The 54,468-nt window shown below is 74.3% G+C and carries 51 protein-coding genes and 1 pseudogene (1 of these 52 only partly in view); 18 read left to right on the forward strand and 34 right to left on the reverse strand.

What is annotated here, in order from left to right; all coding sequences use genetic code 11:
* The first annotated feature begins 179 nt into the window (after window positions 1–179).
* From ACIQ9P_RS27015 to ACIQ9P_RS27025, 3 genes are all read left to right on the forward strand, one after another.
* A complete protein-coding gene (locus tag ACIQ9P_RS27015) occupies window positions 180–1,439 on the forward strand; it encodes a hypothetical protein (protein WP_402361283.1) in 1,260 nt (419 codons plus the stop codon).
* On the forward strand, window positions 1,423–2,193 hold the full coding sequence (locus tag ACIQ9P_RS27020; RefSeq protein WP_402361286.1) for a hypothetical protein: 771 nt from the start codon (window positions 1,423–1,425) through the stop codon (window positions 2,191–2,193). Before ACIQ9P_RS27015 ends, ACIQ9P_RS27020 begins: the two co-directional genes overlap by 17 nt.
* Before the next feature lie 198 nt (window positions 2,194–2,391).
* Window positions 2,392–3,120, forward strand: coding sequence for an alpha/beta fold hydrolase (locus ACIQ9P_RS27025; RefSeq protein ID WP_402361289.1), 729 nt, complete (start codon window positions 2,392–2,394; stop codon window positions 3,118–3,120).
* A gap of 162 nt (window positions 3,121–3,282) precedes the next feature.
* Here ACIQ9P_RS27025 and ACIQ9P_RS27030 read toward each other — a convergent pair whose 3' ends face one another.
* The 3 genes from ACIQ9P_RS27030 to ACIQ9P_RS27040 all read right to left on the reverse strand — a co-directional run bounded on the left by ACIQ9P_RS27030 (window position 3,283) and on the right by ACIQ9P_RS27040 (window position 6,449).
* A complete protein-coding gene (locus ACIQ9P_RS27030) occupies window positions 3,283–4,128 on the reverse strand; it encodes a patatin-like phospholipase family protein (RefSeq protein ID WP_402361292.1) in 846 nt (281 codons plus the stop codon).
* 219 nt (window positions 4,129–4,347) lie between these two features.
* Window positions 4,348–5,118 carry a hypothetical protein gene (locus ACIQ9P_RS27035; RefSeq protein WP_402361295.1) on the reverse strand — a complete coding sequence of 257 codons (771 nt, stop codon included), beginning with the start codon at window positions 5,116–5,118 and terminating at the stop codon, window positions 4,348–4,350.
* A gap of 110 nt (window positions 5,119–5,228) precedes the next feature.
* The gene (locus ACIQ9P_RS27040; RefSeq protein WP_402361298.1) at window positions 5,229–6,449 is read right to left on the reverse strand and encodes an MFS transporter; all 1,221 of its coding nucleotides are present in this window, start codon (window positions 6,447–6,449) and stop codon (window positions 5,229–5,231) included.
* A gap of 57 nt (window positions 6,450–6,506) precedes the next feature.
* Here ACIQ9P_RS27040 and ACIQ9P_RS27045 point away from each other — a divergent pair, with 57 nt between their 5' ends.
* Window positions 6,507–7,094 carry a CGNR zinc finger domain-containing protein gene (locus ACIQ9P_RS27045; RefSeq protein ID WP_402361301.1) on the forward strand — a complete coding sequence of 196 codons (588 nt, stop codon included), beginning with the start codon at window positions 6,507–6,509 and terminating at the stop codon, window positions 7,092–7,094.
* 65 nt (window positions 7,095–7,159) lie between these two features.
* Here the strand turns inward: ACIQ9P_RS27045 and ACIQ9P_RS27050 are convergent, their stop codons facing one another.
* Window positions 7,160–7,657: a phosphoribosyltransferase gene (locus ACIQ9P_RS27050; RefSeq protein ID WP_402361304.1), complete on the reverse strand. Its 498-nt coding sequence runs from the start codon at window positions 7,655–7,657 to the stop codon at window positions 7,160–7,162.
* A gap of 267 nt (window positions 7,658–7,924) precedes the next feature.
* Here ACIQ9P_RS27050 and ACIQ9P_RS27055 point away from each other — a divergent pair, with 267 nt between their 5' ends.
* A complete protein-coding gene (locus tag ACIQ9P_RS27055) occupies window positions 7,925–8,758 on the forward strand; it encodes a PIG-L family deacetylase (RefSeq protein WP_402361307.1) in 834 nt (277 codons plus the stop codon).
* Between the two features lie 84 nt (window positions 8,759–8,842).
* On the opposite strand, the gene ACIQ9P_RS27060 is transcribed toward ACIQ9P_RS27055, so the two are convergent.
* From ACIQ9P_RS27060 to ACIQ9P_RS27080, 5 genes are all read right to left on the reverse strand, one after another.
* Window positions 8,843–9,541, reverse strand: a complete 699-nt coding sequence (locus ACIQ9P_RS27060; RefSeq protein WP_402361310.1) for a hypothetical protein — start codon at window positions 9,539–9,541, stop codon at window positions 8,843–8,845.
* Window positions 9,541–10,206 carry a SigE family RNA polymerase sigma factor gene (locus ACIQ9P_RS27065; protein WP_402361313.1) on the reverse strand — a complete coding sequence of 222 codons (666 nt, stop codon included), beginning with the start codon at window positions 10,204–10,206 and terminating at the stop codon, window positions 9,541–9,543. Before ACIQ9P_RS27065 ends, ACIQ9P_RS27060 begins: the two co-directional genes overlap by 1 nt.
* Window positions 10,207–10,486: 280 nt before the next feature.
* Window positions 10,487–10,714 carry a hypothetical protein gene (locus ACIQ9P_RS27070; RefSeq protein WP_402361316.1) on the reverse strand — a complete coding sequence of 76 codons (228 nt, stop codon included), beginning with the start codon at window positions 10,712–10,714 and terminating at the stop codon, window positions 10,487–10,489.
* 212 nt (window positions 10,715–10,926) lie between these two features.
* Window positions 10,927–12,549: an MFS transporter gene (locus tag ACIQ9P_RS27075; RefSeq protein WP_402361319.1), complete on the reverse strand. Its 1,623-nt coding sequence runs from the start codon at window positions 12,547–12,549 to the stop codon at window positions 10,927–10,929.
* A gap of 252 nt (window positions 12,550–12,801) precedes the next feature.
* The gene (locus ACIQ9P_RS27080; RefSeq protein ID WP_402361322.1) at window positions 12,802–13,791 is read right to left on the reverse strand and encodes a helix-turn-helix domain-containing protein; all 990 of its coding nucleotides are present in this window, start codon (window positions 13,789–13,791) and stop codon (window positions 12,802–12,804) included.
* A gap of 250 nt (window positions 13,792–14,041) precedes the next feature.
* On the opposite strand from ACIQ9P_RS27080, the gene ACIQ9P_RS27085 reads away from it, so the two are divergent.
* Window positions 14,042–14,401 (forward strand): cyclic-phosphate processing receiver domain-containing protein, encoded by a 360-nt coding sequence (locus tag ACIQ9P_RS27085; protein ID WP_402361325.1) that lies wholly within the window; start codon window positions 14,042–14,044, stop codon window positions 14,399–14,401.
* A gap of 49 nt (window positions 14,402–14,450) precedes the next feature.
* Here ACIQ9P_RS27085 and ACIQ9P_RS27090 read toward each other — a convergent pair whose 3' ends face one another.
* On the reverse strand, window positions 14,451–14,846 hold the full coding sequence (locus tag ACIQ9P_RS27090) for a contact-dependent growth inhibition system immunity protein (protein WP_402361328.1): 396 nt from the start codon (window positions 14,844–14,846) through the stop codon (window positions 14,451–14,453).
* 212 nt (window positions 14,847–15,058) lie between these two features.
* Between ACIQ9P_RS27090 and ptlI the strand changes: the two genes are divergently transcribed.
* Window positions 15,059–16,453, forward strand: a complete 1,395-nt coding sequence (gene ptlI, locus ACIQ9P_RS27095; protein ID WP_402361331.1) for a pentalenene oxygenase — start codon at window positions 15,059–15,061, stop codon at window positions 16,451–16,453.
* Window positions 16,454–16,495: 42 nt separating this feature from the next.
* Here ptlI and ACIQ9P_RS27100 read toward each other — a convergent pair whose 3' ends face one another.
* Window positions 16,496–17,023, reverse strand: a complete 528-nt coding sequence (locus tag ACIQ9P_RS27100; protein ID WP_402361335.1) for a CGNR zinc finger domain-containing protein — start codon at window positions 17,021–17,023, stop codon at window positions 16,496–16,498.
* Between the two features lie 26 nt (window positions 17,024–17,049).
* Between ACIQ9P_RS27100 and ACIQ9P_RS27105 the strand changes: the two genes are divergently transcribed.
* A complete protein-coding gene (locus ACIQ9P_RS27105; protein WP_402361338.1) occupies window positions 17,050–18,420 on the forward strand; it encodes an MFS transporter in 1,371 nt (456 codons plus the stop codon).
* A gap of 45 nt (window positions 18,421–18,465) precedes the next feature.
* On the opposite strand, the gene ACIQ9P_RS27110 is transcribed toward ACIQ9P_RS27105, so the two are convergent.
* The 6 genes from ACIQ9P_RS27110 to ACIQ9P_RS27135 form a co-directional block, all read right to left on the reverse strand.
* Window positions 18,466–19,563: a chemotaxis protein gene (locus ACIQ9P_RS27110; RefSeq protein ID WP_402361341.1), complete on the reverse strand. Its 1,098-nt coding sequence runs from the start codon at window positions 19,561–19,563 to the stop codon at window positions 18,466–18,468.
* A 262-nt stretch (window positions 19,564–19,825) separates the two neighbouring features.
* A complete protein-coding gene (locus ACIQ9P_RS27115; protein ID WP_402361344.1) occupies window positions 19,826–20,593 on the reverse strand; it encodes a 3-oxoacyl-ACP reductase in 768 nt (255 codons plus the stop codon).
* A gap of 5 nt (window positions 20,594–20,598) precedes the next feature.
* Complete coding sequence (locus ACIQ9P_RS27120; RefSeq protein ID WP_402361347.1) at window positions 20,599–21,972, reverse strand: aldehyde dehydrogenase family protein; 1,374 nt, start codon at window positions 21,970–21,972, stop codon at window positions 20,599–20,601.
* Window positions 21,969–22,742: a gamma-glutamyl-gamma-aminobutyrate hydrolase family protein gene (locus tag ACIQ9P_RS27125; RefSeq protein ID WP_402361350.1), complete on the reverse strand. Its 774-nt coding sequence runs from the start codon at window positions 22,740–22,742 to the stop codon at window positions 21,969–21,971. Before ACIQ9P_RS27125 ends, ACIQ9P_RS27120 begins: the two co-directional genes overlap by 4 nt.
* Window positions 22,739–24,097, reverse strand: coding sequence for a glutamine synthetase family protein (locus ACIQ9P_RS27130; protein ID WP_402361353.1), 1,359 nt, complete (start codon window positions 24,095–24,097; stop codon window positions 22,739–22,741). The genes ACIQ9P_RS27125 and ACIQ9P_RS27130 overlap by 4 nt, the downstream gene beginning before the upstream one ends.
* On the reverse strand, window positions 24,094–25,716 hold the full coding sequence (locus tag ACIQ9P_RS27135; RefSeq protein ID WP_402361356.1) for an amino acid permease: 1,623 nt from the start codon (window positions 25,714–25,716) through the stop codon (window positions 24,094–24,096). Before ACIQ9P_RS27135 ends, ACIQ9P_RS27130 begins: the two co-directional genes overlap by 4 nt.
* A 224-nt stretch (window positions 25,717–25,940) precedes the next feature.
* Here ACIQ9P_RS27135 and ACIQ9P_RS27140 point away from each other — a divergent pair, with 224 nt between their 5' ends.
* Complete coding sequence (locus ACIQ9P_RS27140) at window positions 25,941–26,690, forward strand: FadR/GntR family transcriptional regulator (RefSeq protein WP_402361359.1); 750 nt, start codon at window positions 25,941–25,943, stop codon at window positions 26,688–26,690.
* A 148-nt stretch (window positions 26,691–26,838) separates the two neighbouring features.
* Here the strand turns inward: ACIQ9P_RS27140 and ACIQ9P_RS27145 are convergent, their stop codons facing one another.
* The 3 genes and pseudogenes from ACIQ9P_RS27145 to ACIQ9P_RS27155 all read right to left on the reverse strand — a co-directional run bounded on the left by ACIQ9P_RS27145 (window position 26,839) and on the right by ACIQ9P_RS27155 (window position 30,962).
* Window positions 26,839–27,138, reverse strand: a complete 300-nt coding sequence (locus ACIQ9P_RS27145; RefSeq protein WP_402361362.1) for a DUF4193 domain-containing protein — start codon at window positions 27,136–27,138, stop codon at window positions 26,839–26,841.
* A gap of 219 nt (window positions 27,139–27,357) precedes the next feature.
* Window positions 27,358–27,981: pseudogene (locus ACIQ9P_RS27150) on the reverse strand (bifunctional 5,10-methylene-tetrahydrofolate dehydrogenase/5,10-methylene-tetrahydrofolate cyclohydrolase); the annotation flags it as partial.
* The gene (locus tag ACIQ9P_RS27155) at window positions 27,972–30,962 is read right to left on the reverse strand and encodes an AfsR/SARP family transcriptional regulator (RefSeq protein WP_402361365.1); all 2,991 of its coding nucleotides are present in this window, start codon (window positions 30,960–30,962) and stop codon (window positions 27,972–27,974) included. The gene ACIQ9P_RS27155 and the pseudogene ACIQ9P_RS27150, both read right to left, overlap by 10 nt.
* A gap of 269 nt (window positions 30,963–31,231) precedes the next feature.
* Between ACIQ9P_RS27155 and ACIQ9P_RS27160 the strand changes: the two genes are divergently transcribed.
* The 3 genes from ACIQ9P_RS27160 (at window position 31,232) to ACIQ9P_RS27170 (ending at window position 33,464) form a co-directional block, all read left to right on the forward strand.
* The gene (locus tag ACIQ9P_RS27160; protein WP_402361368.1) at window positions 31,232–31,885 is read left to right on the forward strand and encodes a hypothetical protein; all 654 of its coding nucleotides are present in this window, start codon (window positions 31,232–31,234) and stop codon (window positions 31,883–31,885) included.
* A 108-nt stretch (window positions 31,886–31,993) separates the two neighbouring features.
* On the forward strand, window positions 31,994–32,554 hold the full coding sequence (locus ACIQ9P_RS27165; protein WP_402361371.1) for an RICIN domain-containing protein: 561 nt from the start codon (window positions 31,994–31,996) through the stop codon (window positions 32,552–32,554).
* Between the two features lie 145 nt (window positions 32,555–32,699).
* Window positions 32,700–33,464 (forward strand): class I SAM-dependent methyltransferase, encoded by a 765-nt coding sequence (locus ACIQ9P_RS27170; RefSeq protein WP_402361374.1) that lies wholly within the window; start codon window positions 32,700–32,702, stop codon window positions 33,462–33,464.
* An 81-nt stretch (window positions 33,465–33,545) separates the two neighbouring features.
* On the opposite strand, the gene ACIQ9P_RS27175 is transcribed toward ACIQ9P_RS27170, so the two are convergent.
* Entirely contained in the window at window positions 33,546–34,331 is a 786-nt protein-coding gene (locus tag ACIQ9P_RS27175) for a VOC family protein (RefSeq protein WP_402361376.1), read from the reverse strand.
* Window positions 34,332–34,878: 547 nt separating this feature from the next.
* Here ACIQ9P_RS27175 and ACIQ9P_RS27180 point away from each other — a divergent pair.
* Complete coding sequence (locus ACIQ9P_RS27180; protein ID WP_402361379.1) at window positions 34,879–35,769, forward strand: phosphatidylinositol-specific phospholipase C; 891 nt, start codon at window positions 34,879–34,881, stop codon at window positions 35,767–35,769.
* A gap of 9 nt (window positions 35,770–35,778) precedes the next feature.
* Here the strand turns inward: ACIQ9P_RS27180 and ligA are convergent, their stop codons facing one another.
* The 4 genes from ligA to ACIQ9P_RS27200 all read right to left on the reverse strand — a co-directional run bounded on the left by ligA (window position 35,779) and on the right by ACIQ9P_RS27200 (window position 39,782).
* Complete coding sequence (ligA, locus tag ACIQ9P_RS27185) at window positions 35,779–37,842, reverse strand: NAD-dependent DNA ligase LigA (RefSeq protein WP_402361381.1); 2,064 nt, start codon at window positions 37,840–37,842, stop codon at window positions 35,779–35,781.
* 131 nt (window positions 37,843–37,973) lie between these two features.
* Window positions 37,974–38,261, reverse strand: a complete 288-nt coding sequence (locus ACIQ9P_RS27190) for a hypothetical protein (protein WP_402361384.1) — start codon at window positions 38,259–38,261, stop codon at window positions 37,974–37,976.
* Between the two features lie 340 nt (window positions 38,262–38,601).
* A complete protein-coding gene (locus ACIQ9P_RS27195; protein WP_402361386.1) occupies window positions 38,602–39,036 on the reverse strand; it encodes a VOC family protein in 435 nt (144 codons plus the stop codon).
* Between the two features lie 173 nt (window positions 39,037–39,209).
* Window positions 39,210–39,782 carry a TetR/AcrR family transcriptional regulator gene (locus tag ACIQ9P_RS27200; RefSeq protein WP_402361388.1) on the reverse strand — a complete coding sequence of 191 codons (573 nt, stop codon included), beginning with the start codon at window positions 39,780–39,782 and terminating at the stop codon, window positions 39,210–39,212.
* Window positions 39,783–39,877: 95 nt separating this feature from the next.
* Here ACIQ9P_RS27200 and ACIQ9P_RS27205 point away from each other — a divergent pair, with 95 nt between their 5' ends.
* The 3 genes from ACIQ9P_RS27205 to ACIQ9P_RS27215 all read left to right on the forward strand — a co-directional run bounded on the left by ACIQ9P_RS27205 (window position 39,878) and on the right by ACIQ9P_RS27215 (window position 43,410).
* On the forward strand, window positions 39,878–41,407 hold the full coding sequence (locus ACIQ9P_RS27205; RefSeq protein WP_402361391.1) for an MDR family MFS transporter: 1,530 nt from the start codon (window positions 39,878–39,880) through the stop codon (window positions 41,405–41,407).
* Window positions 41,408–41,472: 65 nt separating this feature from the next.
* The gene (locus ACIQ9P_RS27210; RefSeq protein ID WP_402361394.1) at window positions 41,473–42,135 is read left to right on the forward strand and encodes an SGNH/GDSL hydrolase family protein; all 663 of its coding nucleotides are present in this window, start codon (window positions 41,473–41,475) and stop codon (window positions 42,133–42,135) included.
* Window positions 42,136–42,348: 213 nt separating this feature from the next.
* Window positions 42,349–43,410, forward strand: coding sequence for a methyltransferase (locus ACIQ9P_RS27215; RefSeq protein WP_402361397.1), 1,062 nt, complete (start codon window positions 42,349–42,351; stop codon window positions 43,408–43,410).
* Between the two features lie 167 nt (window positions 43,411–43,577).
* Here the strand turns inward: ACIQ9P_RS27215 and ACIQ9P_RS27220 are convergent, their stop codons facing one another.
* A complete protein-coding gene (locus ACIQ9P_RS27220; protein WP_402361400.1) occupies window positions 43,578–43,934 on the reverse strand; it encodes a VOC family protein in 357 nt (118 codons plus the stop codon).
* A gap of 481 nt (window positions 43,935–44,415) precedes the next feature.
* On the opposite strand from ACIQ9P_RS27220, the gene ACIQ9P_RS27225 reads away from it, so the two are divergent.
* Window positions 44,416–44,838: a hypothetical protein gene (locus ACIQ9P_RS27225; RefSeq protein ID WP_402361403.1), complete on the forward strand. Its 423-nt coding sequence runs from the start codon at window positions 44,416–44,418 to the stop codon at window positions 44,836–44,838.
* 139 nt (window positions 44,839–44,977) lie between these two features.
* On the forward strand, window positions 44,978–45,949 hold the full coding sequence (locus ACIQ9P_RS27230; protein ID WP_402361406.1) for a hypothetical protein: 972 nt from the start codon (window positions 44,978–44,980) through the stop codon (window positions 45,947–45,949).
* A gap of 181 nt (window positions 45,950–46,130) precedes the next feature.
* Here the strand turns inward: ACIQ9P_RS27230 and ACIQ9P_RS27235 are convergent, their stop codons facing one another.
* The 8 genes from ACIQ9P_RS27235 to ACIQ9P_RS27270 all read right to left on the reverse strand — a co-directional run.
* Window positions 46,131–46,808, reverse strand: a complete 678-nt coding sequence (locus ACIQ9P_RS27235; protein ID WP_402361409.1) for a Tat pathway signal sequence domain protein — start codon at window positions 46,806–46,808, stop codon at window positions 46,131–46,133.
* 189 nt (window positions 46,809–46,997) lie between these two features.
* Complete coding sequence (locus tag ACIQ9P_RS27240) at window positions 46,998–49,730, reverse strand: fumarate reductase/succinate dehydrogenase flavoprotein subunit (protein WP_402361412.1); 2,733 nt, start codon at window positions 49,728–49,730, stop codon at window positions 46,998–47,000.
* The gene (locus ACIQ9P_RS27245) at window positions 49,727–50,518 is read right to left on the reverse strand and encodes an ABC transporter ATP-binding protein (RefSeq protein ID WP_402361415.1); all 792 of its coding nucleotides are present in this window, start codon (window positions 50,516–50,518) and stop codon (window positions 49,727–49,729) included. Before ACIQ9P_RS27245 ends, ACIQ9P_RS27240 begins: the two co-directional genes overlap by 4 nt.
* The gene (locus ACIQ9P_RS27250; protein WP_402361418.1) at window positions 50,515–51,573 is read right to left on the reverse strand and encodes an ABC transporter permease; all 1,059 of its coding nucleotides are present in this window, start codon (window positions 51,571–51,573) and stop codon (window positions 50,515–50,517) included. The genes ACIQ9P_RS27245 and ACIQ9P_RS27250 overlap by 4 nt, the downstream gene beginning before the upstream one ends.
* Window positions 51,570–53,018 carry an ABC transporter substrate-binding protein gene (locus tag ACIQ9P_RS27255; protein WP_402361421.1) on the reverse strand — a complete coding sequence of 483 codons (1,449 nt, stop codon included), beginning with the start codon at window positions 53,016–53,018 and terminating at the stop codon, window positions 51,570–51,572. The genes ACIQ9P_RS27250 and ACIQ9P_RS27255 overlap by 4 nt, the downstream gene beginning before the upstream one ends.
* A gap of 10 nt (window positions 53,019–53,028) precedes the next feature.
* A complete protein-coding gene (locus ACIQ9P_RS27260; protein ID WP_402361424.1) occupies window positions 53,029–53,256 on the reverse strand; it encodes a ferredoxin family protein in 228 nt (75 codons plus the stop codon).
* 103 nt (window positions 53,257–53,359) lie between these two features.
* Complete coding sequence (locus ACIQ9P_RS27265; RefSeq protein WP_402361427.1) at window positions 53,360–54,112, reverse strand: GntR family transcriptional regulator; 753 nt, start codon at window positions 54,110–54,112, stop codon at window positions 53,360–53,362.
* 200 nt (window positions 54,113–54,312) lie between these two features.
* On the reverse strand, window positions 54,313–54,468 hold the 3' end of the coding sequence (locus ACIQ9P_RS27270; RefSeq protein ID WP_402361430.1) for a hypothetical protein. Its footprint extends 339 nt past the window's final position; only the last 156 of its 495 coding nucleotides appear in the window; the start codon falls outside the window, past its right edge; the stop codon is at window positions 54,313–54,315.

Raw genomic sequence — 54,468 nt, forward strand, 5'->3', positions numbered from 1 at the left:
CACATATCCGGGGGGGGTGGGGGGGGGGGGGGGGGGGGGGGGTGTCGGGGGGGGGGGGGGGCCGGGGGCGCCCGGGGCCCCCCCGGCCGCCCCGGGGGGGGGCCCGGGGCCCCGCCCCGTCGCCGTGTCGGTGGTGGTGAGCGTGTTTCACCGGGGGTCTGCGAATGGTGGTAGGGCCGATGGACGTGACGGGGTCGGTGGCGGCCGTCATCGAGGAGGCGGGCAGTGTCCTGGTCGCACCGTCGGCGCTCCACGGCCTCGATGTGGCCACGCGGTTCCTCGGGTCGGTCGTCACGCCGGAGGAGCTTGCCTCCGGTGCGGTCGATCTCGCGGGGAGGACCGTCTACCTGTGCGGTGACCCCGCCGCCGTCAGCGACCGTCGGCTGAGGTCCGCCGCACGGGTGTTCGTCGTGCGGGAGCTGACGCAGGGCCACCACGGGACCGGTGAGAAGGCCGGGGACGGCGAGGTGCCGTGGCGGGCGGTCGGGGTCGGCCGGGTCCCCGTGCGGGTGCACGGCGTCGGTGTGTACTACCCGCGCTTCTTCGGGCCCGAAGCCGATCACTTCGGGCGGATCCGGGCCGAGCACGCCTTCCAGTCGCTGACCGAGTCCACCAAGCCCGGCACGGCCCACCGCAGCGGGATCTATCTGACGCCGGTCACGCGGGACGGTGACGAGCTGCACTTCCGCCTGCTGCGGTGCTCCACGAACCTCTCGGGCCCGACCGAGGGCTTCGGCCCGACCGACACGGAGATCGTGGAGGCGCTGAACCGCGAGGCCGCCGCCGTGTTCCGCGGCCAGGCGCCGCTGAACCACGTCCTCGCCCAGACCTACCACAACACCCTCGCCACCGCGGGGCGCAAGCAGTCCAAGGCGAGGATCTCGGCCCACGCCGACAAGACCAAGGACATGCCCGTCAACGGCCTGATGGCCTTCTGCACCTTCTACGACCGGCTCGACCGGTTGCAGCCCTTGGCCCACGACCTGTCCCACGACCCCTTCGACCTCGGTGTGAAGGGCGTCAGCGGGCTGACCGGGCTGCGCTTCCGGCTCAAGGATCCCGCGGCGGAGCTCCACGGGGTGGCGCTGCCGCAGCAGTTCACGGTGACCCTTCATCCCGGTTCGGTGCTGCTGGTGCCGCTGTCCACCAACCGCCTCTACACGCACGAGATCCGGCCCTCGCCACTGGACGCCGAGCAACTCCCCACCCGGCTGGGGTACGTGGTGCGCTGTTCGAGTACCGAGGCCGTACACCGGGACGGCCGGACGTTCCTCAGCACGGCCGGGGGTCCGGTGGGTCTGGAGCCGCCCACGCCGGCCGGCCTGGACGAACTGCGCCGGCTGTACGCCGAGGAGAACAGGACCTCGTCCTTCATCGACTACGGCGACGGATTCCGCTTCAGCATGAACACGGGAGACTACCTTGCCCCCCGCCCGTAGCATCCCGGACGAGATCCGCTCGTACGCGCTGCCCGCCGACGAGAACCTCTTCGCGGAACTCTCCGCCTCGGCCGACCTGGAGGACACCGGCAAGGGCCGGCGGGGTGCCACCCTCACCCTGGTCGACGCGACGGGCGGTGTCCCGCTCGTCCGCACCACCAGCCGCTGCAGCCGCCCGGCGCAGCGCTTCCGGGCGGTGCACGAGCGGCTGGCCCGGCGGATCCAGGAGAGCGCGGGGCTCGCGGTCGGCTTCAACAACGCGCTGATCGAGAGCTGCACGAACGCGTACACCACCATGGGCAGCCATTCCGACCAGGCCCTCGACCTCGCCGACGGCACGTCCATCGCCGTTTTCTCCTGTTACCGGCACCCCGACGCCGGGCCGCCGAGGAAGCTGATCGTCGAAACGAAGGAGCCCGGCGGGGAGACGTTCGAGGTCCCGCTGCTCCACCACGGCGCGGTGGTGTTCTCCGTCGAGGCGAACCGGCGCCTCAAGCACCGGATTGTCCTGGACGCGCCGGGCCGGGCCGCGGACAACGAGTGGCTGGGTATCACCTTCCGGACGTCGAAGACGCTGCTCCGTTTCCGTGACGGGCACCCCTACCTGCCGCAGGGTTCACGCCTGGTCCCGGCCGACGAGGAGCAGCGGCAGGAGTTCTTCCGGCTGCGGCGCCGCGAGAACCACGAGCCGGACTTCGTCCAGCCCCTGCTGACGTACACGGTCAGCGAGAGTGACCTGATGCCGCCGCTGTGACAGTGGGGAACGCCGGAAACCGGACGTCGGCCGGACCGCGGACGCCCTTCGGCCCGCACGGACATCGGTGTACGGTTCCCTTGCCCAGCAAGCCCGTTCGGGCGCTGGAGGTGTCGCGTCGGCTCGGGGGAAACCGGCCGCTTCCCGGCGGTCCTCCTCCCTTCCGTGCGCGGTGACGGCGAGGAAGGTGACTGTCCCATGACGGACCCGAGCACGGAGTCGACGACGGACCCGGCCGTCCCTCGGGCGCGGCGGATCGCCCGCCCCGACGCGGTCCTGCGCGGGGAGGAGGTCGGTTCCGGACCGACCTGTCTCCTCCTCCACGCCGGTGGTGAACGCCGTCAGGTGTGGGCGCCGGTCAGCGAGGTCCTGGTGGACGCCGGTTTCCGCTGCGTGGCCTTCGACCAACGGGGTCACGGTGACAGCGAGGGCAGCGCCCGGACGCTGTCGGCGTGCGCGGACGATGTCGCCGCCATGGTGCGGGGCGAGCCGGCGGGGTGCGTGGTGATCGGCGCCTCGCTGGGCGGGCTCGCCGCTGTCGCCGCTCTCGCCGATCCGGCCGTGCGGGCGGGAGTGGCGGGGCTGGTACTGGTCGACGTCGTGCCCTGCCTCGACCCGGCCCGGGTGCGCGGCTTCCTCGCCGCCGGCGGCCTGTCCGGCGCCTACGTCGAACTCGTCGAGGACATCCTCGCCCACACCGCCCTGCTGCGGCAGGTCACCGCGGAGCTGGAGCTGCCCGTCCTGCTGGCCCACGGCGACACCGGGTCGTCGGTCGGCGCCGCGGACATCGAGCGGCTGCTGCGGCTGGCTCCGCACACGGCGGTCCGGCCCGTCCCCGGCGCCGGACACCTCATCGCCCGCGAGCGGCCCGTGGCACTGGCCCGGACCATCCTCGCCGCCACCGCCGCCTGGCCCGGCCCCCGGTGACGGCGGCCGCCCCGACCTGCCGGGGAAGGTGACGTCAGGGGTCGGCCGTGCGCCCTACCGGGCCTTCCGGCTCCGACGGGCCGGACGTCCGCGAGCGCCGGTCAGGGACCGGGTCCCGGTCAAGCGCCGAGCGCCGGTCGAGGCCCGCCCACCGGCCCGGATTCAGCTCCGGGGGCGCCAGAACGCCCGCAGGCCGTCGGCCGCGGCCTCGCCCTGCTTCCGGCCGAGCCGGTGGATCTCCTCCCACGACTCGTGGTCGCCGGGGTCGGCGTCCAGGAGACGCACCGCGTCCGCCTCCGGGGCCAGGACCCGGGCGGACCCGGGTGCGGCGCCGGGATGACGGTGCGCCAGCGGTTCGACCACGACCACCGTGCGGGCACCCGCCGCCAGGTCGGCGTTCGTGCCGGCCCGCAGGGCGCCGTCCAGGCAGTGCCGACCGTCGACGGCCACGGGCGGCTCGAAGCCGGGGAACGCGCTGGAGGCGGCGACCGCGCGGACCAGCGGAACACCCGCGGTGGCCTCCCAGACGACCGGCTCGCCGCTCTCGGCGTCGACGGCAGGGATCAGCAGCCGGGGGTGCTCCGGCCAGGTGTCCACGCCGATCAGCGCGGCCCGCTGGGCGACCACCCGCTCCTCCGCCGCCGCGTCCACCGTCCCCAGGGCGATCCGGCCGACCCGGCGCCGTGTCCCGGCCGGGTCGGCGCCGGACTCGCCGAGGGCCGCGAACACCGCGCCCGTGACCGCCGGGTCGGGACGGCGTGCCGTGACCGCCCCGTCGGCGGGGAGCCGGGCGGGCAGTACACCCAACCTGGCCGGGTCTCCCCCGGCCGCGAGGACCGCCCCGACGATCGCGCCGGCGGAGGTGCCCACGATCAGATCGGCCTCACCCAGGTCCACCCCGGCAGACCGCAGACCCGCAGCCAGCCCGGCCGTCCACGCCACGCCCGGACGCCCGCCGGGGCCCAGGACCAAAGCGCGGTCGACGTCGTGCACTTGCTCGGTTCCCATGACTGCTCCCCCGTTGCCGAAAACACTCTCCACCGCATCCTCGCACGGGCCCACCGGCACGCCGGCGACGGGCACACGACCGGCGGAACCGGGGTCTCCGCCAGGTCCGACGCCGCGCCGCGGGTGTGCCGACGGCGTGCCGGACCGATGGCGTCGCGGGAACGGCCGACGGCCGGGGGTGCCGCCCGACGGTGCTCCGGACCGCGCGTCCGGCCGGGCTCAGCCCGGCCCGGGTGCCGCCCGTCGACGGTGGCTCCGGCCGTGCCCAGGGGGGTCGGCCGGATCGTGCGGCGCACGCGGTGGCTTGAACCAGGGACTGGGGACACCGCCCGGCGGCCGGGCCGCGAGGTCCTGCCGAGGGACAGCGGGCGAGGGGTGGCGCGCCCAGGACCCGTCGCGCGGTACGGCACCGGGGCCGCCGTATTCTGCGCGCAGGGCCGCGAAGTCGGCCACCGGTTCGAGGACGACCGCGGGCCGGCCGTCGCTCGCGCGTTCCGCGACCAGGCGCAGCGCGGTGAACGAACAGCGGCTGTCGGTGGTCAGTCGGCAGATCGTGTCGACGTGGTCGTCGGCGAAGGCGGGTGCGATCCAGACGGCGTGCGCGGCCCCGATGACGGCCGCGTACTTGACGATCCGGGCGAGGTGATCGTCGTCGGACGGGGTGAGCTGGTTCTCGATCACCACGTAGGCCGGGGTGTTCGCCGGGGTGGCTTCTTCGCCCACGGCTGCCAGCACGTCGATCCGCCCGCGCCCGGCCTGGTGCTCCCTGCCGACAAGGCGCAGGCCGCCGAGGATGCCGGTGGGGCGGGCGACGTCCGCGAGGTTGGCCGCCACCCAGCGGCTCAGGTCCGCCTCGTGGCCGAACACCTGACGCGGGCTCACGCGCTCACCGAGGGGCTCCCGCCCGTAGGCCCGGGCGTTCTGCCAGTGTGCGCGATCGGCCCGCTCCCGGATCAGGAGGAGGTCGCTGACACCGTGGGCGTCCGGCACGAAATGCCCGGGAAGTCTGGGGTTCTCTACCACTGGCGGAGCCTATGCCCCGGGTCCGACAGTCCCCGTTCCGCCCCACCGGGGCAACTCCCGGCCGCCGTCGGGGGCGGTCAGCGGGCGGGGCGGGGCAGGAGGAGGCACGCGGCCGCGGCCAGGGCGGCGGTCGTGGTGACGGTGAGCCAGACGCCGGGGCCGCCGTGCAGGGACTGGAGCAGGTGGGTGCCCAGTCCCGCGCCCAGGGGAGCGCCGATCGCGCCGGCGAGGCCGAGGAGGCCGAGGGCGCGGCCGGTCCGGCGGCGCGGGGCGGTGGTGACGGCCAGTTCGTCGAGGCTCGGTCCGATCAGCATCTCGGCGAGGGTGGCGGGCACGGTGAACAGCAGCAGCGAGAGCCAGCCGGCCTGCGGCAGCAGGACGAGGTAGGCCAGGGCGAAGGCCACGAAGCCGGCGGTGAGCAGGGTGCGGGGCGGCAGGTGTCCGAGGAAGCGGCGCAGCAGCGTGTACTGGAACAGGAGGACGAGCGCGCCGTTGAGGGTGAAGACCACCGTGACGGCGGCGGTGCTGCCGGTGAGGGCCCGGGCGGTGAGCGGGATCACCGCGTTGAGCTGGCTGTAGATGGCCCAGTAGGAGACGGCGGCGAGGAAGAGGACGGCCGGTCCGCGCCGGCCGGGGGCGGGCGGCACGTGCACGGCCGGTACGCCCACTGCTGGTACGTCCACTGCCGGTGCGTCCGCGGCCACGTCCTTACTGATGAAGGTCAGGTGGAAGCCGAGGACGAGGTGCGAGAGGACGGCCGCGGCGAGGATGGCCTCGAAGCCGAGCGGGTAGGCGACGGCGCCGAGGACCGGCCCGAGGACCACGCCGACGTTGCCGAAGGTGGAGCGCAGGGCGAGCATGCCGCGGGTGTCGTCGTGCGCCGCCGCCTCGGTGACCAGGCGGGTCTTGACGGACAGCACCAGCAGCGACCCGCCGATGCCGACGGCCACGATGCCCGGTACCAGGGCCGGTCCCCCGGCGGCGATCAGCAGGTAGCCGGCGATGCGGCAGGCGAAGCCGGCGGTGGTGGTGGCGCGGGCGCCGACGCGGTCGACGAGGAGGCCGGACATCACCGAGAAGCCCTGCCCGCACAGCGACAGCAGCCCGATCAGGAGCCCGATCCGTCCCACCGGCGTGCCGATGGCGCTCAGGTGCAGGGCGAGCAGGGGCAGGAACATGAACGTGGTGACGCCGGTGGTCAGGACGGTGGTGAGCAGCGCGCGTCCGGTGGCGGACGTGCGGGACCAGGTGGACGGGCGCGAACGGCCCGGGGACGGGGTGGCGGTGGCGGCGGACACGGAACTCCGTTACTGTCGTTTCTGTTTTCGACAGTCATGACTATGGCGAAAGGACGCGTGACCGGTCAAGTGGATTTCGACAGTCACAACACCGCGATGGTGCAGGGCGCAGCGGACCTGGTGAACCTCGCGACCCCGGGCCTGTCCCGCACCCGCCCGTACCAGCCCCCGCCGGAGGCCGAACTGACCGAGCGCACCAACGCCGTCCTGCGCGCGGCCGACCGCCACGCCACCCCGCTCGGTACCGAGGACGCGGCGCGCCTGGCAGCTCTCGCCCCCGGGCTGCGCGCCGTCTTCGAACACCTCGCGGCCGACGACCAGGACCGCGCGGTCGCGGCCACGAACACCCTGATGGCGCAGTTGCGCCCGTTCCCCGTCCTGGAACGGCGCAGCGACGAACCCTGGCACCTCTACCACCGCAGCACCGCCGGCGACGAAGGCTCCGACTGGGCCGCCCGCCTCACCCTCGGCCTCGCCGCCGCCCTCGGCAGCCACTTCGCCGCCCGCCTCGGCATGTGCTCCGCACCCGCCTGCGACCGCGCCTACGTCGACGTGTCCCGCAACGGCACCCGCCGCTTCTGCTCCACCGCCTGCCAGAGCCGCGTCAAGTCCGCCGCCCACCGCGCCCGCGCCCAGGACTCCTGACCCCGCCGATGGCCGGGCACCGACGGCCGGGCACTGTCGGCCGGGCGCGGGTGTCCGGCGGCCGGTCAGGCGTCGAGGGCCTGGCCCTCGCGGCGGACGACCGGCGGTTCGACCGACCACGGGAAGTTGATCCAGTCGTCCGTGCGCTTCCACACGTACTCGCACTTCACCAGGGAATGCGGCTTCTCGTAGATGACCGCGGACCGGACCTCGGCGACGTGGTCGAGGCAGAAGTCGTGCACCAACTTCAGGGTCTTGCCGGTGTCGGCGACGTCGTCGGCGATCAGGACCTTCTTGTCGGTGAAGTCGATCGCCGCGGGCACGGGCGCCAGCATGACGGGCATGTCCAGGGTGGTGCCCACGCCCGTGTAGAACTCCACGTTCACCAGGTGGATGTTCTTGCAGTCCAGCGCGTACGCCAGACCCCCCGCGACGAACACACCGCCGCGGGCGATGCTCAGGATGAGGTCGGGTTCGTACCCGTCGTCGGCGATCGTCCGCGCGAGCTCGCGCACCGCCAGGCCGAACGTCTGATAGGTCAGGTTCTCTCGTACATCGGTCACAGCGCCCAGTGTCCTCGGCGGGCGGGCGGGTGACGCGAAGCGGCGCGCCGGACGGTCGGAGCCCCGGGGTGCCGAGGCTCCGACTGCCGGGCTGCCGGGCTGCCGGGCTGCCGGGCGGGAAGGAGCGGGAATCCCGGGGGTTCATCGGGATTACCCGGGTGATCGCCCGGGGTTGTCACTGGTCGCACCGATGATGTGAGGTGGCGGCCCGCCGCCGTGCCGCAGACTCGGACACCGAGCGCATTCACGACCCGGAGGATGGTTCTGATGATTGACCGGCCGTTGACACTCATGGCGGTGCACGCCCACCCCGACGACGAGGCCAGCGGCACCGGGGGCGTGCTCGCCCGGTACGCGGCGGAGGGGATCCGTACGGTGCTGGTGACGTGTACCGACGGCGGTTGCGGGGACGGACCCGGCGGTGTCAAGCCGGGTGATCCGGGGCACGACCCGGCCGCCGTCGCCGCGATGCGCCGTACCGAGCTGGAGGCCGCCTGCGAGGTGCTGAAGGTCAGCCACCTGGAGCTGTTGGAGTACGCGGATTCCGGCATGATGGGCTGGGCGACGAACGACGCGCCCAACTCCTTCTGGCGGACGCCGGTCGAGGAGGGCGCGGCCCGGTTGGCCGAGCTGATCCGGCGGTACGAGCCCGATGTCGTCGTCACCTACGACGAGAACGGCTTCTACGGCCACCCCGACCACATCCAGGCCCACCGCATCACCATGGCGGCGCTGGAACTCGTCGAGGCGGAGCCCAAGGTCTACTGGACGACGGCGCCGCACTCGATGATGAAGCGGTTCGGGGAGGTCATGCGCGAGTTCGGGGCGGATTTCGAGGCGCCGGACGAGGCCCAGGCCGACGAGATGCCCCCGATCGGGCTGCCCGACGAGGAGATCAGCACCTGGGTGGACACCGCCGCGTTCGGCGACCAGAAGTTCGACGCCCTCGCCGCCCACGCCAGCCAGGGCGAGAACATCTTCTTCCTGCGCATGGGCAAGGAGCGCTTCACCGACCTGTGGGGCGTGGAGACCTTCGTCCGGGTCAAGGACTCCACCGGCGCGGCCGTGCCGGAGACGGACCTCTTCGCCGGCCTGCGCTGACCGCCGCCGCTCCGCCGCGCGGGCCCGTCGTGACGGGGCCCGCGCGGCGGAGCGACGGGTGGATCCAGAGTCGGCCCGGCCGGATCAGACCGTCAGGGTCTTGCTGGCCAGCACCTCGCCCCGGGCGCCGTAGGCGGCGAGCTTGACGCCTACGAGCGGGTTCGCGCCGTCGGAGGCTTTGAGGCTGGGTGCCCAGGCGAAGCCGCTGACGTAGCCCGGATCGCCGGGGAGAGAGGCGGGGGTGGCCCAGTACGAGCGACCGTCGAACTCGACGGCCATCCGGGCCACCCGGCCGGGTCCGTGGTAGACCACGTTGTAGAGGCCCTCCTTGAAATCCGGGGACACGCCCTGGTACTGCATCGTGATCTCGGTCGCGCCCGCCTGCCAGGAGTACCCGCCGCACCCCGGGTCGTTCTTGTAGACGACGGGGTCGTGGATGCAGATCTCCTGTGCGCCGAGCCGCATCCACCAGCCCTCGCGGCCCAGGGGGATCTGTTGGCCGGGTTCCGCGACGATGGCCTCGGGAGCCGTCCCCTCCGGTGTCCGGAGCGTCACCTGGGAGGCCGCGCCGACGACCTGGGTCCCGCCGTGCCCGGACAGCACGGTCGTCGTCCCGGCCGCCACCGCGAGTACGGCCACCACGGCCGACACGCCCAGTGCCGTCCGGCGCCCGCGCCGCTGCCGGCGCACTTGGTCCCGCATGGGCCCGGCGGACCAGTCGGTCAGCGGGACCCGGGCCGCCTCGTCCCGCAACGCGTCGCGGACCATGTCCTCGGTGTCCATCACCTGTTGTCTCCGTTCGTGACGTCGGTCGGGGAAGCGGCGGTCGTGGAAGCGGCGGGCGAGAAAGTGGGAGCGGTGGTCGCCGCGTAGGGGGCCAGTGCCGGGTGGCCGCGCAGTTTCGCCAGACCCCGGCTGGCCTGGCTCTTGACGTTGCCCAGCGAGCAGCCGAGGACCTCGGCGACCTGCTGCTCGCTCATGTCCTCCCAGTACCGCAGGACGACGACGGCCCGTTGGCGCGGCGGCAGTTCCGCCAGGGCCTGGAGCAGGACCGAGCGCTCGTCGACGTCGTGGTGGGCGGCGCCCGGGGTGTGCGCGCGGTCGGGGAGCACGGGCACCAGCAGTTGCCTGACCCGGCGGCGGCGGTGCCGGCTCAGGTTGTTGTTCACCAGGGCGCGGTGGATGTAGGCGTCAGGTTCGTCGAGGCGGCTGATCCGGGGCCAGCTCCTGAAGACCTTCGCGAGAGTCGCCTGCACCACGTCCTCGGCCTCGTGGTGGTCGCCGGTGAGGAGGTAGGCGGTGCGCACCAACCGCCGCCAGCGGGTGGCGGCGAACTCCTCGAAGTCGGGTTTCCCCGCTTTCCCCACGCCGGGGCTGCCCGTGGCAGCCGGTGCGGTGACGGGCCGGGGCCGGTCCTCCACCGGGGTGTTCACTACGCTCGCGGTCATCCAGTTCCTCTTCGGGTTCTTACGACGGTCCCACCGGATCGTCGTTCTGCCCTACTCACCGCCGTGACCGCGCAAAGGTTGCACAGGCCCGCCGACCCGATCTGATCGGGGGTGCGCGCCGCGGGAGGGCGGGACGGCCGTCGGGCGGCCGGACGACCGCGGGACCACTGCGGGGCCACCGCGGGGCCACCGCCGCCCGGAACGGACGAGGGCTCCCCCGGCGGTGCCGGCGGGAGCCCTCTGGTTCACCCGGTGCGGACGGCGGCCTCCGCCGCCGCTGTCAGAACCGGCCCCGCTTCTGCTCGTCCGCCACCGGGTGCACGGGCACGGCCGTGCCGACGGGGCCGACGACGTCGACGGGCTCGACACTGTCGCCGAGCGCGTGCGCGACGGCCACCGGTGCCGGCTGTTCGACGGCGTGGGACGGCGTCGGGACACCGAAGGCCGCGCCCGCCACCACCGCGCTCGTGACGGCGACCTTCGCGAACCCTCCGGTCCAATCCGGCATGTTCTACCTCCCCCGTTCACCCCCCGCTCCAGCAGCGGGAGTTGGTGCCGTCAGCCAAACACCGCCGACGCCGGGGAACAACCCATGGGCTTGCCAAGCCCCGGAACGGGCGGCCTCCTCCGCCACCGGGACGGACCCACGCCGCCACCCGGAGGCCGGGTGAGGTACGGGGACGGCGCTCACCCCCGGCGGGGCCGAGCGGGGCCGACCGCTCAGGCTCCGCCCCCGTGCCCGCCCCCGTGCCCGGCCGAAGGGCCCTCCTTGGCCTTGCCTTCGCCCTCGTTCCCGCCCCCGCCCCCGGCCTCGGCGGCGACCTCGGCCTGGACGCCCGAACGAAGCCCGACGATCGCCACCAGCGCGGCCACGGCCATGACGGCCGCCATCCACTGGAAGACCGTCTGGGTGGCGTGGGCGAAGTCCTCCCGGAAGAACTGCGGGACGGCCGCGCCGCCCCCGCTCCCGCCGCCCTGGCCCTGCGTCTGGACCTGGGAGAGGTGCGCGGCCGTGGCCGACGCCTGGTCGGGCGGCAGGCCCTGGGCGACCAGGGAGTCGGTCAGCCGGGACCGCAGGTCGGTGACCAGGACGGTGCCCAGCACCGCCAGCCCCAGACTCGCGGCGTAGTTGCGGACCGTCTGGGTGATGCCGGTCGCCTCGCCGTAGGACAGCCGCGAGGCACGGTTGACCGCGTCCGTGCTGGCGGGCGAGAGCATGAAGCCCATGCCCGCGCCCGCGAGGACGACGTCCCACTGCTGCTCGCTGAAGCTCAGCGAGGTCACGTCCCCCGCCCACAGGTGGAACCCGACCGCGGCCAGGACGCACCCGAGCACCACCGGGCGCTTCGCCCCGCCCCGGTCGAGCATCCGGCCGCCGATCTGCGAGGCGATCACGAACCCGACGAAGAAGTAGAGCAGGAAGACGCCGGCCTCCGAGGAGGAGTCGCCCAGCGCGATCTGGGCGTACTCGCTGGAGAAGAAGAACACCGGCACGAAGACCAGCATCGAGATGCCGAGCACCAGGTTCTGCACCGAGAACGCGCGGATGCGGAAGATGTCCACCTGGATCAGTGGGGAGGCGGTGCGTTTCTCGACGAGCGCGAAGACGACCAGCAACAGGAGCCCGGCCGCGATGCAGAGGCCGATCGCCGGGTTCGACCAGCCCCAGACCTGCGACTGCTGGAACCCGAAGACGCTCAGTGCGACACCCCCGGCGATCAGCGCCAGGCCCCGGTAGTCCATCGGCGCCGGGCGACTCTCCGTCACCGGCTTCGAGATCGCGACCAGCACCAGCGCGACGGCGGCCACCGGCAGGTTCACCCAGAAGATGGCACGCCAGGTCCATTCGGTCAGGTAGCCACCGAGGACCGGTCCGATCGCGGTCAGGCCGCCCGCGACACCGAAGAACAGGGCCAGCGCCCGCCCGCGCTCGCGCAGGGCGAAGCTCTGCACCACGATCGCCAGCGCCGCCGGGAACATCAGGGCGCCGCCGAAGCCCTGGACCGCCCGGAACGCGATCAGCCACGCCTCGGCCGGGCTCCCGGTGGGGGTGAGGCCGCAGCAGGCCGAGGCGCCCGCGAAGATCAGCACCCCGATCACCACCATCCGGCGGTGGCCGACGGTGTCGGCGAGCCGGCCGCCGAAGGCGAAGAACGCCGCCAGGGTCAGCAGGTAGGCGTTGACCGCCCACTGCACGCCCGTGCTGGTCAGCTTCAGCTCGTACTGGATGTTCGGCACGGCGATCGACACGATGGTCTGGTCGATGAAGGTCATCGCGACGGCGAAGATCATCGCCGCCAGCACCAGGTAGCGCGAGGATCCGCCGGCGGGAGCAGTCGCCATCGCTGTTCCTCCGGGGTGCGTCCGCCCGTCGGCTGTCGGCTGCCGGTTCTCGGCGGACCACCGGTGGGGCGGGCCGGTTCGTGGCCGAACGGGCCCGGATTCCTGCCATTGGTTCGGCGCCTCCATGCTAGCGAGCGCCCCGGGCCCACGCCTGCCGACCGAGCAGCGGCGGCGGGACGGTCCCGGCGCGGCACCGGCACGGCGGGGCACGGTGGATCGCGACGCGACGCGACGCACTGTGGTGCGGTGCGGTCAGTGGCCGTCCGGGGGCACGCTCGCCAGGCTCTGCCGGCGATGGTCGCGCGGCGTCAGCCCGAACTCCTCCCGGAAGGCCCGGCCGAACGCGGACGCGTTCGGAAAGCCCCGGCGGGCGGCCACGTCCCGGACCGAGTGGCGGGCCAGCTCCGGCCGGGCGAGGTCGGCCCAACAGCGTTCGAGGCGGCGACGACGGATCAGCCTGCTGACGCTCTCGTCCTCGTCCTGGAACAGCAGGTGCAGGGCCCGCACGGAGATGTGGTGGCGCTCGGCGATCACGGCGGGTGCGAGGTCGGGATCGTCGAGGTTGTGATCGATGAACGCCTTCACCCGCTCCAGCAGGGCCCGCGCCCGCACCCCGGCGTCGACCTCGTGGGCGGCGTCGGCGTGCTCGGCCAGGCAGACGGCGGCGAGGTCCCGGGCGATCGTGCCCAGCCGCGCCAGTTCCTCGGGCCCGCACTCGGCGGCGTGCTCGCCCAGGACGGAGAGGAACCCGGCCAGCACCGCCCCCGTCCCGCGACGGGCGGGGATCCGCCGGGCCAGCAGCCGGTCGGCCTTGTCAGGGTTGATCGGAAGCTCCGCCCGGGGGATGTGCAGGACGAGGCAGCGGCTGGTCCCGTGCTCGTCCCGGGTCCCGGCCTCGAACGGCCGCGACGTGTCCCAGAGCACCAGTTCGCCGCTCGCCGGCCCGGAGTCACGGCCGTGCTGGGAGATCCACATCGGGTTCGGCCCGTCGACCAGGGCCAACTGGTACTGCTCGGGATCGCTGCGCCGGGTCAGGGCGGCCGGCCGGCGCGAGCGCAGGGCCGGGTGGGTGTGGACCGACACCCCGACCTGACCGAGGGCCAGGAACGCCGCCTCCGCCCGGAAGTCGGCGGCCTGCGGGCTGCTCACCGTCACCGGGACCAGGTCACGGGCGACCATGTCGGTGAACCACTCGAACCGGTCCGCCGCCGGCACCCCGGCGTTGGACAGCGTCGACCACATCTACCGGACCCCCGTCGCCATCGATCCCCCTCGGCCCCTTCGGCCACCCACGGCGGCCGGGCCGTCGGCCAGTGTAGTTTCCGCACGTCACCGGGCCGGACCGGCCCGCTCCCCCGGCGTCGGTCCTGCTGACGCGACGGCGAACCGGGTGGCCCCTCGGGCCCGGCCGGAACCCGCGGCGCCCGCGCGCTCCCTGCCGCGACCGCGGAACTCGGTCGCGGTGGCGCTCGGCCGCTGCCACAATCGTTCGATGAAAGACATTTCCACAACGCCCCGCCCCGTCGTCCTCGGAGTGGACGACCTGCGGCCGCTGCCCCGGGCGACCCGGATCGCCCGGACCAGCCGGGAGGGGGTCCAGCTCCTGGAGGAGCACCGCGAGCGCTTCGTGGACGAGCTGTGGCTCGACCACGATCTCGGCGGCGACGACACCATCATGCCGGTGGTGACGCTGCTGGAGCAGGCCGCCTTCGACGGGCGGCCGTTCCGGATCGGCGAGGTGCTCGTCCACAGTGCCAACCCCGTCGGCGCCGCGACCGTCGTCCGGTCGCTCACACGCTGGGGCTACCGCGTCCGGCGGGCGTCGGCCCGGGAACTCGCCGACGGCACCTGACCGGCCGGTCGCGGCGCCCGGCGGGGTCCGTCCGGTCCGCGCCCGAACCCTACCGGGCCGGGAATCCCCCGGTCTCCAGCACCAGGAACGGCGCCGAGTCGGCCGGCTCCGCGACGATCGCACCCAGCTCCCGGCCGAGCTCGGGCCACTCGTCCCAGGTGGCCGGACTCCTGGTCACAACGGCCCGCAGCAGATCGCCCTCGTACATGTCGCCCTCGGCCATCGGATTGTCGCGCAGCACCTCCAACGCGAGCGGCAGGAGAAAGCCGAGCCCCTCGTCCTGCCCGATCAGCAGGCGCAGGTCCTCGACGGTCAGCTCGCCGATCGGCCGATGGCGGAGGGCATGCACCGTCGCGACGAGGCGGGTCGCGTCAGCAGGCGGGGCCGGCCGGCGGTCGCGTTCGAGCTCCTCCAGGGAGCGGCCACGGTTCACGGGTCGAGTCACCGGCCGATCGTCCCACGGCGGATCACGCACACGGGCCCGGGGCTGCAGTCCGCCGAGGGGACCGTGCGGAAGGCCGGACCGGCCGAGCTCGCCGGAGGGGCGGCCGGGCGGGGGCGCGGCGGGCTTCACCCGGGCGTCCGATCGGCCGATGCAGTACCCGGGACACGCCGCCGAACGGGTGCGGTGCGGGCCCGGGGACGAGGAGGAACGCGGTGGCGGAGCAGAGGTTCGTGGTCGGGACGGCCCCCGGAGCGGTGCCGGGAGTCGGGCACGCCTGGCAGATGATGCGCAGCCCGGTCCGGTTCATGACCGCGCTGGCCGCCCACGGCGACCTGGTGCGGATCAGGATCGGCCCGTCCACGGCGTACGTACCCTGCCATCCCGAACTGCTGCGCCGGGTGCTGACCGGCGACCAGGTCTACGACAAGGGCGGGGTCTTCTACGACCGGGCCCGAGACGTCGCCGGCAACGGCCTGGTCACCTGCCCGTACCAGGACCACCGGCGGCAGCGGCGGCTGATGCAGAGCGCCTTCACCCGCCCGCAGCTGCGGCACTACGCCGGGGTGATGCACACCGAGATCGAGGCCACCACGGCGCGCTGGCAGGACGGCCAGGTGATCGACGCGTTCCCCGAGCTGTACGGGCTGGCGCTGCGGGTGGTGGCCCGCACGCTCTGGTCGACGGCGCTCGACGAGGAGCTCACCCGGGGTGTGGAGCGGGCCTTCGACACGGTGCTGAACGGGCTGTTCCGGCAGATGTTCCTGCCCCGGACGCTGCGCCGCCTGCCGACCCCGGCCAACAACCGCTACCGGAGCTCGCTGCGGCAGCTGCACGAGGTGACGCAGCGACTGATCGCCGGGTACGAGCGGAACCCCGGGGCGGCGGACGGCGCGACCCCGGACCTGCTGGGCGCGCTGCTCGCCGCCCGGGACGAGGAGGGCGGGCGGCTGACCGACGCCGAGGTGCACGATCAGGTGATCACCGTGATGGCGGCCGGGACCGAGACGGTGGCCGCGACCCTGGTGTGGGTCTTCCACCGGCTGTCCCGGCACCCGGAGGTCGCCGGGGAGTTGTACCGGGAGATCGACACCGTCCTCGGCGGGCGGCCGGTGACCTGGGAGGACCTGCCCGCTCTCGACCTGACCGGCCGGGTGGTCACCGAGACCCTGCGGCTCCACCCGCCCGGCTGGCTCTTCACCCGGCTGACCACCACCGGCACCGAGCTGGCGGGCATCCCGCTGCCGAGCGGCTCCACCCTGGTCTTCAGCCCCGCCGCCGTGGCCCGCGATCCCGGCGCCTTCCCCCGGCCGGACGAGTTCCGACCCGACCGCTGGCGGCCCGAGGAGGAGTCGCCGCTCGCCCGCCAGGCGTTCACCGCGTTCGGCGGCGGGGCCCGCAAGTGCCTCGGCGACCTGTACGCGCGGACCGAGGCGACCCTCGTCCTCGCCACCGTCCTGTCCCGCTGGCGGCTGACCCCCGAGCCGGACGCCGACCTCCGCGCCGTCCCGCTCGCCACCGTCTACCGGCCGCGCCGACTGCGCCTGCGGCTGTCGGAGCGCGAGCCGGTGCCGATCCGGCCCGCGCACCGGACGGGGGCGACGGCCTGACGGGTGGTTCCCCCGGCCGACTGTCCCGGGCGGCCGCCGTGCTCAGGCGGCGCCCGGGTGGTTCGCGCGGTGGCGGCGGACGGCGTCGCGGTTGGCGCAGCGCTGGGAGCAGTAGCGGCGGCGGCCGGTGCGCGTGGTGTCGGCGAAGACCGTGTCGCACTCCGCGACGGCGCAGCGTCCGAGCCGGTGCATCCCGCGTCCCACCAGGTGCAGTGCCGTGCCGACGCCGATCAGCGAGAACAGCAGGGCGCCGAGCGGCGGGTCGTCGTCCCGGTAGTGCAGGTGCCAGCCGTCGCCGGTGTGGTCGGTGAGCCGGGGGTGGGCCGTACCGGCGGCGAGCATCAGGTTCAGCCGGGCGGCCCGTTCCCGCTCGTCGGCGGCGTCGACGACGGCCTCCCAGGCGTCCAGCACCGCGTGCGCGTGCGTCAGGTCGTCGGCCGTGAACGGTCCCTCGACGACCAGTCCGGCCGCACGGCAGCGGTCCACGAGTTCCTCGACGGTGCCCGGCCGGGTGTTCACCAGGTCGGCGGCGAGGTTGACGGCGTCCTCGCCGTAAGGGTTGAGGTGCATAAGACCATTACAGCACTCTGATCGGCATGAGTCATCACACCGACGTCCGGGGCGGTCCGTCCCCGTCTCCGTCCCCATCGCCGTCGCCGTCCCCGTCGCCGTACCGCTGGACGATCCTCGGGGTCGCCACCTTCACCCAGGCCGCGTCCTGCTTCTTCGTCCAGGGCATCGGGGCGATGGCGGTGCCACTGCAGGACGCGCTGGATCTCAGCACGACGCAACTGGGCCTGCTCCTCTCGGCCTCCCAACTGGTGCCGCTGGTCGGCCTGTTGGTAGCCGGAGAACTGCTGGACCGGTACGGCGAACGGTGGGTCGTCGGCCTCGGGGCCGGGGTGGTCGCCGCAGGGCTGCTGGCCGGGAGCCTGGCCCAGGGGTACGCCTCGCTCCTCGTGGTGCTGCTGGTCGTCGGGGCGGGGTACAGCGCGATCCAGCCCGGCGGCAGCAAGTCCGTGGCGGCCTGGTTCGAGCCCTCCCGGCTCGGGTTCGCGATGGGGGTGCGGCAGGCCGGACTGCCGCTGGGCGGGGCGGTCTCGGTGGCCGTGCTGCCGGTGGTCGCCGCCGCGTCCGGGTGGCGGACGGCCGTGCTGGTGGGTGGCCTCGTCGCGCTGGCGGGGGCGGTGGCGTTCACCGCGCTCTACCGTCGCCCGCCCGGGGCGGTCGCGAGGCGGCCGCAGGCCACGGCGGCGGCCGTCCCGACGCGCACGGCACCGCTCATGGACCGGCTCCGGTTGCTGCGCGAGCCCGCGATGGTGAAGGCGCTGCTGTCGGGCACGGCCATGGTCTCGGTGCACAGCGGCATCGGCGTCCTCGGCGCGCTGTACCTGCACGACGTGACCGCCCTCGGGGCCGGTGCCGCGGGCGCCGTCCTGGTCGCGGCCCAGATGGCGGGCATGCTCGGGCGGATCGGTCTGGCCGCGTGGAGCGACCGCAGCCGCGCCGGCCGCTACCGGCCGGTGCTGGCGAGCATGGTCGCGGCGGCGGCCGCGCTGGTGGCGCTGGCCACCCCGCTCGGCGGGCATCCGCTCGCGGCCGCCGCGCTCTTCGGCTGGCTCGGCTTCTTCGGGATCGGCTGGTACGGGCCCTGGGTCGCGCACCTGGCCGAGGCGGCCCCGCCCGGCCGGACCGGCTTCGCGCTCGGCCTGGTGATGGCCGTCAACCAGGTGGCCGTGATCCTCGCCCCGCCCGCCCTCGGCCTGCTCCGGGACACCACCGGCGGCTACACCGCGGCCTGGGGCGTCCTCGCCGTGGCGACGGCCGGAACGGCGGCGGTCACGGCCGTCGTCGGGGGGAGGAAGACCCTCCCGTTCCGCCGTTCGCCCGCGCCCCCGGCCGCGCCGGTGGCCGCCGGCGCGGGCCTCTCCCCGGAGCGGCGGCGAACGGGCCGGGGAGAGGCGTGACGCGCGTCAGGGGTGCGCGTCAGTCGTGCGCGTCAGTCGTGCGGGTCAGTAGCGCAGGTCCGCGGCGATCCGGCCGGCGTCGGAGAGGGTGCCGTCGGGGACGAACGAGATCTGGGCGCCGGTGTCGAGGGCACGCTCGATCACCTCGTCGACGATGTCCTCGCGCGCGCCCGCCTGGTCGGCCTCGGCGGGCACCAGGTGGTCGCCCTCGTCGCGGACGGTGATCCGGAAGTTCTCCTCCACCACCAGCTGGGCGATCCGCCCCTCGGCGGCGGTCTGCCAGACCTCGTCCAGCCCGGCGGCGAACGCCTGGCGGCCGCGGGCCTTGTCCAGCCGGGCCAGGGCGTCGGAGATCCCCGCGTCCGCGTGCGCGCGGACGGCGGGCTCGACCACCCGGCGCACCGTCTCGGCGTCCGCCTGGGCGAGGCCGCCGTGCGGGATCTGCGCGGTGGCGCCGCGGACGATCGCGCCGCCGGCGTCCAGCAGGGCGAGGGCCGCCGCCTCGCCGACCACGTACAGCGGGCGCGGGTCGGCGGCCAGCACCTTGCCCAGCTCGTGCTCCGCCTGCCGCAGGAAGATCTTGGTCTCCTCGTCCTGGAAGGTGCTGGGCCGGTCGCCGATCCGCTCCTGCCGCTCCGGGTCGGGGTTCTCGTACTGGCGCACCAGCGGGAAGCCGTGCCGGGTGTCCTCCGCGACCCGCTCGCTGTTGCCGCCCCACAGCAGCACCTTGTCGGCGGCGAGCGCGAGCACCCAGTGGGGCCGCTCGGCCGCCTGGGCGGCGACCAGGTTGCGGGTCAGGAAGGTGTCGGACAGCACCACCCGGGCGGGCGCGGTACGGCCCAGCGACCAGATGTGGTACTCCCCCGGCGCGACCAGGACCGCCAGGCCGTCCTCGGCGTGCACCAGGTCGACCTCGGCGAGCGCCCGGTCGAGCTGCTCCAGCACGTCGATCCGGACGGCGCGGGAGACCTCCGGGTCCTCCTCGACCCGCTTGCGCGCCGTCGCCGCGAGGGTACGGAGCCGGACCGGGTCCTGCGCGTTGTCGGGCTCCCGGCGGTGCGTGGGCATCAGGATCGACACGGCCGGGTACGGCCTCGGACGGCGCAGCTCGGCGAGCACGGCGGGGGTGAGAGCGGGGTACATGGGGGCCCTTTCCGAAGGCGGTTCGGCCTTCTGCGGGTGGACGCACACATCATGGATTTTGTCGCAATCATTACCAATTTACCCATTTACGGACCGGGTTGTGGGACCTCGCCCACCCGCCCCGTCGTTCACCACCGGCCGTCCCGCTCCCGGCGGCGGTCGAAGCACCATGACGGCGGGCCCGGCGGGACGGCGTCGGCCCGCCCACCCCCGGTGCGGGGGTGGGCGGGCCGACGGCGGGTGCGGGTGGGTGGCGGCGGGGCTACTGGGGGGTCACGTAGGCGCCGGAGATGCCGCCGTCGACGAGGAAGGTGTTGGCGGTCATGAAGGAGGAGTCGTCGGAGGCGAGGAAGGCGACCGCGGCGGCGATCTCCTCGGGTTCGGCGAAGCGGCCGAGCGGGATGTGGACGAGGCGGCGGGCGGCGCGCTCCGGGTCCTTGGCGAAGAGCTCCTGGAGCAGCGGGGTGTTGACCGGGCCGGGGCACAGGGCGTTGATCCGGATGCCCTCGCGGGCGAACTGCACGCCCAGTTCGCGGGACATCGCCAGCACCCCGCCCTTGGAGGCGCTGTAGGAGATCTGCGAGGTCGCCGCGCCCATCACCGCGACGAAGGAGGCGGTGTTGATGATCGAGCCCTTGCCCTGGCGCTGCATGTGCGGGATCGCGTACTTGCAGCACAGGTAGACGCTGGTGAGGTTGACCTCCTGGACCCGCTTCCAGGCGTCCAGACCGGTGGTGAGGATGGAGTCGTCGTCGGGCGGGGAGATGCCCGCGTTGTTGAAGGCGATGTCGAGCCGGCCGTACTCGTCGACGGCCCGCTGGAAGAGGTCGCGGACGGCGTCCTCGTCGGTGACGTCGACCTGGACGAACAGGCCGCCGACCTCGTTGGCGGCCTTGGCGCCGGTCTCGGCGTCGAGGTCCGCGCAGACCACCTTGGCGCCCTCGGCCGCGAACCGGCGGGCGGTCGCGAGGCCGATGCCGCTGCCGGCGCCGGTGATGACGGCCACCCGGCCGTCGAGTCGCTGGGTCATGCTGATCACTCCTCCGTGGAGATGAAGACGTTCTTGGTCTGGGTGAAGGCGTCGAGGGCGTCCGGGCCGAGCTCGCGGCCGAGTCCGGACTGCTTGAAGCCGCCGAAGGGCGTGGTGTAGCGGACCGAGGAGTGCGAGTTGACGGAGAGGTTGCCGGCCTCGACCCCGCGCGCGACCCGCAGGGCGCGGCCGACGTCCCTGGTCCAGACGGAGCCGGACAACCCGTACTCGGTGGCGTTGGCGACGCGCAGGGCGTCCTGCTCGTCACGGAACGGCACGACCGTGACGACCGGGCCGAAGATCTCCTCGGTGTAGGCGCGGTCGTCGTGCCGTACCGGGGCGAGGACGGTGGGCGGGTACCAGAAACCGGGCCCGTCGGGGGCGGCGCCGCGGAAGGCGACGGGCGCGTCGTCCGGCACGTAGGAGGCGACCCGAGACCGGTGGGCGGCGGAGATCAGCGGGCCCATCTCGGTCTTCTCGTCGGCCGGGTCGCCGACCCGCACGCCGCGGACGGCCGGTTCCAGGAGGGCCAGGAAGTCCTCGAACACACTGGCCTCGACCAGGATCCGGGACCGGGCGCAGCAGTCCTGGCCGGCGTTGTCGAAGACGGCGTAGGGCGCGGTGGCGGCGGCCTTGGCGAGGTCGGCGTCGGCGAAGACGATGTTGGCGCTCTTGCCGCCGAGTTCGAGGGTGACGGGCTTCACCTGGGCGGCGCAGCCCGCCATGATCTCCTTGCCGACCCGGGTGGAACCGGTGAACACGATCTTGCGCACGTCGGGGTGGGTGACGAAGCGCTGTCCGACGACGGGGCCGCGGCCGGGCAGGATCTGCAGCACACCGTCCGGGATCCCGGCGCGGAGGGCGAGTTCGCCGAGGCGCAGGGCCGTGAGCGGGGTGAGCTCGGCCGGTTTGACGATCACGGTGTTGCCGGCGGCGAGGGCCGGGGCGAGCGCCCAGGCGGCGATCGGCATCGGGAAGTTCCAGGGCACGATGACGCCGACGACGCCGATCGGTTCCTGGAAGGTGATGTCGACGCCGCCGGCGACGGGGATCTGGCGGCCGAACAGCCGTTCCGGGGCGGCGGCGTAGTAGTCGATGACGTCGCGCGCGTTGCCGGCCTCCCAGCGCGCGTTGCCGATCGTGTGGCCGGCGTTGGCGACCTCCAGGGCGGCGAGGTGTTCGCGGTCGGCGTCGACGGCGGCGGCGAAGGCGCGCAGCAGCCGGGCCCGGTCGGCGGGGGCGACCCGGCGCCAGGTGTCGAAGGCGGCGCGGGCACGGGCGACGGCGGCGTCGGTCTCGGCGAGGCCGGCGAGTTCGACGGTGGTGATCACCTCCTCGGTGGCGGGGTTGACGACCTCGAAGAGGTCCGGTTCGGTCATGGGCTGCTCTCCCGGTGGGTCGGGGCCATCTGGGCGGAGGTGGCCCGGGCGGAGGTGATCTGCGCGGCGGTGCCCTGCGCGGCGGCGATCAGGGCGTGGAACAGGCGCGGGTCGTCGGGGTCGGTCTCGGGGTGCCACTGGACGCCGAGCGCGAAGCGGCGGCCGTCGAGTTCGAGTGCCTCGACGGTGCCGTCGGCGGCGTGGGCGGTGGGCCGCAGCCCGGTGCCGAGCCGGTCGACGGCCTGGTGGTGGTAGCAGGGGACGTCGGCGTCCGGTCCGAGGAGGGCGGCGAGCCGGCTGCCGTCCGCCGTCACGATCCGGTGGCGGACGAACCGGGCCGGGACCTTCTGGTGGCTGCCGTCGGGGAGGTGCTGCAGGAGGGTGCCGCCGAGTTCGACGTTGAGCAGCTGCATGCCGCGGCAGACGCCGAGCAGCGGGAGGTCCCGGGCCAGGGCGGCGCGCAGGAGGGTGCTCTCCCAGTCGTCCCGCGCGGGGTGGGGCGGTCCGGTGCGCGGGTCTGCGGGTGCCCCGTACCCGGCCGGGTCGAGATCCGGTCCGCCGGCGAGCACGAGGCCGTCCAGCGCGTCGAGCAGGTGCTCGGCGCCGCCTGGCTGCGGCGGCAGCAGGACGGCGGTGCCGCCCGCGCCGACGACGGCGTCCACGTAGGTCCGGGGCACCAGGTCGGCGCGCTGGTGCCAGACCGACCAGGCCGCGTCGTCGTGGTAGGTGGTGACGCCGATCAGCGGTCGGCGCGGATCGGCGCGGGTCACAGCCGCTCGAATCCGCGGCGTCGCTCCCAGTCGGTCACCGAGCGCTCGTAGGCCGCGAGTTCGGTGCGCCCCGCGTGGGTGTAGTGCCGGACGACGTCCTTGCCGAAGGCCGTGGTGGCGACGGCGCTGCGTTCGAAGGCGTCGACCGCGTCGCGCAGGGTCGAGGGCACCCTCGGGGCGTCGGAGGCGTAGGCGTTGCCGGTGAACTCCGGTTCGAGCTCCAGTTGTCGGTCGATGCCGTGCAGTCCGGCCGCGATCAGCGCGGCGACGGCGAGGTACGGGTTGACGTCGCCGCCGGGGACGCGGTTCTCGAACCGCAGCGAGGGTCCGTGGCCGACCACGCGCAGGGCGCAGGTGCGGTTGTCGCGGCCCCAGGCGACGGCGGTGGGCGCGAAGCTGCCGGGGACGTAGCGCTTGTAGGAGTTGACGGTGGGGGCGAACAGCAGGGCGAAGTCGGCGAGGCAGGCGAGCTGCCCGGCGAGGAAGTGCTCCATGGTGCGGGAGAAGCCGTGCGGCCGGTCGCCGGCGAACACGGGTGCGCCCCGCTCGTCGCGCAGGCTGAGGTGGATGTGGCAGGAGTTGCCCTCGCGTTCGTCGTACTTCGCCATGAAGGTCAGGCTGCAGCCCTCCTGGGCGGCGATCTCCTTGGCACCGGTCTTGTAGAGCGCGTGGTTGTCGCAGGTGGTGAGGGCGTCGGCGTACTTGAAGGTGATCTCGTGCTGGCCGAGGTTGCACTCGCCCTTGGCGGACTCGACGGTGAGGCCCGCGCCGGCCATCCCGTTGCGGATCCGGCGCAGCAGGGGCTCGATCCGGCCGGTGCCGAGGACGGAGTAGTCCACGTTGTACTGGTTGGCCGGGGTGAGTCCGGTGTAGTCCTTGTCCCACGCCTGCTCGTAGCTGTCCCGGAAGACGATGAACTCCAGCTCGGTGGCGGCCTGGGCGGTCCAGCCGTGGCCGGCCAGGCGGTCCAGCTGCCGTTGCAGGATCTGCCGGGGGGAGACGGCGACCGGGGTGCCGTCGTGGTGGACCACGTCGCACTGGACCATGGCGGTGGCGGGGTGCCAGGGCACGGTCCGCAGAGTGGCGAGGTCGGGGCGCAGGGTCAGGTCGCCGTAGCCGTTCTCCCAGGAGGAGATCTCGTACCCGTCGACGGTGTTCATGTCGACGTCGACGGCGAGCAGGTAGCCGCAGCCCTCGGCGGCGCCGGGCACCACGTCGGCGAGGAAGTGCTCGGCGGCCAGGCGCTTGCCCTGGAGGCGGCCCTGCATGTCGGTCATGGCGAGCACGACGGTGTCGACGGAGCCGTCGGCGACGCGGGCGCGCAGTTCGTCGAGTGTGAGCCGGGGGCTGGTCATCGGACCTCCAGTTCGGTGTCCCGGGCGTCGGGTCCGGGTGGTGTGTCCCCGGCGTCGGGTTCGGTCGGTGCGGTCAGGACGTGGGGTCCGGTGAACCAGTGCCGGGCCGAGACCAGCCACCACACGCCGGCGAAGCCGACCACGACGGCCACGGCGACGGGGGTGTAGTTGAAGCTCTCGGCGGTGATCGGGGAGGTGGTGGGAAGCATGAAGAGGACGGTGATCACGGCCGTCCAGCCGACCGCGAGGATGCCGATCGGCCGGCTCCAGCGTCCCAGCTGCCAGGGGCCGGGCGTGAAGTCCTCGCCCTGGCGCAGCCTCAGGTACACCGGAATGACGTAGGAGATGTACAGGCCGATGACGGAGATGGAGGTCACGGCGGTGTAGGCGGTGGTGTTCCAGAGCGCCGGCAGGCCGAGCAGCAGCGCGCCGCCGGTCGCCAGCCAGACGGCGTTGGTGGGGGTCTGGGTGCGCGGGTCGATCCGGTGCCACAGGCGGGAGCCGGGCAGGGCGCCGTCCCGGGAGAAGGCGTAGATCATGCGGGAGTTGGCGGTGACGGAGGCCATGCCGCAGAAGAACTGGGCGCCGATGACGATCAGCAGCAGGAACTGGGCGCCGCCGGAGCCGATCGCGTCGATGAAGATCTGGGCGGGCGGGACGCCGGTGTCGCTGTTGAGCGCGCCGTCGTAGTCGCGGATCGCGAAGGTGAGGCCGAGCAGCAGGACCCAGCCGGCCGCCAGGGAGACGGTGATGGCGTTGACGATGCCGCGGGGGCCGGAGCGGGCGGCGTCGCGGGTCTCCTCGGTCATGTGCGCGGAGGCGTCGTACCCGGTGAGGGTGTACTGGGCCATCAGCAGGCCGATCATCGCCACGTAGAACTGGTTCCGGAAGCCGGTGCCGTTGACGAACTCGGTGAGGACGAAGGACGCCGGGGCGTGCTGGTCCGGGAACACCGCCAGCGCGCCGACGATGACCGCGACGCCGACCAGGTGCCACCACACCGAGACGCTGTTGAGGAGGGCGACGAGCCGCACGCCGCGGGTGTTGAGCAGGCCGTGCAGCAGCAGGATGACGGCGAAGATCTCGATCGTGTGCGCGGGGCTGGCCTCGAAGCCGAAGCGCAGGGTGAGGAAGGCGTTGGTGAAGAACGCGGCGCCGAAGTCGACGCCGGCGGTGACCGCGACCTGCCCGAGGAAGTTGAACCAGCCGGTGAACCAGCTCCAGGCCGGGCCCCGGCTGCGGCTGAGCTTGGCGGCCCAGTAGTAGAGCCCGCCGGCCGTCGGGTAGCTGGAGCAGATCTCGGCCATGGCCAGGCCGACGCAGAGGGTGAACAGGCCGACCACCGGCCAGCCCCAGACGATCAGGGCCGGGCCTCCGGTCTTCATGCCCGTGCCGTACAGGGTCAGGCAGCCGGAGAGGATCGAGACGATGGAGAAGGAGACGGCGAAGTTGGAGAAGCCGGACATCGAGCGGGCCAGTTCCTGGGTGTAGCCCAGCTCGCGGAGGCGTTGTTCGTCGTCGGAAACGGGGGTGGTGCCTTCCGGAAACACGGTGGGGGAAGGCTGCTCGGGCGCGGGCGCGCCGGTCGGCCGCGGGTCGGGTGAGCGTGCGTCGGTCATGGGCACCCCAGGGGGTTGAGGGTGTGCCGGGACGGGCAGGGCCACGACGGCGTGGCGCGCCCGGCCGGGCGGGTTCGACGATCGGACGGCTCTTCAATGGTCTGGAACCAGACCATTGGGTGGGTGAGCAGCATCGTTGCGGCTGAGCCGGGCCGCGTCAAGGGCCGACACCGAGAACGGAACGGAACGAGGTCCGGCACCCGCCCGTAGGTACGATTCCGGGCGTGGACCTGGACCAAGCACGTGAGCAGGCACGACTCGACTGGCAGGCCGGCGCGATCTTCCGCCCGGTCCGCACCGGCAACGCCTTCGAGGAGACCGTCGAGCGACTGCTCCAGGCGATCAAGCTCGGTGTCTTCGGCCACGGCGACCGGCTGCCCGCCGAACGGGACCTCGCCGCCCGGCTCGGCGTCAGCAGGGAGACCCTGCGCGAGGCGCTCCGCACGCTCCAGCAGGCCGGCTGCGTCGAACCGCGCCGGGGCCGCTACGGCGGCACCTTCGTCACCTACCGGATGCCCGCGCCCGACGTCGCCGATCTGCGCCGGGCCGCCCGGGACCTCGGCGGCGCGCTGGAGGACGCGCTGACCTACCGCCAGGTCCTGGAGACGGGCGCCGCCGAGGCCGCCGCCCGCCGCACCCTCACCGCCGACCAGCGGGCCCGCCTGGAGAGCCGCCTCGACGACCTGGAGGGCGCCCCGCCGGACCGGTACCGCCAGCTCGACTCGCGGTTCCACCTCGCCATCGGCGAACTGACCGGCTCCCCCACCCTGGCCGCGGCCATCGCCGAGGCCAGGATGCGGCTCAACGACCTGCTCAACGCCATCCCCATGCTCGACCGGAACATCGAACACGCCGCCGAACAGCACCGGGCCATGGTCCGGGCGATCCTCACCGGGGACGGCGACGCGGCCCGGCGCGCCACCGAGGAACACCTCGCCGCGACGGCCGCGCTGTTGCGGGGCTTCCTCGCCTGAGGCTCACGGCCCGGGCCGGGCCCGAACCGGGCCATGACCGGAACCGGCCCCGAACCGGAACCGGGCCGGCCGGGCGACCCCGGGCGCCGGCCGGGGAGTCCCGGCCGGCGCCCGGCCGTCCCCGGCCGGCCCGGTCACTGCGCTCCGATCAGGACGCGCACTCGCGGCAGATGGGCCGGCCGTTCTTGTCCTCACCCGCGAGCTGCGCGCGGTGGTGGACCAGGAAGCAGGTCATACACGTGAACTCGTCCGCCTGGAGCGGCACGACCCGCACGGTGAGCTCCTCACCGGACAGGTCGGCGCCCGGCAGCTCCAGCCCTTCAACGGCCTCGGGCTCCACGTCGACCGAGGAGCTCTGCTTGTCGTCCCGCTTGTTCTTCAGAGCCTCGATGCTCTCGTCGCGGCCCTCGTCGCCGGTGTCGCGCGGGGCGTCGTAGTCGGTTGCCATGGTGCTTGTCTTCTCCTTGAGCGTCGCTTCCGGCATCGCATCGTGCCACCTGCCGGCCCACGGAGCATCCGCCGCACGCGAAAACGCGGCCGATCCCACCCGTGGCGCACCACCTTCTCATCTGCCGCCCCGCCGGACGCGCGAAGGCCCACCCTTGATCCACCCATCGGCCGACCCGGCGTCCGTTCCGGCCGACGGATTCCGGTGTCGGGACAGCACGAGCTGACGCTCCGCCGCCTCGACCGTCCGGGCGAGCAGGACGGCGATGGTCATGGGACCGACACCGCCGGGGACGGGAGTGATCAGGTCGGCCCTGCGCCGGGCCCCCTCGAAGTCGACATCCCCGACATGGCCCGAATTGTAGCCCGCGTCGATCATCACGGCACCGGGTTCGATGTCCGCCCCACCGATGAAACACGGCCGTCCGACCGCGGCGACCACGATGTCGGCCTCGCGCACGATCGAGGACAGACCGACGGCCCGGGAATGACAGTGCGTCACCGTGGCGTCCCGGCCGAGCGGGAGCGTCCCCGCGGGCCTGCCCGGAATCGGGCCGCGTCCCACCACGACGGCGTGCTTGCCGGTGAGACCGACGTCATACTCGTCCAGCAGGCGCGTGATCCCACCGGGGGCGCAGGAGACGGAGCCCGGCAGGCCGAACCCCGGCGCCGCGAAGGACCGCGTGGTGACATCGTCGACGTCCTCCTCCGGGGCGCTCGCCCCGGACTCGGTCCGCTCGTCGATGTGCGCCCCCACCGGGTGCTGAAGCAGGGTGCCGTGCACGGCGGGGTTCTCGGACAGCGCGGTGACGGCCTCCACCGGACCGCCGGTGCTCACCGGGGCACGGCGGCGCCGACGGTGCCGGTGGCGGTGACAGCGGCGGGCGGGGTGAAGCCGAGGGAGGTCAGCAGGACGACCGGGGCCCGGTAGTGGGCGGGCAGCTGCTGGTAGAGGTCGAGGGCCACCGCCCAGGAGCGCCGGGCGGCGGCCGGGCGGCCCAGGGCCTGCTGGGCCGCGGCCAGGCCGGCCAGGGAGTTGGCGCGCTGGTCCGGGAAGCCGGTGACGCGCCGGCTGACGGCCAGTGAGCGCGCGAAGTGGCGCAGCGCCTCTCCCGGGCGGCCGGCGGCGTAGTGGGCCAGGCCGACGACGTTCCGCAGGGAGCAGCCGAGGATGCCGTCGTGGAGCCCGAGGTCGGGGGCGAGCAGCCGCTCGGCGCGGGTCCGGGCGGCTTCGAAGCGGCCGAGGAAGGCGTGGACCGCCGCGAGGCTGACCTCGCACAGGCGGACGGTCCAGTCGTCGGCGTCCGGTCCGTCGGCGGGCAGCAGCCGCAGGGCGTTCTCGTAGTGGTCGGCGGCACCGGCGTAGTCGCCGGAGAAGAAGTGGAACGCGCCGAGATTGGCCAGTACCTGTCCCTCGACCGCCGGGGCTCCGGCCGCGCGGACATGGTCGAGGGCCCGTTCGTAGTGGCGGCGCGCCCTGGGCAGGTCGCCGGCGGCGCTCCAGGCGTGGCCCTGGTCGTTGAGGGTGCGCCCGGTGGCGAGCGGGTCGTCCAGGCGGCGGGCGGCCGCGAGCGCGGTGCGGCCGAGGGCCAGGCGTTCGGCGTGCCGGCCGGAGCGGTGGAGGTAGGGCCACACCAGTGCGGGGAGCTTCCAGGCGACTTCGTCGTCCCCGCGCCCGAAGGCGTGGCCGACGGTGGCGACCAGGTTGGCGCGCTGTCCGTCGTACCAGTCCAGTGCCTCCTCCGCGCCGTCGAAGGCCGCGGTGCGCAGGCCCTCGGGCGGCGGCGGGAGCGGTACCCGGGCGCGTCTCGGGGCGAGCAGCGGGGCGGTGGCGGCCGCGCTCCGGTGCAGGCACCAGGCGTACCAGCGCCCGCGGGCCCGGCCGAGGGACTGCTCGCTCTCCTCGTGGGCGCCCCGCTCGGCGGCGAACAGCCGGACCAGGTCGTGGAAGCGGTAGCGGCCGGCGGCGTGTTCGGTGAGGAGGTGGGAGTTCGCCAGCCGGCGCAGGATCCGCGCGCACTCGGCGGCGTCCTGACCGGCGACCGCCTCGGCGACGGGCGCCGAGAGGTCGACCGCGGGGCTCACCGCGAGCAGCCGGAACAGCCGCGCGGCGGGTTCGTCGAGCGCCTGGCAGGAGAGCGCGAAGACCGTGCGCAGCCGGGCGGACGGGCCGTCGCCGTCGGCGTCGAGGACGTCCAGGCGGGTGTCCTCGGCGGCGAGTTCGGCCGCGAGGTCGTCGAGGTCGTGGTGCGGGCGGTCACGCAGCCGGGCGACGGCGAGGCCGACGGCCAACGGGAGGTGGCCGCAGGCGTCGAGCAGCCGGGTGACGGCGTGTTCGCGGACCGCGGCCCGCTCGGCGCCGAGCACCCGGTGGACCAGCGCCCGCCCCTCGGCCGGGCTGAAGTCGTCGAGTTCGATCCGCTCGGCCCCTTCCCGGACCACGAGGCCGGTGAGCCGGTCGCGGCTGGTCACGACCACCGCGCAACCCGGCGTGCCGGGCAGCAGCGGGCGGACCTGTTCGGTGTCGAGCGCGTTGTCGAGCACGATCAGGACCCGGCGGCCGGCCAGTGTGCTGCGGTAGAGCGCGCCCGCCTCGTCGACGCGGCCGGGGACGTCCTCGGGCGGCACACCCAGGGCCCGCAGGAACGCGCCGAGGACGGCGTGCGGGTCCTGCGGGCCCGCCGCCGACCATCCGTGCAGGTCGGCGAAGAGCTGGCCGTCGGGGAAGTGCTCGCGGGCGCGGTGCGACCAGCGCACCGCCAGCGCGGACTTGCCGCCGCCGGGGATGCCGGTGATCACGACCACGGAGGCCGGTGGCGGGCCGACGCCGGCGGGGCCGCTCACGGCCGGACCGCCGGGGACGGCGCCGGGGCCGGGGCCGCCGAGGACGGCGAGGTACCGGTCCATGGAGCCGAGTTGGGCGGTGCGCCCGACGAAGACGGGCAGGTCCCAGGGCAGTTGGGACGGACGCGGGCACGGCGGCGGCCCGGGCGGTGCCGGGGCGAGCGGGTCCGCGGGGCGCGGGTCGCCCCGGCCCCGGTCGGCCGCTCCCAGCAACTCCCGCTGGATGTCCCGGAGCCGGGGCGAAGGATCGAGGCCGAGCTCCTCCGCGAGGCGGTCGGCGTACCGGCGGTAGGCCGCCAGCCCCTCCACGTGCCGGCCGCACCGCGCGAGAGCGGTCAGCAGGTGCCGCACCAGGCCGTCGCGCAGCGGGAACGCGACCACCAGTTCGGTGAGTTCGGTGACGGCGAGCTCGTCCCGGCCGGCCGTCAGCTCGGCCTCGTAGAGCCGCTCCAGGACGACCATCCGGCGCTCCTCCAGGCCGGCCGCGACCGCGGCGAGGGCGCGGCCCGACTGTCCGTCCAGGGCGGGACCGCGCCAGAGAGCCAGGGCCTCGCGCAGCCGCGCGGCCCGGTCGGCGCCCGGTTCGGCCGCCGCGTCCACCAGGGCGGCGAAGCGCAGGGCGTCGACGCTCACGTCCGGCCCGGCGAGGCGGTAGCCCGGTCCCTCGGTGCGGATCGGGGACACCTGTCCGGGGCCGCCGCCGAGGGTCCGGCGCAGCAGGCCGATCATGTTCCGGACCTGGCGGTCGGCGGTGGCCGGCGGGGACTCGTCCCAGACCGCGTCGACCAGCCGCGGCACCGACACGATCCGGTCCGCGTGGGCCACCAGGACCGCCAGCAGGGCCTGTTGGCGCCGACCGCCGACGGCGAGCACGGTGGTGTCCGGAGCCCGGACCTCCAGCGCGCCCAGGATCCCGAACTCCACTCCGCCCCCTCCGCCGGACCGTCCGCCCCGCCCCGCCCCGCGTCGCGGCCGCGGCATGCCCGGTCCGCACAGCGCGGCACGTACGCGGCCGTGTGCCGTACACCGACCGTCAGGTTCGTACACCCGGCGGTGCGGCAGGGCCCATCCTCACCCGGACCACGTGCTGTGTCCATGGCGCCCCAGGTGCCTGTGAAGTGGGTGACGTGATCCACTCATGATGAAATCGTGACGGAGTGGAGCAGGGTTCTCTCCGAGCCGTACGGCGCCCGCCCCGCACCCCGACGGGCGCCGCATCCGGCCGACTCCGTTCCAGAGAGGGAGCCCCCATGACCCCGAACCCCCGCCCGCGCACGCTCCGCCGGGCGATGGCCTCGACCGCCGTCGTCCTCGCCGCCGTCGGTTCGCTCGGCCTGGCCAACGCCACCGGCGCGGCGGCCGCGACCCCGTCGGGACCGCCGAGCGGTACCTGCAACCCGGCCGTGGACACGGTCTGGCACGACGTCCTCAACACGAAGATCGAGCCGACCGTCACCGACTTCTCGGCGGTCAACGTCACCCCCGGCACCACCGGTCAGCGCTACCAGACCCTGACCCGGGTCGACACCGTCACCACCACGGTCAACCGGAACACCGAGATCTCGGCCTCCGCCAGCTTCCTGTTCTTCAAGGTGTCCGCCACGGTCGGCTTCTCCGTCCAGACGACCACCTCGTCCACCACGACCACCACCGCCTCCACCACCTGGAACCTCAACCAGCCCGGCTACTACGGCCTCTACCGCGGCACCCGGAAGGTCTCCGGCGAGTGGGTGGAGTACGCCTGCGCCCGCGCCGGCGCCATCGGCTTCTGGGTGAACACGACCCCGAACGGCAAGGGCACCTACACCACCTTCGAGTACCCGGAGGAGGGCACCGTGTCGTGCGCCTCCCCGGAGCCGGCCGGAACCCTGCGCTACGCCGCCCGGCAGCGGCTCGGCTGCTGACCCCGGTCCAGAACCGCCCCGGACCGGACGGACCGTTCCGGTCCGGTCCGGACACGTCCACCGCGCCCCGCACACTTCTCCGCCCCCAGCCGTGAAAGCGAGTTCACGATGTCCCTGTCGATCCGCCGACTGACCGCGCTCGGCACCACCGCGATCCTCGGCGCCCTGACGCTCGCCGCAGCCCCGACCGCCTCGGCCGGGGACACGGGCAGCAACTACACCTGCGACCCGATCCTGTACCGCATCAAGGCCGCCAACCGCCCCGCGTTCAACGAGCTGGCCCTGACCGTCGCCCTGTCCCCCGGGAACCACGGCTCCGTCATCCAGTACCAGTGGAGCGGCGAGTCCAACCAGAAGTGGCAGGTCTGCCGCAAGCCCGTGTCGGGGGGCCCCGATCAGGTCGTCTTCCGCGACAACTGGCGCCACTGGTGCGCGGGCATCGACCGCGACGGGAGGGCCGCCGGAGTCTGGCTGATCACGGTCGGCTGCAACGACAGCTACGTTCCCGACGAGCAGAAGTTCACGCTCGTCAACGTACCCGGCACCAACTACACCGCGATCAAGGCGGTCAGCTCGGGCAAGTGGCTCGCCGCCCAGACCTTCGACACCAACGGCAGTCAGGTCGTCCTCAGCGACTCGCTCGACCTGTGGGTGCTGGAACTCGCCTGACCGCACCGCACCCGCCGGCACCCGCCGGCAGCGACACCCGCCGGCCGGTGTCCGTCCCGGGCGCCCACGCGCTCGGACGGGCACCGGCCGACGGGTCGTCAGGACCGCTCGCGGCCGACGCCCCGATCGTGCCAGGATGCGAGGCATGTCTGCTCGCGCGCTGGGCTTCGGCGAGATCGCGGAAGCCTACGAGAGGTTCCGGCCCGGCTACCCCGAGGAGGTCGCCCGGCTGGTGGAGGCGTACGCGGACCGGCCGGTCCGCACCGCCGTGGAGATCGGTGCCGGAACGGGCAAGGCCACCCGCCTGTTCGCCGCGCGCGGGATCGCGGTCACCGCGACCGATCCCGACCCCGCCATGCTCGCCGAACTGCGCCGGACCGCGCCCGCGAACGTGACGGTCGTGCGGGCCGCGTTCGAGGACCTGCGGCCGGGCCGGACCTACGGACTGGTCTACGCGGCGTCGGCCCTGCACTGGACCCGCCCGGAAGGCCGGTGGCCGCGGGTGGCCGCGCTCCTGGAGCCGGGCGGGGTGTTCGCGTCGTTCGCCGGGGTGGTCGAACCGGCCGACCCGGCCGTCGAGGCGTCCGTGCGGGCGGCCCGCACCCCGTTCCTGGAGAGCGACGACGTACCGTCCCCCGACGGGACCGCCCCGGACGCGCCGATGCAGTGGCCGGGCACGGAGCTGGAGCGGTCGCCGCTGTTCCACGACGTCCGGCAGGCCGTCGTGGCGCGGAGCTGGACCGCGAGCGCCGCCGACTACCTCGGCCACCTGTCGACGGTCTCGGCCTACCTGCAACTGCCGCCGGAGAAGCGCCGGCAGACCTTCGAGGCGATCGCGGGCGTCCTGCCCCGCACGCTCGCGATCACCGCCGACGTCGTGGTCCACCTCGCGCGGCGCCGGTCGGGGTGAACGCGGCGCCGCCCCCACCCGGACCGCCGCGCTCGCCCGGATCGCCGTCCTCGCCCGGATCGCCGCTGCCGGGCCCGGGCGTCAGGCCCGAACGCTCCTGAGGACGGCGAACGGCGCCCCGAACGGATCCAGCACCATCCCGAGCCGTCCCACACCCTCGGCGTCCATGGCGGGGATGATCACGGTGGCACCGAGTTCCCGGGCCCGGGCCAGGGCGGCCTCGCAGTCCTCGACCTCGAAGTAGGGGTGCCATTCGGAGGTCGATCCGGCGTCCAGGTGCATCTGCTGCAGCTCCAGGATGCCGCCGTGCGCCGTCGCCCCGGCTCCGCCCGGCGCGACGATGCTGTAGACGAGGCCGCCGCCCATCGGCCGGTCCTCGCTCCCCCAGGCCAGGACACTGCCGTAGAAGTCCTTCGCGGCCGCGCTGTCGGTGGTGTACAGCTCGATCCAGCTCACGCTGCCGGGCTCGTCGACGAGCTCCAGGCCGTCCCTGTCACGCGGTTCCCAGACCGCGAACTCGGCGCCGGTCGGGTCCGTGAACCCGGCCGTCCGCCCAGCCGTGAAGACCTCCGCCGGCGGGAACCGGACCACGCCGCCCGCCTTCTCGACGGCCCTGGTGGTGGCGTCGGCGTCCGCGGTGCGGAAGTACACCGTCCACGCGGAACCCGCCCCCTCCTCGGTCAGCGGGCCGACGGCGGCCACCGTCCGGTCGCCCTTCCGCAGGAAGCCGTAGCCCCCGGCCTCCGGCCCGGCGGACGCGAACTCCCAGCCGAACAAGCCCCGGTAGAAAGCCACGGCCGCTTCGACGTCGGGTGTCCCCAGGTCGAGCCAGTTCAGCCCGCCCGGGAGCCGTGTGGAGGTCAGCATCTGGTGCTCCTGTCGTGAGTGGTCTCGGTCCCGTCCGGGGCCGGTGTCCCGGGAACCTGCCACGAGCGTGGCAGCCCGTCCCGCTCCGCGCGGCGCACCGGTCCCACGGAATCAGCCGTTCGGCCCTGCCGGTGGAGTACCGGGGCCGGTCATTCACTGTATGGATCCAGGTTATTGGCGACCTCCACAGTTGACTGTTCTTCAGCAACGAATTGCTTGACCATGAGCCAATTCGATCAACTCCTCTGTCATGTTCTAGCCAGCGTTCTTGATCCCGGAACGCCATGACCCCTAGCCGGCCCGACCGGGCCGGTGCCACCACCACCGAGCCCCCGCCGGGGCGGCGCCGTCAGGGCCCGCCCCGGCGGTGTCGTCGTCGGCCGGAGCCCCGGCAGAGCACCGCACAGTTCAGCACCCGCGCCCCCGCCTCTGGGCAAACCGGGGCGGGGTGCCGACAATGGGCATGTCAGTCGTTTCTCCCGTTCCGTCCCTTTCCCCACCCACCCAACGGGGGTGCCGCGCCGTGTCCTTGACCATGCGTACGACGATGAGCCGACGGGCCTTCGCCCGCGGGGCCGTCCTGGGAGCGCTCGCCGCGAGCGGCCTGGCGGTCGGGGCGCCGGGCGCCCGGGCGGCCGACGTACCGGGTGGCGCCGACTGGCTGCGGGCCGTCGATCCGCAGCTGTCGCTCGCCCGGCTCACGCTGCCGGGCACGCACGACACCTGCTCGCTGTACGGCGGGCCGCTGACCCGGACCCAGACCCTGGCGCTGCCGGAGCAGCTGGCGGCCGGGGTGCGGTTCCTCGACATCCGCTGCCGGGCGATCGACGGCGTGCTCGCGATCCACCACGGGCCGGTCTTCCAGCAGACCTTCTTCGGCGACGTGCTCAACCAGTGCCGGGACTTCCTCGCCGCGCACCCCGGCGAGGCGCTGCTGATGCGGGTCAAGCAGGAGTACTCCACCGTCCCCGACAGCGAGTTCGGCGCGCTCTTCGCCGACTACCAGCGGCGCTGGCCGGGGCTGTTCCGGACCGAGGACCGGATTCCCGCGATCGGCGAGGTGCGCGGCCGGATCGTCCTGCTGGCCGACAACTCCGGCCTCCCGGGCATCCGCTGGGGCGGCGGGCGCACCGACATCGAGGACGACTACGACATCGGCACGATCTTCGAGGTCGACTCGCGCAAGTGGCCCGAGGTCTCCGCCCACCTGACCGCCGCCCGGGGCGCCACCGACCCGCAGCGGCTGTTCCTCACCTTCACCTCCAGCTCCGGCTGGGGGCTGTGGCCCCAGCAGGCGGCCGACGCGATCACGCCCAGGCTGCGCGGCTACCTCGGCGGTCTGGACCGCTCCACCCGCCCGGTCCTGGGCACCGTCCCGACGGACTTCGTGACCGCCGACCTGGCGCGCTCGCTCTACGCGCTGAACTTCGGCGCCTGAGCGGGCCTTTCAGCCCTGCGGCAGGTGCTCGGCCACCAGGACCGCGAACTCCTCGGGGGTGACGACCCGAATGCCCAGCTCCTCCGCCTTGGCGCGCTTGGACCCCGCCTTCTCACCGGCGACCAGCAGGGTGGTGCGCTTGGACACGGACGAGGACGCCTTGCCGCCCGCGCGTTCGACGAGCTCGTTCATCTCGTTGCGGGAGAGCGCGGCGAGCGCTCCGGTCATGCTGCCGGTGACGACCACCGCCTCGCCGGTGAGCGGGCCGCCGACGGCCGCCGTCACCGGCTCGTCCCCCGGCCCGGCGACGGCGGCCGCCGCGGGCGCCCGGGGCTCGGTGACGGCCGTGCCGACCTGCTGGGCCGCGAGCCGGTCCAGCAGCGGGGCGAGCCCGGCGAGTTCGGAGACGATCAGCCGGGCCTTCTCCGGTCCGATGCCGTCGACCCCCGCCAGGGTGTCGGCGTCCGCGGCGCGGATCGCCGCCATCGAGCCGAAGTGGGCGGCGATCCGCCGGGACATGGTGCGCCCGGTGCCGCGCACGCCGAGCGCGCAGAACACCCGGCCGAGCGGGCGGGCGCGGGCCTCCTCGACGGCGGCGAGCAGGTTGTCGGTGCTGGTGTCCCCCATCCGGTCCAGGGCGAGGAGCTGCTCGCGGGTGAGGGTGAAGAGGTCCGCGATATCGGCGACCAGCCCGGATTCGACCAGCTGGACGGCGCGGGTGCCGCCGAGGCCCTCGATGTCGAGCTGGTCGCGGCCGGCCGCGTAGATCACGGACGCGACGGCCTGGCAGTTGCGGCCGCGCGCGCAGCGCCAGCGCTGCTCGGAGGTGTCGATGGTGTCGCCGCAGCGGGGGCAGACCTCCGGGAAGACGATCGGGCGCTCGTCGCCGGTGCGCTGCTCGGTCAGCGGGGCCTCGACGCGCGGGATGACGTCCCCGGCGCGGTGGACGAAGACCTGATCGTTGATCATGAGGCCGCGCCGGGTGATGTCGGCCGGGTTGTGGAGGGTGGCGTAGGTGATGGTGACGCCGTCGATGACCACGGGTTCGAGGACGGCGCGGGGGGCGATGATGCCGGTGCGGCCGACGTTCCACTCGACGTCGAGCAGCCGGGTGACCTTGTGCTCGGCGGCGAGCTTGCGGGCCACCGCCCAACGCGGCGCGCGGGAGCCCGAACCGGCGTCGCGCTGGTCGGCGGCGGCGTCGGCCTTGACCACGACGCCGTCGATGCCGAAGGGCAGCGCGGCGCGCAGGGCGACGATCTCCTCGATCCGGCGCTGCGCCTCCACGGTGGTCGCGCAGCGCCGGGGGTGGGCGGCGGTGCTGGCGGCGGTGTTGGCGCCGAGGGCGGCGAGCCGCTCCAGCAGGGCGCTGTGGGTGAGGTCCGGGTCGAGGCCGACGGCGCCGTAGGCGAAGAAGGTCAGTTCGACCCGGTAGGGGCGGTCCTTGGCCCGCAGGGTGCCGGCCGCTCCGCTGCGGGGGTGGGCGAACGGCTCCGCGCCGTGATCGGCGCGGAGCCGGTTGGCCGCCTCGAACTGCTCCCGGGTGAGCAGGACCTCGCCGCGCAGCTCGACGTCGACGGGTTCGGTCAGCGCGGCAGGCAGGCCGAGGACGGCGTCGGCGGCGTGGCTGATGTCCTCGCCGGCGAGGCCGTCGCCCCGGGTGAGGACCTGCTGCAGGCGTCCGGCCCGGTAGCGGGCGGCCACCGCCAGGCCGTCGAGCTTGGGTTCGACGCACCACGCGGCCACGGGGCGGCCCAGCCGCCGCTCCAGCCCGGCCGCCCAGGCGTCCAGTTCCTCGGCGGAGAACACGTTGTCGAGCGACAGCATCGGCACGCTGTGCGGCACATCCCCGACGACCGCCCCACCGGCGACCTTCCCGGTGGGCGAGTCGGGCAGCACCTCGTCCGGGTGCGCCTCCTCGTACACCGCGACGGCGCGCACCAGGGCGTCGTACTCGTCGTCCCCGAGCGGGGTGGTCCCGTCGCCGTAGTACGCGGCGGCGGCGCGCACGGCGGCGGCCACGGCCTCGGCGTAGGCGGACGGGGAGGACAGCGGAGCGGATGCGTCGATCATGGCAGCATCATCGCCCCCACCACCGACAATGCCGCCCCCGCCGTGCGTGGTCGGCGGGGGCGGGTGGTGCGTTCACACCCGTCCGGATCCGTCGGTGGGTCACCGAGGGACGGGCGGGTGCGGTGTCCGCGTCAGAGGGCGAGGACGACGCGGACCTTGTAGTTGCCGAAGGGCGGGAAGCCCGACGCGAGGTAGCAGACCGCCGCGGTCCGGTAGCCCTGGTTGGTGTAGTAGATGTACAGACTGACGGCCGCGGCCTCGCAAGTCGCGATCTCCGGGAAGGGTCCCACGTCGAACGAGACGGAGCTCGTCAGTTCGGTGGTGGGCGCGGGCGCGGCGACCGCGGCGGGGGCCGCCAGGGCACCCCCGCCGAACGCGATCACCGCACCGGTCACGATTGCGGCAAGCCTCTTCTTCATCCTTGTCCCCGTTTCTGTTTCGTCCCCCCGCTGGCCGGGGCCGGCCTGTCCACGCTCTGCGCTCACCGGCACCTCGGGCAGGGAGCGCGTTTCCCCGGCGTGGACGGGAGAAGCCTGTCACCGGCTCCTCCGGGGGAGGAACGTTCGTTCAGGCCACAGTCGGGGCGGCCGGGGCATGCCGCGAAGGTCCCGTCTGCCCGGGAACGCACGTCCCGCACGTGCCTGTGGCACGCGCGGGACGGGGCGTGGAACGGCGCCCGGGCCGCAAGAGGCCCCGGGCGCCGCGTGGTCCGGTGTCGAGCGCCGACGGAATACCGCGGCGGCGGGGCCGGACGGAGGGTCAGTCGAGGCAGAACTCGTTGCCCTCGACGTCCTGCATCACGAGGCAGGACTCGTTGAAGCCGTCGGCGCGCAGCAGGTAGAGGAAGGTCCCGCCGAGGGCCTCCAGGCGGGCGCACTCGGCCTCCAGGGCGGCTATGCGCTCCTCGCCGGCGAGGCCGGTGCCGACGCGGACGTCCAGGTGCAGCCGGTTCTTGACGACCTTGCCCTCGGGGACGCGCTGGAAGTAGAGGCGCGGGCCCACGCGTTCGGGGTCCTGGGCGACGAAACCGGCGCCCTGGCGCTCGGCCGGCAGGCTGCGGTCGTAGTCGGCCCAGGAGTCGAAGCCCTCCGGCGGCGGGGGGACGACGTAGCCCAGTACCTCGCACCAGAACCGCGCGACCCGTTCGGGTTCCGCGCAGTCGAAGGTGATCTGGACCTGCTTGACCGATGCCATCCGTCCTCCGTCGCCCACCGTGCCGCTGTCCACCGGGGCTCTCCCCCGGTGACCGTTCACGGCGGGTGAGCCTGCCACAGGGCCGGTCCGGGCTCAAACGGTTTTCCCGACGGCGCGGCGGGGCCCGGCTGGCGGGGTGGGGCGGGGAACAGCCGGGCCCGGCGGGCGGGGTGTCAGCGGAGCAGGGGGAGGAAGACCGTGTCGACGATCTCCTCCAGGGCCTCGTCGGGGACGGGCGCGAAGGTCGTCATGATGTCGTGGCGCAGCAGGTCGAACGGGAGGGACTTGAGCCGCGGGGTGAGGTGTTCGGGCCGGACCTCGCCGCGGGCGGCGGCGCGGGCGAAGAGTTCGTCGAGGGCTTCGGCACGGCCGGTCACCAGGGGGTCGCGCAGCTCGGCGGGGTTGGTACCGGTCTCGCGGTGGAAGTCGGCCAGACGCAGGTTCATCACGGTGACGAGGCGGACCCGGGCCGGGGAGTTGAGCTCGCGCAGCAGGGTCAGCACGTCGCCGCGCAGGGTGCCGGTGTCGGGGAGGAGGACCGGGTCGACCTTGAGGGTGTGGGCGACGGCGGCGCGCACGAGTTCCTCCCGGTTGGCCCAGCGGCGGTAGAGGACGGGTGGGCTGGTGCCCGCGCGCTTGACGACGGCGTCCATGGTGAAGCGGGCGTAGCCGTGGTCCGCGAGTTCCTCCCAGGCGGCGTCGAGGAGTGCCTTCTCCAGTGCCGGTCCGCGGCGTCGTTCGGCCATGTACTCCTCCTTTGGAAAGACTTGCCTTTCTTATCCTAGCGCCCTAGCCTGACGCTCGTAAGATAGACGAACGTATCTTAAGGTGGCTCTCGCCCATGAACACTCCCGACCCGCCCCGGTCCGACCGCGTGGACCCCGCCGTGTGGCGGATGGCGGTCACCCTCATCGTGGGCGCGCTCGCCGTCGTCCTGGACACCACGATCGTCAGCGTCGCCCTCGACGATCTGACGAAGGACCTCGCCGCCCCGCTGTCCACCGTCCAGTGGGTGGGCACCGGATACCTGCTGGCCGTCTTCGTCACCGTCCCGGTCGCCGGCTGGGCGCAGGCGCGGTTCGGCGGCCGCCGGCTGTGGATCGCGGCCCTCGGCGGTTTCCTGCTCGGCTCGCTGCTGAGCGCGCTGGCGTGGGACGCGCCGAGCCTGATCGCCTTCCGCGTCCTCCAGGGCGGCGCGGCGGGCATCCTGATGCCGCTCATGGCCACCCTGCTGGTGCAGGCGGCCGGGGGTCGCGCCATCGGAAAGGTGATGGCGATCATCACCGTGCCGACCGCGCTCGGCCCGATCCTCGGGCCCGTCCTCGGCGGTCTGATCCTGCACCTGGCCGACTGGCGCTGGCTGTTCCTGGTCAACCTCCCCTTCTGCGCCGTCGGGGCCTGGCTCGCCCGGCGCAATCTGCCGGACGACCGGCCCGGACCGGACCGACCCGGCGCGCCGCTGGACACGATCGGCCTGCTCCTGCTCTCCCCCGGGTGCGCCGCCCTGGTGTACGGCCTGTCCCGGGTCGAGGGCAGCGCGTCCCTCACCGACGCCGCGGTCCTCGCCCCGACGGCGGTCGGGCTCGCCCTGGTCGGCGGCTTCGTCGCCCGGGCGCCGCGCCGCGCCGGGGCCCCGCTCGTCGACGTCCGGCTGCTGCGCCGGCGTGCGGTGGCCTCCTCCGCCGGGCTGCTGTTCCTCGGCGGCGTCTCGCTGTACGGCTCGATGATGCTGCTCCCCCTGTACTTCCAGCAGGTCCGGGGCACGGACGCGCTCGGAGCGGGGCTGCTGCTCGTCCCGCAGGGCGTCGGCGCGCTCCTGGCGCGCGGGCTGGCGGGACGCTACACCGACCGCGTCGGCCCGCGCGGGGTCGCCACGGGGGCGTTCGTCCTGGTCGGCGTGACGACCGTGCCGTTCGCCCTCGTCACCGCCGGGACCGCGACCTGGTTGCTGCCGGCCGCGCTGTTCGTCCGCGGCCTCGCCCTGGGAGCCGCCATGATCGCGCCGATGGGGGCCGCCTACATCGGACTGGAGCGGGCGGAGGTCCCCGACGCCAGCATGATCACCCGCCTCGCGCAGCAGCTCGGTGGCTCGGTCGGCATCGCCCTGCTCACCGTCGTGCTCCAGCACGGCACGGCCGGCACCCGCACGCCCGCCGCGCTGGCCGAGGGCTTCGGCACCGCGTTCGGGTGGGCGGTGCTGCTCACCGTCGCGGCCGTGCCGCTCTGCCTGCTGCTGCCGGGCCGCCCCGTACCGGCGGACGGTGATGCCGGTACCGGTACCGGCGCCGGTACCGGTGACACCCCCGACACCGCGACCGGGACGGACGGGGCGGGCGCGGCCGCCGCGGCGAGCAGCACCGCCGAGGTCTGAAACGCGCGATTCCGGCAACGCTCCCCCGCGGGCAGCCGCCTCCGTTCCCCCTTGAAGGAGAAAGCATGACGATCACCCTCCGCCCGGGCAGCACCGTGATGTTCACCGGGGACTCGATCACCGACGGCGCGCGCCGCGCGAGCGAGGACGGCCTCGGGTTCGGCTACCCGCCCCGGGTCGCGGCCGGGTGGGGGCGCCTGCACCCCGACCGGCCCGTGACCTGGCTGAACACCGGGATCGCGGGCCACAAGGTGAGCGATCTGGAGGCCCGCTGGCGGACGGACGTGCTCGACGCGCGCCCGGACGTGGTGACGGTCCTGGTCGGCGTCAACGACACGGGCTGGCAGACGACGGCACCGGACGGCCGTCCGATCCCCGCCGCCGAGTTCGCGGCCGGCTACGACCGGCTGCTCGCCCCACTGGCCGCGGCGGGCACCGAGCTGATCCTCGTCGAACCGTTCCTGCTCGCGGTCGGCGGCACCGTCCGGGCCGGGCACGGGGTGGTCGACGACGCCGTGCGGAAGCTGTGGCGGGCCGATCTGGACGAGAAGATCGACGCCGTCCACGGACTCGCCCGCGCGTACGACGCGCACCTGCTGGCCGCGGACGCGATGTTCACCGGGCTCGCCGGGCGGACCGGACCCGAGTACTGGTCGGCCGACGGCGTACACCCGACGGACGCCGGTCATGCCGCCCTCGCCGAAGCCTGGCTGCGCCTGGTCGAGTGAGCCGGGGCGCGGAACGGCGGGCACCCGGACGACAGCGATCGCGGCAGGGGCCGGGCGGACCGATCGGGGTGGGCGCCGGACCCGCATCGGTCGCGGTGCGCGTCGGACCGGATCCGTCGCGGTGGGTGTCGGGACGGTTACCCATGGGCAGCATGCGGGCGGACGGCCGGGCAGCGGCGTCCACGACACCGGGACCAGCAGCAGGAGGACGACATGACTCACGACGACGGTCGGGCGATCGACGGGCGGGCCGGGGCGGGCGAGTGGGAGGAGGCACTGCGGGCCTCCGCCGCCTTCCTCGTCGACGAGGCGCTCGGCTTCCTGTTCCCCGCCGCGCTCCGGGCCGCCGCCGAGATAGGGGTGGCCGACCACCTCGCGGCCGGGCCCGCCCTCCCCGCCGACCTCGCCGCCGCGACCGGCACGGACGCCCGCAACCTGCACCGGGTGCTGCGGCTGCTCGCCACCCGGGGCATCGTGACCGAGGACGCGCAGGGCCGCTTCGCCCTGACCGAGGCCGGGCAGGCCCTGCGGAGCGACGTCCCGCACTCCGCGCGGACGGCGATCGGGATGCTGACCGACCGCACCATGTGGGGGCCCGCCGGAGAGCTGACGCACTGTCTGACCGAGGGCACCGCCGCCTTCGAGAAGCTCTTCGGTATGCCGTTCTTCGACCACTTCGCCAAGGACGAGCGGACCGCCGCGGTCTTCCACGTCGGCATGGCCGCGATGTCCGACCCGGAGAACGCCCCGATCGCGGCCGCCTACGACTTCCCCGCGAGCGGAACCGTCGTGGACATCGGCGGCGGCCACGGCGGCCTGCTGCTGGAGGTGCTGCGCCGCAACCCCGGCCTGGAGGGCGTGCTCTACGACCGCTCGCACGTCCTGGCCGGGAACCGGCTGGACGCGCAACGGGACGTCGCGGGCCGCTGGACGCCGCAGGACGGCGACTTCTTCTCCTCCGTTCCGTCGGGCGACGTCCATCTGCTCAAGCGGATCACCCACGACTGGGACGACGACACCTGCGTGACCCTGCTCGGCCACTGCCGGCGCGCCCTGCGTCCGGGCGGCCGGGTCCTGGTGCTGGACGCGGTGGTGCCGCCGGGCGACGGACCCCACCAGTCGAAGACGCTGGACCTGATGATGATGGCCTCGCTCAGCGGGCGCGAGCGGACCGAGGCCGACTTCGCGGAGCTCTTCGGGCGGGCCGGTCTGCGCCTGTCCCGGGTGATCCCGACCTCGACGGTGCTGTCGGTGGTCGAGGGCGTCGCGGCCTGAGCCGACCTGACGGGCGAACAGTCGAACGGGCGAACCGGCGAACAGACCCACAGGCACACAGGCACACACAGCACGGACGGACGGGAGCAGACCGCCCTCGGCCCGCTCCCGTCCCGCGCGACACCGGGAGGGCCCGGCCGCCGGGACGGTCCGCCCGCCGCGACGGCTCAGCCGGCCGGCTGCCAGAGTTCGATCCGGTTGCCCTCCGGGTCGGTGACCCAGCCGAACCGCCCGACCCCCTCCATCTCCTGCACCTCCCCCGCGATGTCGGCACCCACGGCCCGGAGCTGGGCCAGCATCGCGTCGAGGTCGCGAACGCGGAAGTTCAGCATGCTCTGCTGGCCGCGGTCCCCGAAGTAGTCGGTGTCGGCCTCGAAGGCCGCGAACACGGTCGGCCCCTGCTCCTGCCGCCACAAGCCGTGCTCGTCGGTGTCCAGGCCCAGGCTCTCGCGGTACCAGGCCGTCAGGGCGGCCGGGTCGGCGGCGCGCAGGAAGTAGCCGCCGATACCGAGGACGCGTTCCATGGTGCGGTTCCTGTTCTGTCGGGGTGGGGCGATGGCGGCCCATCCTCGCACCGGTGGAGCCGCCGCCGGCCGATGGCCGACGCCTGCGGCGCGTTCCCCCCGGCGCCGGAATATTGAATTCCACTTCCGGAGCCACAGCGAATTCCACTGCCCGAGTGAGCTGAAAATCCGTCAGAAGTACCCCCACTGCGGATCACCCCCGGCGAATACGGAAAGCGGGGAGCAATCGAACGAATCGCCCGCGATCCGGAATCCCGGCGTCTCACGATTGGTCCAGACCATTTCTCAAACCCCAGCTCAGCGGCCCGCGGCCGGGTGAGACGTCTCAAAGCCCGCTTCCCCCCTCCAATCGGCCCGGTCGTTCCGGCACAGTCGTTCTCGTCGGGCGGTGCACAGCCCGGAACCGATCCGGGAAATCCACCGGCGCCCCAACGGCGAAGGCGCGCGGCAATTCCCGAACCACCGATGGAGAGGCATGAACATGAAGAAGAAGATCGCTGCCGGCGTACTCGCCGCGGCCACCCTGGGCTCGGTGCTGCTCGGCGCCTCCGCGCCGGCCTTCGCCAGCAGCGGCGGCTGCGTGAGCGGCGACGCGTGCCTCTACTACAGCCAGAACCTCCAGGGTGCCAAGTTCGGCAAGGGCGAGTTCGGCAACTACGACGGCAACTTCGGTGGCGGCGGCGCCGGCAACGGCCAGCCCGTCCTGAACAACGCCGCCTCGGTGTGGAACCTGGACCACTACCACAACCTCCGGGTCCACTACCGCGAGTTCAGCATCCGCGACAGCGGCCCGAGCCAGTTCGTCCCGCACGACCAGTGGGTGAACCTGGGCAACGTGTCCTGGAACGGCGGCACGATCAACATGCGCAACAACAACCACTCGCAGAGCTGGGAAACCCTCTAGCCAACCACCGACCCGGGTGCCGGGCCCCGTTCACCGGGGCCCGGCACCCGGGTCGCACCCTCTCCGCCGAACCACCTGCCGAACCACCCCCGCCGAACCGCCCGCGGCACCGCGCGGGCGGGTGCCCGAGGAGCCCCGCATGACACCCCCGCGCCGCGGCCGCCCGCTGCCGACCCTGCTGCTGACCGCCGCTCTGACCGCCGCCCTGGCCATGACCGCCGGCTGCGCCTCGGGTCCCGCCGCGACCACCGCCGCGCCGCGGTCCACCACCCTCGCCCCGATGGAGCCACCCCCGATCGGGGACGTCCCCCGGCTGAGCCGGGTCGACGACCGCGCCCTGCCGATCGAGGCGTACCTGCTGAGCGGGGAGCAGTTCCGGCAGCTCGACGCGGCCCAGGGCGTCCTGGCCACCCGCTGCGTCCGGGGATTCGGCCTGGACTACTCCGCGCCGACCCCGACCGCGCCCACCACCACCCAGACCACCCACCGGTACGACCCGGTCGAGATCTCCGACGTCGCCGCGAACGGCTACCACTCGCCGGACCCGGACCGCGGGAAGAAGCCGGGCACGGCGCCGTCCGTCGGGCCCGACGTCACCGCCGTGCTCGGCGCCGGCCTCGGCCCGGACGGCAGGCCCGCCCCCGGCACCGCCACCGAGTACCGGGGCAGGCAGCTGCCGTCCGGCGGGTGCATCGCGGACGCGCAGCGGCAGCTGGCCGCGCGCGGCGGCACCGGACGCGACGCCGAGGTCGCGGTGGGGGTCAACTACGAGGGCTTCGACCGCTCCCGGCAGGACCCGCGGGTGGTGGCGGTCTTCCGGGACTGGTCCGGCTGCATGGCCGAGCGCGGCCACTCCTACGGCACGCCCGGGGACGCCCTGAAGGACCCGCGCTGGGGTGCCGCCGCGACCCCGTCGGCCGAGGAGATCGCCACCGCGACCGCGGACGTCGAGTGCAAGGCCCGGGTCAATGTGGTGGGCGTCTGGTTCACCGTCGAGTCGGCGTACGAGCAGGAGCTGATCCGGCAGCGGTTGCCGGAGCTGACCACCGCGAAGGCCGCCAACGACGCGATGCTGGCGGTCGCGGCCTCGGTGACGGCCGCCGGCACCTGAGCCGGGTGCCGTAGTTCCCGGCGGAGAGTGCGAGGGTCGGCGGCCGGCGCTCGCCGTCCGGGTCGGTGCCGCCCGGGTCGACGCGGTGGGGGCCGGCCCGGGGCGCGCGTCCGGGCGCGTCCGGCAGACGTGCGAGCGCCCCGGTCCCGGCTCGGGACCGGGGCGCCGCCGGCGCGTTCCGTCAGTTGACCTGGACCACCGGGGAACCGGCCCGGCTGGAGTCGGCCAGCGGGCCGTACGTCGCCGAGAAGTAGCCCTCGCCCGGACAGAGGCCCGAGCCGCCGCTCTTGACGAAGTGCTCGTTGCGGAAGGCCAGGGTGTGGGTGGCGTTGTCGGAGCTGCCCGTGAAGGCGCCACTGAGCTGGTAGGTGCAGGTGAGGGTGCCGAACCAGCTGTTCAGCACCGCCGTCGCCTGGATCGGGCCGGCCGCGCCGCCCGCCAGTACGACGGGCCCGCCGCCGAGCGAGAGGCCGTAGGCGAGGTTGCCGACCGTGAGGCTCTTCACCGAGGTGACGCCGGTGACGTTGGCCGTGCAGGAGGCGAAGCTCATGCCGGTCAACGAGGCGGTCGCCGTGCCCGGCGCGTCGGGGTTGGTCAGGGCCCGGGCGGTGAACGGCGAGACGCCGCAGGTCACGCCGGTGGCGCCGGTGGTGGCCGAGTAGAAGGTGGCCTTGGTCCCGGCGGCGAGCGGCGCCACCAGGATGTCGCCCGCGGCCACGGCCGGGCCGGCGGCGTCGCCGGTGGTCAGCACCGGGACGGCGGCGACCGGGGCGGCGGCGGGGACGGCGGACGCCGGGAGGGCGCCGACGGCCAGGGTCGTGGCGGCCGCGGCCAGGGCAAGGCAGGTGCGGATACGCATGGGGGCCTCGTTCTCGGTGGGGGACGGCGAGCGGGCATGCTTCCGGAGCCCCCGCGGGGGGCTGAGGTGGGGTTTTCCGGGAGCTGACTACGTTGTAGAGCCGTGTCCATGCACCGTCAAGGGTCCGCGCGCGGCTTGTTGACGATTCGTCAGCAAGCCGCGCGCGGCCTCCGGGCCGTCCCCGGGCGGTCAGCCGCCCGCCGCCGGGGCGGCCGCGGCCGCCGCCACCGGCCGACGCGGGAGCGCCAGCCTGGCGTACGCGCGGACGTCCGCGTCGGAATCGGCGAGCCGCTCCCGCAGCGCCGCCGCCACCTCCGGCTCCCCCGACCGGGCCGCGAGGGCCCGCACCGCGGCCTTCCGCACGTCGGCCTCCCCGTCGTCCAGCAGACCCAGCAGCGGCGGCACTTCACCCGCGACCGCGAGCGCGGCGGCGGCCGCGGCCCGGATCCGCCAGGACTCCGCCGTCGTCGCGCCGACGGCGATCGCGGCCAGCTCCGGCGGGCAGCCGATCCCGGCGGCCCCGGTGAGGGCGGCGGCCCGGACCAGCGGATCCGGGTCGGCCGCGAGCGTCACCAGGGCGGGGCCGCCCACGGGGTCGCCGACGGTACCGAGCCCCTCCGCCACCGCCACCCGGACCTCCCGGGCCCGGTCCCCGGCAGCGCCCGCCAGCGCGGCGGCGTCGTCCAGCGCGACCAGGCCGCGCACCGCCTGGAGCCGCACCGGCACGACGGCGTCGGCCAGGGCGGCGGCGAACCGCCGGGCGGTGCCGGTGCGCAGCACCCGGGCGAGTTCCAGCGCGCCGGCCCGGACCACGGGGTCGGGCGAATCCGCGCCGAGGTCGAGGGCGGGGCCGAGCTCCGGTCCGTCCAGCACCTCGGCGAGTTCGCGCAGTCCGGCGACGGCGGCGGCCCGGACCGTGCCGTCGGTGTCCGCCAGGGCCCGGGCCAGCGCGGGGCCGGTGCCGGGCGGGGCGTGCTCGGTCAGCACGGTGAGCGCGGTGCGGCGCACCTCGGCCGCCGAATCGGTGAGGAAGCCGGCCAGCCGGTCGAGGGTGGGCCGGGCCTCGGCGGTCCGCAGCAGGTCGAGCAGGCGGGGCGAGGACGGGGCCGGGGCGGCGGCGGTGACGGGCGCGGAGCCGGTCGCCCGGGCGGGGGCGGCCTCGGGGGCGCGGCCGACCGGCTCCGGGTGGACCTCGCCGAGCACGGTGACCGGGAGCGCGGGCGGTTCCAGGCCCTCGACGGGGACGAGGTAGGGGTGGACCGGGCGGGTGAGGAACTCCATCGCCCCGTCGGCGTTCCGGCGCAGGTTGAGGTGGCTGAACCAGCGCTCGTCGTCCTGTGCGGGGTGGTCGGTGCGCTGGTGGTAGAGGCCCCAGCGGCTCTCGGTGCGGGCGAGCGAGGAGCGGGCGGCCATCTCGGCGCAGTCCCGGATGAAGTCGACCTCGACGGCGCGCATCAGCTCGTGCGGGGTCCGGGCTCCCATCGCCGCGATCTCCCCGCGCATCCGGTCGAGGTGGTCCAGGACCAGGGAGAGCCGGGCGCCGGTCTTCGGCGGGGCGATGTAGTCGTTGACGAACCGCCGGAGCTTGTACTCGACCTGCGCCTGCGGCGGCCCGTCGGGGTTGCGCAGCGGCCGGTAGGCGAGGGCGTGGGCGGCCTCGACCTGGTCCTGCGGCAGTTCGGCGCGGTCGGCCGGGAGGTGGGCGGCAGCGTGGGTGCCGGCGAGGTCGCCGAAAACGAAGGCGCCGATCATGTAGTTGTGCGGGACGCATGCGAGGTCGCCGGCGGCGTAGAGGCCGGGGACGGTGGTGGCGGCGTTCTCGTCGACCTGGACGCCGGAGGCGGAGTGTCCGCCGCAGAGGCCGATCTCGGAGATGTGCATCTCGATGTCGTGGGTGCGGTAGTCGTGGCCGCGTCCGGCGTGGAAGGTGCCGCGGGTGGGGCGTTCGGTGGTGTGCAGGATGGATTCGAGCGCCTGCACGGTCTCCTCCGGCAGGTGGGTGGTGCGCAGGAACACCGGGCCCCGGTCGGAGGCGACCTCGGCGGCGAACTCCGCCATCATCCGGCCGGACCAGTAGTCGGAGTCGACGAAGCGCTCGCCGTGCCGGTTGACCTGGTAGCCGCCGAAGGGGTTGGCGACGTAGGCGCAGGCGGGGCCGTTGTAGTCCTTGATCAGCGGGTTGATCTGGAAGCACTCGATGCCGCTGAGTTCGGCGCCGGCGTGGTAGGCCATGGCGTAACCGTCGCCGGCGTTGGTGGGGTTCTCGTAGGTGCCGTAGAGGTAGCCGCTCGCGGGCAGGCCGAGGCGGCCGCAGGGGCCGGTGGCGAGGACGACGGCGCCGGCCGACACGGTGACGAAGCCTCCGTCGCGGGTGTCGAACCCGGCGGCGCCCACCGCCCGGCCGCCGGCGGTGAGGACCCGGATCGGCATCACCCGGTTCTCGATGGTGATCCGCTCTCGCAGCCGCCGCTCCCGCAGCACCCGGTAGAGGACCTTCTTGACGTCCTTGCCCTCCGGCATCGGCAGCACGTAGCTGCCGGAACGGTGGACCTGGCGCACCTGGTACTCGCCGTGCTCGTCCTTCTCGAACTTCACCCCGTAGCCCTCCAGGCGCCGGACCATGGCGAAGCCCCGGGTGGCGGTCCGGCGGACGGTGCGCTGGTCGACGATGCCGTCGTTGGCGCGGGTGATCTCGGCGACGTAGTCGTCCGGGTCGGCGCGGCCGGGGACGACGGCGTTGTTGACGCCGTCCATGCCCATGGCCAGCGCGCCGGAGTGCCGGACGTGGGCCTTCTCCAGCAGCAGGACGCGCGCCCCGGCCTCGGCGGCGCTGATCGCGGCCATCGAACCGGCGGTGCCGCCGCCGACCACCAGGACGTCGCAGCTCAGCTGCCGGGTGTCGGCGAGGTCGGGGATCCTCATCGGGTGCCTTTCTCGGGCGGGGTCGGGACGGGGCCGGCGAGCAGGTCCAGCAGTTGCCCGCGCAGGGCGCGCAGGGCCGGGGCGGTGCGGGCCGCCGGGTCCGTGCGGGCGGCGGGGTCACGGGGATGCGGGACGTCGTGGACGGCGGCGAGGGTGCCCCCGCCGAGGACGGCGACCCGGTCGCCGAGCAGCAGGGCCTCGTCGACGTCGTGGGTGACGAGGACGACGGTGCAGCCCTCGCGCTCCCGCACGGTCAGCAGCAGGCGCTGCATCTCGGCGCGGGTGCCGGCGTCGAGCGCGCCGAACGGTTCGTCCATCAGGACGGCGCGGGGCGCGCCGACCAGGGCGCGGGCGAGCTGGACGCGCTGGCGCTGGCCGCCGGACAGTTCGCGGGGCAGCCGCCGTTCGAGTCCGTCCAGGCCGACCAGCCGGATCCACTCGGCCACCGGGGCGCGGCGGCGGGCCCGCGGGGTGCGCCGGACGGTCAGCGGGAGTTCGACGTTGCGCCGGACGCTGCGCCAGGGCAGCAGGCCGTCCTCCTGGAAGACGAGGGCCCGTTCGGCGCCCGGTCCGCGCAGCGGCCGTCCGTCGGCGAGGAGTTCGCCGCCGGTCGGGGCGAGCAGGCCGGCCAGGGCGCGCAGCAGGGTGGACTTGCCACCGCCGGAGGGGCCGAGCACGGTGAGCAGTTCGCCCGGCGCCACGTCGAGGTCGACGCCGTCGAGCACGGGGGGTCCGGGGTGGCCGGGGTGGCCGAGCCGCAGGTCCCTGGCGGTCAGTCGCAGGCTCATGTCCGCACCTCCGTGGGGCCGGGCGTCGGGGCGGTGGCCGACCGGACGGGTGCCGGGGCCGGGGCTGCGGTCGACGGGGCGGGCGGCGGGGCGATGGCCGACGGGGCCGGGGTCGACGGGGCGGGCGGCGGGGCGATGGCCGGCGGGGCGGGCGCGGTGGTCGTCCGGCCCGGTGCCGCCGACCCGGTCGGGGGCAGCCAGGCGGTGAGCCGGCGGCCGAGGAGCTCGACGGCGCCGGAGGTGACCCGGCCCAGCACCCCGATCGTCGCCATGCCGACGAACACGCCCGGGTAGTCGAGCACGGTGTACGCGGACCAGGTCCGGTAGCCGACGCCGAACTGCCCGGACACCATCTCGGCGGAGATGACGCAGATCCAGGCGACGCCGAGCCCGACCGACAGACCGCCGGTGATCCCGGGCAGGGCGCCGGGCAGGACGACGCTCCGCAGCACCCGGGCCCGGCCCGCGCCCATGGTGCGCACGGCCTCCTCCCACAGCGGGGGGACGGCCCGAACGGCGTGCCGGGTGGCGACCAGGACGGGGAAGAAGGCGGCGGTGCCGGTGATGAAGACGATGCCCTGCTCGTTCTCGGGGAAGAGCATGATCGCGACCGGCACCAGCGCGATCGCCGGGATCGGGCGGACCAGCTCCAGGACCGGTCCGAGCAGGTCGGCGGCCCAGCGGGAGCGGGCGGTCAGCACTCCGGCGGCGACCCCGAGCAGGGCGGCCAGCAGGAAGCCGCAGCCGATCCGCCGCAGGCTGTCGGCGAGGTCGTGCCAGTACTCGTCGGTACCGATCCGGCGGACCAGGGCCTGGCCGACCTGGACGGCGGTGGGCAGTTGGTCGAACCGCAGCCAGAACCGGACCTTCCACGCGGTCAGCAGCTGCCAGAGCCCGGCGAAGGCGAGCAGGGCGAGCCCCTGCCGGGTCCGGCGCGCGGCCCGGGCGCCCCGCGCGCCGGACCGGGGCCGGCGGGCGGCGGGACCGGCCGGGCGCCCGGCGGGAACGCCGGCGGGAGGTGCGGCGGCCCGGGGGGCCTCCGGTGGCGCGGTCACGCGGCCTCCAGGGCTTCCTGGTAGGAGAGCCGGCGGCCCTCCGGGTGGGCGGCCAGGTACGCGGCGGCGCCGTCCTCGGTGGTGAAGGGCAGCAGCGCGTCGCCGTCGCGCACCCACTGGTCCTTGTCGGCGAACCAGCGGGTCCCGGTGGCGGCGTCGGGGACGTAGGCGGCGCGGGCCTCGCGGCCGGGTGCCTTCAGCGCGCGCAGCAGGCAGCGGGGATCGGCGGCCGGGTGAGTGGCGTCCTCGCCCTCGTACCAGACCTCGCCGGCCAGCCGGGGGTCGGTGACGGGGCGTCCGCAGATCTCGTCGGTGCCGGAGATCCGGGCCGGCGGGACGGTGGGGAGGGCGGCCTGCGCCTGGTAGGACGGGTCGACGAAGCGCTCGACGTCCAGGGCCTTGAGGACGCCGACCGAACGGAGGAAGGGCACGTCCGCGCGCAGGGCGTCCAGCAGCCCCTGGTCCAGCGGGGTGGCGAAGGTCGCGATGCCGTTGGGGCCGTTGTAGAGGTGCACCACCTCGGGCGGCAGACCGGTGGCGTCGGCGACCTTCCGGCTCGCGTCGAGCGGGTGCTCGTTCAGGTACCGGGTCGCGTCGGCCTGGGCCTGGAGGAAGGCCCGGACGACGGCGGGGTGCCCGGTGCCGTACGCCTGGCGGATCACCACGCCGTGCAGGGTGGGGCGGCCGAGCGCGGCGCCGTCGTAGAGCAGCCGGCCCTCCCCGGCGAAGACCACGGCGCCGGGCCAGGCGACGAACTGGGCCAGCGCGTCGACGCTGCCGGCCTTGAGCGCGGAGGCGCCGACGGCGGGCTGCTGGTTCTGCTTCTGGATCTCGCCCTCCGCCACTCCGGCCCGGGCGAGCGCCTGGACCAGGGTGCCGTCGGCGGCGGAGCCGACCGAGGTCGACACCTTGCGGCCCTTGAGGTCGGCCAGCGTGTGCGCTGGCGAACCGGTCGGCACCACGACGGAGTTGAGCGCGCCGAGCAGGTTGTATCCGGTGACGGAGACCAGCCGGGTCCCGGGGCCGCCCGCGTCCTGGGCGCGCGAGCCGTTGATGAGCAGCGGGTAGTCACCCATCGATCCGATGTCGATCTTGCCGGCGAGCATCTGCGCGGTGATCGGCGCCCCGGAGTCGTAGTCCTGCCAGGTGACCCGGTACCGGTGGCCGTCGGCGCGGCCCTGTTCGGCGAGTCGTTGTTCGAGGTAGCCCTGGACCCGCAGCAGGGTGCCGGCGGTCACGGTGTTGATGGTCTTCGACTGGTAGCCGACGACCACCTCGACCGTCCCGGCGTCGGCGGAGGCGGCGGAACAGGCGGTGGCGGCGGTCAGCGCGGCGGCGGCGAGCAGGGCCGCCGCGACGCGTCGCGGCGGGGCGGTGGCGCCGGCGGTGGCTTCGGCAGTGACCCCGGCGGTGGCCCCGGCGGTGGCGCGGGCGTTGGAAGGCATCCGGCGCACCTCAGCGAATCAGGTAGGGCATGTTGACGGTGACCGCCCCGGTGGGGCAGCGGGCGGCGCAGGGGCCGCAGTACCAGCACTCGTCCACGTGCATGTACGCCTTGCCGCTGTCCGGGTCGATGGCCAGGGAGTCCAGCGGGCACATCTCCACGCAGAGGGTGCAGCCGTCGATGCACAGGGAGGCGTCGACGGTCACGGGCACGTCGGTACGGTGGTCGGCGAGTGCCATGGGCTTCCTCGGATCGGGTTCGGGGCGCGCTCGGGGGCACGCCGAAGGGGTGTCGCGCGGCGGGACGGTCGGGAGTGCGGGGCGGGGGACGCTCGGGGGAGGCTCAGGGGGCGTCGCGCAGCAGGCTGCCCTGCATGGTGATGCGGTCGCCGCGGAAGCGGACGTACTCCAGGTCGACGGGGCGCCCGTCGGCCAATGAGGTGAGCCGTTCCAGCATCAGCAGCGCTGAGCCGCGCGGCAGTTCGAGCACCGCGGCGGAGTGCGGGTCGGCGTTGACCGCCTCCAGGGTGATGTCCGCGCGGCCCAGCGGCTGCCCGGTGGCCCGCTCGATCAGGCCGAAGATGTCCTGGTCCACCAGGGCCTCGGCGGTCAGTCCGGCACCGATGTCCGGGGCCAGGTAGGTCAGGTCGAGCGAGAGCGGCAGGCCGTTCAGCCGGCGGAGCCGCTCGACGTAGACCACGTCGGCGCCCTCCGGCAGCCCGAGGCGGCGGGCCACCGGGCCGGGTGCGCGGACCGGGCCGAGGGCGCGGACCTCGTTGACCACCTCGCCGTGCTCGTGCAGGGTCTCGGCGAGGCCCTGGAGCCGGTTCAGCCCGTGCGGCACCTTGTCCGCCACGACGAGCGTGCCGGAGCCGGGCACCCGACGCACCAGGCCCTCGCCGCGCAGCAGGTCCAGCGCCTCCCGGACGGTGTTGCGGGAGGCGCCGAACTCCTCGGCCAGCTCGTCCTCACGGGGCAACGCGCCGTCCGCGAAGGTCTCGCCGAGCACCTGCCGGCGCAGCACGTCGGCCACCTGCCGGGCGCGGTCGGCGCGCAGCCGGCGGGAGCCGGCGCGGGTCGGGTTCTCGCTGGTCATCGGTGCTGCTCCGGGGCCGGGAACGGGTTCGGCGAGAACCATAGAGCGGCGGCGGCCGGTTTTTCGTTGCCGCCGCATTACGCCACCTGACGGTCCGTGGGAACCCCGCTCCACCTGCGCGGACGCGGGCCCGTCCGGGCGAACTGCCACCCGGCCGGGGGCGGTCGGGGGCCGCGCCGCCCGTCACCGGCCAGGGGTGGTCAGAGGCCGCGCCGCTCGTAGCCGGCCGTGCCGTGCAGCACCGCTCCGGCCGCCCGGGCCGACTCCAGACTGCGGGTCAGCAGCTCGGCGCCGGCGGCCGGCTCCAGGTCCATCAGGCCGGGCGGCCAGGTGCCGGGCGGGACGACCAGCACCAC

This window comes from Kitasatospora sp. NPDC094019, from assembly GCF_044764505.1.
In the GTDB taxonomy this organism is placed as follows: Bacteria; Actinomycetota; Actinomycetes; order Streptomycetales; family Streptomycetaceae; genus Kitasatospora.

Excerpts from the sequence above, each read along its gene's own strand:
- ACIQ9P_RS27015 (WP_402361283.1), top strand. The coding sequence starts at position 180 with ATGGACGTGACGGGGTCGGTGGCGGCCGTCATCGAGGAGGCGGGCAGT.
- ACIQ9P_RS27025 (WP_402361289.1), top strand. The coding sequence starts at position 2,392 with ATGACGGACCCGAGCACGGAGTCGACGACGGACCCGGCCGTCCCTCGG.
- ACIQ9P_RS27030 (WP_402361292.1), bottom strand. The coding sequence starts at position 4,128 with ATGGGAACCGAGCAAGTGCACGACGTCGACCGCGCTTTGGTCCTGGGC.
- ACIQ9P_RS27055 (WP_402361307.1), top strand. The coding sequence starts at position 7,925 with ATGATTGACCGGCCGTTGACACTCATGGCGGTGCACGCCCACCCCGAC.
- ACIQ9P_RS27060 (WP_402361310.1), bottom strand. The coding sequence starts at position 9,541 with ATGGACACCGAGGACATGGTCCGCGACGCGTTGCGGGACGAGGCGGCC.
- ACIQ9P_RS27065 (WP_402361313.1), bottom strand. The coding sequence starts at position 10,206 with ATGACCGCGAGCGTAGTGAACACCCCGGTGGAGGACCGGCCCCGGCCC.
- ACIQ9P_RS27070 (WP_402361316.1), bottom strand. The coding sequence starts at position 10,714 with ATGCCGGATTGGACCGGAGGGTTCGCGAAGGTCGCCGTCACGAGCGCG.
- ACIQ9P_RS27075 (WP_402361319.1), bottom strand. The coding sequence starts at position 12,549 with ATGGCGACTGCTCCCGCCGGCGGATCCTCGCGCTACCTGGTGCTGGCG.
- ACIQ9P_RS27080 (WP_402361322.1), bottom strand. The coding sequence starts at position 13,791 with ATGTGGTCGACGCTGTCCAACGCCGGGGTGCCGGCGGCGGACCGGTTC.
- ACIQ9P_RS27085 (WP_402361325.1), top strand. The coding sequence starts at position 14,042 with ATGAAAGACATTTCCACAACGCCCCGCCCCGTCGTCCTCGGAGTGGAC.
- ACIQ9P_RS27100 (WP_402361335.1), bottom strand. The coding sequence starts at position 17,023 with ATGCACCTCAACCCTTACGGCGAGGACGCCGTCAACCTCGCCGCCGAC.
- ACIQ9P_RS27105 (WP_402361338.1), top strand. The coding sequence starts at position 17,050 with ATGAGTCATCACACCGACGTCCGGGGCGGTCCGTCCCCGTCTCCGTCC.
- ACIQ9P_RS27110 (WP_402361341.1), bottom strand. The coding sequence starts at position 19,563 with ATGTACCCCGCTCTCACCCCCGCCGTGCTCGCCGAGCTGCGCCGTCCG.
- ACIQ9P_RS27115 (WP_402361344.1), bottom strand. The coding sequence starts at position 20,593 with ATGACCCAGCGACTCGACGGCCGGGTGGCCGTCATCACCGGCGCCGGC.
- ACIQ9P_RS27120 (WP_402361347.1), bottom strand. The coding sequence starts at position 21,972 with ATGACCGAACCGGACCTCTTCGAGGTCGTCAACCCCGCCACCGAGGAG.
- ACIQ9P_RS27130 (WP_402361353.1), bottom strand. The coding sequence starts at position 24,097 with ATGACCAGCCCCCGGCTCACACTCGACGAACTGCGCGCCCGCGTCGCC.
- ACIQ9P_RS27135 (WP_402361356.1), bottom strand. The coding sequence starts at position 25,716 with ATGACCGACGCACGCTCACCCGACCCGCGGCCGACCGGCGCGCCCGCG.
- ACIQ9P_RS27145 (WP_402361362.1), bottom strand. The coding sequence starts at position 27,138 with ATGGCAACCGACTACGACGCCCCGCGCGACACCGGCGACGAGGGCCGC.
- ACIQ9P_RS27155 (WP_402361365.1), bottom strand. The coding sequence starts at position 30,962 with ATGCCGCGGCCGCGACGCGGGGCGGGGCGGGGCGGACGGTCCGGCGGA.
- ACIQ9P_RS27160 (WP_402361368.1), top strand. The coding sequence starts at position 31,232 with ATGACCCCGAACCCCCGCCCGCGCACGCTCCGCCGGGCGATGGCCTCG.
- ACIQ9P_RS27165 (WP_402361371.1), top strand. The coding sequence starts at position 31,994 with ATGTCCCTGTCGATCCGCCGACTGACCGCGCTCGGCACCACCGCGATC.
- ACIQ9P_RS27170 (WP_402361374.1), top strand. The coding sequence starts at position 32,700 with ATGTCTGCTCGCGCGCTGGGCTTCGGCGAGATCGCGGAAGCCTACGAG.
- ACIQ9P_RS27175 (WP_402361376.1), bottom strand. The coding sequence starts at position 34,331 with ATGCTGACCTCCACACGGCTCCCGGGCGGGCTGAACTGGCTCGACCTG.
- ACIQ9P_RS27180 (WP_402361379.1), top strand. The coding sequence starts at position 34,879 with ATGAGCCGACGGGCCTTCGCCCGCGGGGCCGTCCTGGGAGCGCTCGCC.
- ligA (WP_402361381.1), bottom strand. The coding sequence starts at position 37,842 with ATGATCGACGCATCCGCTCCGCTGTCCTCCCCGTCCGCCTACGCCGAG.
- ACIQ9P_RS27190 (WP_402361384.1), bottom strand. The coding sequence starts at position 38,261 with ATGAAGAAGAGGCTTGCCGCAATCGTGACCGGTGCGGTGATCGCGTTC.
- ACIQ9P_RS27195 (WP_402361386.1), bottom strand. The coding sequence starts at position 39,036 with ATGGCATCGGTCAAGCAGGTCCAGATCACCTTCGACTGCGCGGAACCC.
- ACIQ9P_RS27200 (WP_402361388.1), bottom strand. The coding sequence starts at position 39,782 with ATGGCCGAACGACGCCGCGGACCGGCACTGGAGAAGGCACTCCTCGAC.
- ACIQ9P_RS27205 (WP_402361391.1), top strand. The coding sequence starts at position 39,878 with ATGAACACTCCCGACCCGCCCCGGTCCGACCGCGTGGACCCCGCCGTG.
- ACIQ9P_RS27210 (WP_402361394.1), top strand. The coding sequence starts at position 41,473 with ATGACGATCACCCTCCGCCCGGGCAGCACCGTGATGTTCACCGGGGAC.
- ACIQ9P_RS27215 (WP_402361397.1), top strand. The coding sequence starts at position 42,349 with ATGACTCACGACGACGGTCGGGCGATCGACGGGCGGGCCGGGGCGGGC.
- ACIQ9P_RS27220 (WP_402361400.1), bottom strand. The coding sequence starts at position 43,934 with ATGGAACGCGTCCTCGGTATCGGCGGCTACTTCCTGCGCGCCGCCGAC.
- ACIQ9P_RS27225 (WP_402361403.1), top strand. The coding sequence starts at position 44,416 with ATGAAGAAGAAGATCGCTGCCGGCGTACTCGCCGCGGCCACCCTGGGC.
- ACIQ9P_RS27230 (WP_402361406.1), top strand. The coding sequence starts at position 44,978 with ATGACACCCCCGCGCCGCGGCCGCCCGCTGCCGACCCTGCTGCTGACC.
- ACIQ9P_RS27235 (WP_402361409.1), bottom strand. The coding sequence starts at position 46,808 with ATGCGTATCCGCACCTGCCTTGCCCTGGCCGCGGCCGCCACGACCCTG.
- ACIQ9P_RS27240 (WP_402361412.1), bottom strand. The coding sequence starts at position 49,730 with ATGAGGATCCCCGACCTCGCCGACACCCGGCAGCTGAGCTGCGACGTC.
- ACIQ9P_RS27245 (WP_402361415.1), bottom strand. The coding sequence starts at position 50,518 with ATGAGCCTGCGACTGACCGCCAGGGACCTGCGGCTCGGCCACCCCGGC.
- ACIQ9P_RS27255 (WP_402361421.1), bottom strand. The coding sequence starts at position 53,018 with ATGCCTTCCAACGCCCGCGCCACCGCCGGGGCCACCGCCGGGGTCACT.
- ACIQ9P_RS27260 (WP_402361424.1), bottom strand. The coding sequence starts at position 53,256 with ATGGCACTCGCCGACCACCGTACCGACGTGCCCGTGACCGTCGACGCC.
- ACIQ9P_RS27265 (WP_402361427.1), bottom strand. The coding sequence starts at position 54,112 with ATGACCAGCGAGAACCCGACCCGCGCCGGCTCCCGCCGGCTGCGCGCC.